Here is a 56,559-nt window from a genome sequence, read left to right on the forward strand (position 1 = left end):
TGCGGTAAACAGACGCCGTACCACTTTGCAGACACGCCCCCTGCGAAACTCGATGTCCATAACTCACTCTTCAAGTAGATCAATGCGCACAACATCAGACTTTCAAGTGCCCTGAAACGGGCCCCCGCAAGACCAGAAAGCTAAAGACTGCGGTAAAGCCGTGCCAGGCCTTCGGTCAGGCTGGTCGGCGTCCCCAGGTCGAAGCGCTCCAGCAAACGCCGGTTGTCGGCCTTCGAATGACGGATATCGCCGGAACGGGCCGCCCCATGGCTCACGTTCAGTGGTTTGCCGCTGATCTGTTCCAGCGCGGCAATCAGGTCGTTGAGCGAAGTCACGCCACTGAGGCCGACATTGGTGGCATCGGCTGTTGGTGTCGGGCGTTCAAGACCCTGGACCAGGATCTTTACCAGGTCCTCCACATAGACAAAGTCGCGGGTTTGGCCACCGTCACCGAACACGGTGATGGGGCGTGCGCTCTTGGCCCGTTCGCTGAAGATGCTGATCACGCCGGAGTACGGCGACGACGGGTCCTGGCGTGGCCCGAAGATATTGAAGAAGCGCAGGATGACCGGCTCCAGGCCATGCTGACGACGATAGAAATCCAGGTAGTACTCGCTGGCGAGCTTGTCCGCCGCATAGGGCGTGAGGGGAGACTTGGGCGTGTCTTCGTCTATCGGGGTGCCCTCCCCGTTATTGCCATAGACGGCGGCACTGGACGCAAACACGACTCGGCGGATACCGGCGGCGCTCATGGCCTCGCACACCCGCAGTGTGCCGATGAAGTTGCTCTGGTGAGTACGCACCGGGTCCTCAACCGAGGCCTGGACCGAAGCGACAGCCGCCAAGTGCACCACCGCGCCACAGCCCTGCATGGCTTCAGCCAGGGTCGCGGCCTCGGCGACATCACCGACGACGAGCTCCAGAGCTGCATGGTCCACCGGCAGATTGCTGACCTTGCCGGTAGAAAGGTCATCCAGAACCCGGACTCCATAGCCTTTGGCCAACAGCGCATCGACCAGGTGCGAACCGATAAAGCCCGCGCCCCCTGTCACCAGTATCCGTTCAGTAGACATAGATCATCCCGAAGAAAAATATCGCAGCTGCGCCGTTTGAAGCTAGCACACCCACTGAATACGCCATGGCTATTAGCCCCCTGGGCCAATATTTCCTTGGGTACTTGCTCTCTTTCAAAGGCTAAAGCGCCTTTTTGGCAGAACTTTCGAAACCCTGACGTCAAAAAAACATCAATAGAATCAAGCGCTCAGTGGCGAAATACTGGGATAAAAATGCCGTCGCGTCAATATTGCGTCGAATTATTATTTTTTCAGCAGCAAAGCCAAAAAATGGCCAATATATTGACGGATTATCACTTCAAGGCTCTGGATCAAGGCGATCAGCCCTGAGGGTGATGGCATCAGGCGATCTCCCCTACGGGGTAGGCGTGAAAATTAAATGACTTACCAGGGGCAGAATCACCACGAAGCGACTGCCTTTGCCGCTGCCTGCGCTCATGCCGGTCACCGTTCCGCCATGACCCTGGGCGATGCTGGCAACGTCAGCCTCCGGGCCAACACGGCGCGCCAGAGACGCTACGATCTGGCGACTCTCTTCGCTTAGCGTGGACATGATGGGCTGATAATGAGTGGGGAGGGTTCGATAGCACACCCTATGCCCACGTATAGAAGCGCTATTGAATGCGGCCCCGCTCTGGCCCTTGCAAAGGGGGCTGCCGGGACTGATCGCCGAGAAACCGCACCCAGGCCTCATAAGCCTGTTGATGCCGGCAGGTTGCGTTGTCCCACTCAGGGCCGCAGTTCTGTCGTGCGGAAACCAGCATCATCATGCCCGTCGTTGCAGCATCCAGCTCAAGTAGCAGCTTGTACGCTTCAAGCCGGAAATCGTCGAAGGACTTCATGGTTGTGCCCTGGTGGCGACATAGCAGCGCGAAGAAATCTTGTCCCTTGTGTCGTTGATTACCTGCAAAACCAGTAGTTCAAATCGATCCGGCTCGGGGCGGCGAAGGGGTTGCCTGCACTGACCGGCGCACTCGAACTCGCACGCTCATCCGGCGGGCGGTGAATTCCGTCAGCACCGATCGGCCCGCGCCGGGCTACAGGCACTCCTGCGCAGCGCGCTCGAAACTCGATGGCGCAAAACTCGAGGCCAGCAAGTGGCGCTCATACAGGAACACCTTGCCGCCATTGGGCGTCTTGTAGGCTTCCAGCACGTTGTCCGCTGCGACTTTGCTGGTGACCACGATCCGGTAGCCGCGCTGTGATTGCGAGACGCTGGCCGTCTGGGCACGGCTCTGCAGTTTGGGGACCACACACTCGGCGTACTCGGCTGGAGTCTTGTGGGTCTGCATGACCAGGGTCGGGTCGTTCGGCGCAGTCGCGCAACCGGCCAGCAGCAAGGAGGCCAGGGTCATGGCGGGAATCAATGGAAGGCGCATCGGGGAAGTCCTGAAATAAAGCCGGAGTCGGTGCGCAAGGGGTCGGCGTCACGGGCGCCGCCCTTGCGATCATGGTTTTTCGTCGGGGGCGATTGTCCATGCTTGTCGCTCCAGGCAGAACTTGTGTTGCTTGATTGTCACTATTGCTTGAACCAATAGTTGCGCCCCGTGCAGACTGCCTGACAGCCGAACTACAACTAAAAAAAGGATTTGTGTGTGCGAACTTTTGATCTGATCCGCGATGCCGTGCTGCCGGAATTTCGCGAACGGGTGGCCGACTATCTGGTCGAGTATGAAAGTGTACTGCGTGACAACAGCGCCGAACCGCAGACGCTGCAGGCGGTTGCCTACCAACTGCGCGGTTATTTGCGCGGCCTGAACACCACTCGGGTGCTGGGAATGGCGGACTGGGAAGAGCTGGACCGGCGGGTGGTGGCGTCCTGGCTGACCCCGGACGCCGGTGAAACCCTCGAATAACCGGGGTTCTCAGGGTGCCGGCAGCGCACCCTTGCTGGCGGCGAGGTAGGCGGACAAACGCTTGCCCATTTCCTCTCCCAGGGCTTGCAACCCGCTCATGGGTCGCACCATGACCTCGAATTCGACAATCTTGCCGCTCTCGTCAAAGCGGATCATGTCGATGCCCTTGAGCTGTTTGTCGCCGACCCGGGCACTGAACTCCAGCACCACGCTCAGGCCATCGGCGGTGGCCAGTTCGCGGTGATAGGCAAATTCCTCGAAGACATCGAGCACCGTGCCAAGGATGGTCGCCACGACCTGGGCTCCCGGGTAGGCGGTATGGGCCATGGGCGAGCGAAACACCACTTTGGGGTCCAGCAGTTCGGGCAAGTCGCGCAGGTCTTGCTCGGCGACCATGGCGTGCCAGCGTTGCAAGGATGCATGGGCCTGGGGTTGCAGTTTCAGTTCGGACATGGGGGGCTTCCTTAGGTGGTCTTGTTGTTGTGGCGCCCAGGCTACGAGCCAATCTTAGCGCCGTCAAGATTCTTGATCATGATAAGATTGCGGCGTTTTTTTGCCTTCCAGTCGAAGCCATTCGGGGCCTTCCAGACATGACCAAGCACTCCTCGCGCTCCCGGGATTCCTACCACGTGGGCAATCTGGCACCGCAACTGCTCGATGCGGCCCGGGACATGCTCGAGGAAGTCGGCCCGACCAAGCTGTCGCTGCGGGCTGTGTCCGAGCGGGTCGGGGTCAGTGCCACCGCGGCCTACCACCACTACGCCAATCGCGCAGAGCTCATCGGCCACTTGGCGGCTCAAGGCTTTCACGAATTGGCCCAGGTGTTGCCCCGGGACAGTACCCAGAGCGGCCTGCAGAAGTTGCGCAATGCCTGCCTGGCCTACTTCAGCTTTGCCCGCGCCAACCCGGCGCTGTACCAGCTGATGTTCGGCCCCGAGTTCGCCAACGGCCAGATGCCTCCACAACTACTCAATGCCCGCAACCACGCCTTTGGCGAACTGCGACGGATCATTGCCGAAATCCTCGAGCTGGACATCGAACACGCCGAAGTCCGTCGGGCCGCCCTCGCCGGCTGGTCCTATACCCATGGCCTGGCATCACTGGTGATCCATGGCGTCCTGCACTTTCCGGCCGGCACCTCGGACCAGCGCTTCGTCGACAGCACCCTGCAAGGCTTCCTGCAACTGTTCCAGGCCGGTAACCGGGAATGAAGAAGGCCATCGCCCGCGGCCTGTTCCGTGCGCTGGCGGATCGCCGGCCCGGATCGGCTACGCCCGCTGCCGGCCTGCACATAGTGGTCCCCCGGTGGGATGCCAAACTGGGCGATTCGATCGTGTCCTCGTTCTTCTTTCGCGAGGCGCGCAAGCTCAATGCCCGGGTCACTGTGTTGACGGTGCCGGAGCTTGCCCCCTTGCACGCCCAGGACTTTGGCGTGGACCGGGTCATAGTCACCCAGGCCAATCCCGGGCTGCTGGAGCTGTGCAAGATTGCCGGGCAATTGGGCCAGGTGGATGCAGTGGTCCATCTGGTGGGCCGGATTCAGCCGGCAGAAATCGTCTTTCTGCGGTTGCTGCGGCCGTCGCGGGTCTACTCCTTCGATGACGAGCTGCGCTGCGTCAATCGCAAGTTCGGCGCCGCGACCCAGGGCCTGAGTTACGCCCAGTGCCTGGAACGGGTGCTCCTGGATCTGGGGGCCAGTGCGGTCGAGTGCCAGTACATGGTTCCGCTTCCCGAGCACTTCCAGCCCAGCGCCGCGCCGCAGATCCTGATCAATCCCTATGGAAGCCGGCCGGACAAGAGCCTGTCCCCGGCCCAGTCGCTGGCATTGCTGCGCGCCATTGCCGATGCCTGCCCCGACAAGGCCCTGGGGATACTCTGCAGCCCCGCCACCCGCACAGACGCCGCACAACTGGCGGCCGCCGTGGCCCGGGACAATGTGCAAGCCCTCGAGGACCTGGCCACCCCCAGAGACGCTGCGGGGTATCTGCAACGTGCCCAGGTGGTGATCAGTGTCGATACCGCGATCGTGCACATGGCCGTCGGGCTGGGGACCCGGCTGATCGCCATCTACCCGGCCATGGGGGCCGAACACAATCCGTGGTTGCCACCGCCCGCGCCTTCCACTCTGGTGGTCTACAGCCAGCAGGACGTAGCGCAGTACCGCCGTACAGGCAGGAAAGACATGAACCGGTTTGCCGTCCAGGAGGTGGTCGATGGCCTGCACAGGCTACTGGCCGACGCGCTTGATCCCGGCGGCCCGCAACTCGTGCTCCAAGCCCGCATTGTTTCCGGCCTGGGGGTGGCCACCGGTACCCTGGCCCGTCAGCTACCGCTGCTGAGCCGGGATTTTCCCGAGGTTGGCAATTGCCATCCCGCAACCATCAACCTGGAGTTGCAACGCCCGCTGGTGATCAGTGCGCCCGATCACCGCAGCGCTCCACTCGCCTGGACGCCCAGCGGGCGAACCACGGAGGTGTTCGACCTGCTGCGGATCGAGTTGCAGCTCGATCGACGCCCCCAGCGTTTTCCCGCCTGGCTGTATATCGCCCACGGTTCTCCTCACCGGCAGACGCCGACCATCCATGAAGTGATTGCCCCACGCCTGGATCTGTCCGGTGTCTCCAGCTGTCGCGTCCACCTGCGCGCCAGTGCCGTGGCTGCGCTGGAATCGTGAGCCCTGTCGCAGGCCCGTACCGGCGTTACGGTTCACAGCTCTGGATCAGCCGCGTTGTCTCCTCCAGCCAGTAGCCGGAATCAGGCTCGATATGCAGGAACAACCTGGCCAGTAACGTGCCGCCGGCCAGGAACTGCGCCACCGTCTCGACACGCTGGGCGGTGCGCTTGAAGTAGGTGTTGTAGAGCTTGAGCAAAGCCACGTCGGCCAGCAGGAAATCGGCGACCGGCAGATCCTGGCGGTGCATCACCTCACAGCTGGCGAAGTTGTACTGCGGGCGGTAGCCGGGGTCGACCACGCTGGGGGCAATGGGCACCCACTCTCCGACCCGGCGCTGCACGATGTCCTTGATGCCTCCCGGATTGCCCCAGCGATGGGTGCCGCCCGCCAAGGCGGCGGTCAGGGCCTCGGCCAGCAGCGCGTTGCCCGGCTGTGAGGCGAACAGGCTTTCGCTGTACCAGTGCAGCCCGGGGCTGAGTCCATCGGGAAACAGGACGGAGGTCGGGTCACGCAGGAAGATGCTGTCGGCATCGACCCAGGCGCCGCCGTACTGGTGGACGTAGGCCATGCGGATCAGGTCGCTCTTGGCGACGATGGCCTCGATGCCGGCTGCCAAAGTGAAGGCCAGGGGCTCGAAGCCCCATGCCTTGCCGAGGATCTGTGGGTCGATGAGCCTGGCCGCCGTGGCGGGGGTCAGCAGCAGGAAGGCGTCCCCCAGTGCCCGTCGGATCGAAACCAGCCCCAGTGCCACGTAGGGCGGCATCGATTGTCCCGGGGCCGTCTCCCAGTAGCTCACATAGCGCACGGCTCCGGGGTTCATTGGCGCACCGCCAGGCCATTGGGGCTGAGCAACCCGGCCTCGGCCAGATACTGCTTGAGCAGCGCCAGGGACGGCGCGCACTCGTCCTGCGCGAGGAACTCGTTGCCCAGGGCCGACTTGTACAGGCGCAGCCAGTTGTCCATGGGCACCCTGGGCAGGAACCCGGCGAGGGCCTGACGATTACTGGCGCAAAACAGCAAGCGCAACGTCCGCAGGATCGGTTGGTAATCGGCTTCGGACAGCAGTGCGGCCAGGGTCTGGTCCAGTGCCTGCTTGATCACCATATGATTGAGCCGCTCTTCAATCCTGGCGTCGGCCAGGGCGACCCGTGGATCGATGGCCACCGGGTAGATCGCCTGGAACGATTTGGCACCGTTGCACAGGGACTCGTACAGCACCTTGTCCGCCGTCGAACCGGTGACCAGCACATCATCGCCAAAAATCACATGCACCCCGCTCCAGCGGTAGAAGTTCGCGGCGGGAATGACATGGTCCTGGACCAGATTCACCCGCTCACGCTCCTCGGTACTCAGGCTGGCGTAGTTCTCGCAAGGCGGTGCAATCCGCGGGAGCTTGACGTTGATGATCGTCGGCAGCCCCATGTGCGCCAGCTTGACGTTGATCTCCTCCACCACCAGGTCGTACAGCACGTTTGCGGTGGACGGCACATTACGCCAGCCGGTGGTCATCATCACCACGTTGTCGCCGCTCGCCCTGGCGCTGCGAAACAGCCGTGCCCAATGGGATTGGGGTTGCTCCAGTTGCTCGCACAGATGCTCGATCAGCCGCCACGCCAAGTAGCGGATATCCTGCATGCTGCCGTACTTGGCCCGGCTGTAGGCCTGTACCAGAGGGGTGGCATCGGCGCCGCTGGCCATGTCGCGGAACGCACCCGGGGCGCCCGGCGACAGGCAGTTCAAGGCGTGGCCACCCAACACCGACACGTACTCCGGCATGTCGATCAGGTTGCGGGCCAACAGGTCCGCGGCGAATGCTCGCAAGCCCAGCTTGACGTCCTGGGGACGGCACTGTGCCGCCGCCTGACGGAACCGGCGCAACTGCAGATCGACAGGCAGAGCGCTCAGGGTGCTCCATTGAGCTTCGGTCCTGGTATCGGACAGGGTCGTCTCCATAGTCAGCCCCCTCCCTTCACGTTGATGGCCATGGCGTCCCCAAGGGACACATCGATTCGACGACGGCGCTGGTAATAGCTGATGCGCTGCAGCCCCAGGGGTTGCAGTGCGTGCAACAGTTCGCGGATGCCCCCACCGGCATCCCGAGGATCGTGGGCATCGGAGCCGACAGTGAGGGCCACGTCGTGTGCGATCAACTGCGGCAACAGCAGCCGTGACGGGTAGGACCACAGCCCCTGCACCTCGCACCCCGTTTCGGGGTCCAGGCTCGACTTGCGCAGCCCCGAAGCATTCAGTTCATAGGCCACGCCGTTGCGCGCAAAAAGCCCCAGTAACGGCTCCAGTCGGCGCAGCACAATCTCCTCGGGCACGCCCCGCAGCAAGGTGTCGGCATGCCCCACGGCATCGAACAGGCCGCTGTCCAGCAGCGCCTCCAGATCGGCGAAATAACGATCGAGGAAGGCCTGACCGGCCAGCCGGGGCAGTTCCCAGACCTTGACCATGGGCTCGCCGGGCACTTCGACGTAATGGATCGAACCTATGGCGAAGTCCAGTTCGTAGCGGTCCAGCAGTTCACGGTTGTAGAGGTCGGAGCCGGGCATGTAGTCGAACTCCAGGCCACGCAGGATCTGGATCTGCCCCTGATAGGTCTGTTGCGCCTGGTGGATGTCGGCGAAATAACGGTCGAGTTCGGACAGCCGCAGGCGGTTGTCGCGGTCCACGGTAAAGGGCGCGTGATCGGTGATGGTGAGGATGCTCACCCCGGCCTTGATCGAAGCGCGAACCAGTTCATCCACGGTGCCGACCGCGTGCTTGGAATAGAAGGTGTGGCTGTGGGAATCGATCATGCGGGCACCAGTTGTTCGAGCAGGCCATCGTGGTTCGCCAGTTCCTTGACCAGCCAATAGGGATTGTTGGCCTTGGCCAGGATCGACTGCATCGGTTCCATCTTGTCGAAGCGTGCCAGCAGGTCGGCCAGGGGCTGGGTGTACAGGGTGCGCACCAGTGGTGTTTCCCGCACATGGGCGGCCAGTTGCTCCCAGCACACGCGGTCAAAATGCAGGTTGCCCAGGCGCTGGTTCTCGATGCCGTACAGATAGACATCGCCATTGGGCTTGACGGTGACATCCATGCCGTTGCTCAGCGGTGGCTGGTTCAGGCTGCCGAAGGTGAACCGCTTGTTGATCTTGGCCTCGATGGCCTCGATGTAGTCATGCAGGTTCAGATAACCCGGCGCAGTGTCCGCTGCCGGGTGCACCAGATTCTTGTAGTCGATGCCGAAGCGCCCGTCTGCCGTGACCAGTACATCCTCAAGAGCGTTGCGCGCCTCGATACTGCCGTGGATGCCCCACTGGGCCAGTTCGCTCAGCAGGTAGTCCCGGGTGAACGGGCGATCGGTGTCAATGGAGCGAAACGAAAACCCCAGGCCGGCCGGGCGCTGCTTGCGCAAGTAATCCAGGCTGAGGCCGTGGGCGCGCCATTTGACTTTCTCGATATGGTGGCTGTCGGCACTCAAGCGGATATTGCAGGTATCGCCGTTGCCCACCACGATGCGATTGGTGGTCTCGTAGAAGTCGAGCATCTTGTCGTGGGGAAAAAAACCACTGGTGATGAACTCGAAGCTCCTGCCGCCCTGGGACAGCCCGAGGATCTCGTGAAACACCTTGGCGTTGTTCAGAGGCTCGCCTTCGCCGCTGATGGAAATCCGTTTCACGGCGGGGGCATTGATCAGGGCCGCGAGGTTCTCCCGGGCCAGGGTCGAGAGTTCCATGCTCATGCCCGACTTGTGCTTGTCGGCGTACATGCAGAACGCACAGCCGATGCCACAGATCTGGGTGATGTCGATGTACAGCAGATGTCCTTGGAGGTCCATGCCTGTTGACTCGTTCCAATGGTTTGCAAATACCTGGCCCCAGGATCACGCAGATCCTGTGAGCAGGTCGTCAAGGGTCTTGCCGATGCCGGTCAGTACTGGAGATTGATCTGCAGTTGCTGAATCTGTACCGAGCGTGGGTGGATGATGTGGGTCAGTACCCTGCCCTCGCGCACGCTGGCCATTTCCGGGAAGTCCGCATAGCGGTCGTTGCTGATGACGTAGGCACTCTCGTCGAATTCGGCGGCCGCCAGAATGGCTTCGTCGGCCTTGGCCTTGTCGTTCATCACCACCACGGTGGCGTTGGGAAAGGCCGCTTGCAGGGCGCCGTCGTCCATCTTCAACTGCTGGCGGATACCCGGATCGAACACCAGGGTCACTTTGTAAGTGGCGCACAGGTGGCTCACCAGCGCCTTGAGTGCCACAAGGCCGATAAAGCGCCGTTGGCCGTTCTCCGTAGGGGCGTAACACAGGTTGTTGCCGTCGACGATCAGCGTGCCGATCTCGTTCTGCAGAAGACGGACCACGTCCCGCAGGCGCAGCTGCAGTTTTTCCGCATCCTGGGTCACCTTGCGCTGCTCGTACTTGAGGTCTTTGAGGAGGCTGCGCGGGCTGCTGTTACCCGAGCCAAAATGCCGAGCGCAGGCTTCGTGGATCTGCGCGCGCTCCCGAGCGCTCTGGGCCTGATTCAAGGCCTCATAGAATGCGTCGGCCTCGGCAATGTCCCGTTCGAGCCGCTCCAGGGTGCTCTTGGCCCTCTGCCATTCGCGGGAAACCTGGCCGGCGGCGGCCTCCCAGCGCTCGCTGGACTTGCGGGTCTGCTCGATGGTGAGCCTCAGTTGCCCTTGCTCATCGCGCAGTTGGGCCATCAATGCCTGGGCCTCCAGGGGGTCGAAGCTGCGGTAGCGCTTGAGGTCCTGCTCCAGACGCTGCTCCTGCACACCGTACTCGACGAGCTCGGCGCGAACGTCGATCAGGTTGCGTTGCAGCGCCTTGATCCGCCCCGTCAACGTCTCCACCAGTCGTTTGGCGACACTGCGCTCGGTGGAGAACCAGTGGCCAGGATTGAATCCGGCGGCGGCCTGCTCCTGGGCACTGTCCAATTGGCTTTGATTGGACTTGAGCAGTTGCTCGAGTTGGCCCTGGCGCTCCCGGGCGGCCTGCATCTCACGCTTCAACCGGGCCAGGCTGGAGTGGCTCTGGGCACTGTCAAAGTCGTTCAACCAGTCCAGCTTGTCCTGGGTGCGCTGCATGCTTGAGGCAATGCGCTCGGCCTCGGTGTTGAGGAATACAAGTCGGGTCGCGTGGTCGTTGGTATACACGGTATCTGATCCTTATTTCACTCAATACGCCCAACGCAGACGGTCGAGCCTTTCAATGGATACAGGGCTCAACAGGCACTGTGCGCCGAGCGCCGGCCAGCGGCGTAGAAGGCCTTGGCCCCTAGGTAGATAGCGCCAGCCGCTGCTGCGCCCGCGGCGAAACAGATGACATTGACCAGCAGGAATTCGAGGGGCGAAATCGTAGGATTCATGGCGAACTCTTCCTTTATCGATGGCGTGGTAGACAAGGGCCGTGCGCTTATCCCGGGTTCAGCCGGGCACCGCAGCGGCCACAGAAATTGCTGCCTGGGGTGATCGGCGCGTAGCAACCGGGACAGGTGCTCTTGAGCAGCATTTTCTGGCGCATGTGGCCGATCTGAATCACACAGGGCACCGTCACCCGGTACGCCGGGCTGGCCAGATCGAACGCGGTCCAGATGCCGGTAATGGCCCAGCCCACCGGCCCGGCAAGCACCGCAAGGCCCCGGCCCAGAGCCGTTGAGCCGGCCGCAAAAGCCACGCCCTTGCCCACCAGGCTGCTCAGGGTCGCGCTCGCCACCAGGGCGGCCACGTTGTAGGAACCCAGCCCGGAGGCGCTCAGGGTGGCGATCAGGGTCGCCAGGGCTCCAGGGCCCATGCCCGGACGGTAAGTGGTGCCCATGGATTCGAAAAAGGTGGCCTTGTCCTCTTCGCTCATCCGGCCGATGGATTGTTCAAGCACCTTGCCGATGATGGTCATTTCCATCTGGGCGCAGGTGTCCGTGTCGTTCTTCGAGGCCTTTACATGGCTGGCGACGTCGCTCAACAGCTCCCGGTACGGCACCCCGCTCCCACCCCGAAGGATGTTCATCATCGAGTTGCCGCCGAAGCGGGTCAGTTCTTCGGCCACCATGGCCCGCGCCAGCTCATTGAGCTCGCTGTCCTTGGCCGCGGTCAGTTGGCGACACACAGAGGACGACAGAGAGATACGGCCCTTGCCGTTGTCGGTGATCACATCGATCAGCAACCTGACATCGTCGGCGGCGGCGCTCATCAGGACATCGGCAAGATCGGGGTCGTGGATGATGGGCATGCTGCGACTCCTCTTAAAAAAGTTTATTGGTCGTTGCTGGGGTTATGTGGGGTCGCTCGGCTCACCAGCGCACCGGCGATGGCGGTCAGCATGACGCGGGTCCGCGGGGCGCGAGTCTGGCGCAACATCAAGGCATCGAACTTGAGGCAGCTGCGCCGCCGCCATTCATCCCTGGCGTTGACCCGGCTGACCTCGGGCGATGCGCCCACCCCAATGGGCCGCGCATCCGGATGGACCTTGCATTCACGCAACACCTTCTCCACCGGATTTCTCGCCTCCAGGCGCTCCTCGCGCAGCAGTTTGTCGGCCGCTGCCAGGTAATCGCCGCTGTCGCCGATGGCCGCCGCCAACTGCTCCCAATCTTCCGGGCGCATGAGCAGGAAAGCCGGCGGCACACCCAGGGCATCGGCCAGGCGGCTGATGGTGCTCAGATCCGGATTGGCCTCGGCCGACTTGAGTGCGCGCAGGGTGCTGCGGGCGATCCCTGTCCTGCGCTGCATGCGCACCGCTGAAAAGGCACCCGGTGCGTGGTTGTCCCGGGCTGCACCGGCCACTGCCAGCACCGCGCTGAGGTTGTCGCTGAAGCATTGCCCCAGGGTCCTGGGCAGAGACTGTACTGATCCGTTGGTATCCATGGTTGTCGTCCTGCAACTTGATGGACGCACAATATCCGCAGCAGTGGCCAATAGATATCAAACTTGGAGCCTATACACTCCACTTGCTTAAGAGAATGGAGCGTGCGCACTCCATAAATTGCCGAAATGCTCGAAAATACGGCCTCTGGCGCCGATCTGCGGGCGCACCGCACGCTAGCCCTGTGCTGTTATCGCACCGCGACAAACCCTCTATACTTGCCACCTTTTCGCTGCCCCCGACCTCAATCGCAAAGGACTACGATGCTTCCTCCTGATATCCGGAAAAAAGTTGCCTCGCTCTGGGACCTGGTGTCCGGCGCCGGGCTGGCCTCCTCGCCCTACGTGGCACTGGAACAGATTGCCTGCCTGATCTTTCTCAAGCGCCTGGATGGCATGGCCGCTGAGCCGGATGAGGATGGGTTGCCGTCGATCTTCCAGTTGCTCATGCCTGATGAGGAAGGCCCGCCGAACAAACACTACTCGCTCTGGAAGGCCTTACTGGAGCAGCCGGCCCCTGGCACCTACTTGAATGACCGGGTTTTTCCATGGCTGCGCAGCCTGGAGATGCGCATCGGCGACTATCCATCCCTGGCCAGGCGATTGGGCTTGAACGGCATGTTGAGTGACGCCTACTTTCAGCTCGATCCGAGCAAAAACCAGGCGCTCAGGGGCTTGGTGCACGGCATTGACGAACTGTTCCCCTATACCGGGAAAAAGCGTCAGGCACGGTTTTCATCCGCAGAGGTGTTCGAGTATCTGTTTACCCAGGGTTCGGCCACCAGCAATATCGGCCCCCTCGTCACCGCACGGCATATCACCCGGTTCATGACGGCACTGCTGGACCCTCTGCCCGGGCAACGGATCATCGACCCCGCAGCCGGCACGGGCGGCTTTCTGGTGTGTACTCTGCAATACATGTTGTCCAGGTCTGCCAGGTTGTCGGCCAGTGGCAAAAAACGGATCCATGACGGCCGCTCTCTGGTGGGCATTGATCTCAGCCATACCCTGGCGCGGATTGGCTGGGTCAATCTCCTGCTGCATGACATTGAGCAGCCACAGTGCATGCAAGGCAACAGCCTGGCCACTGGTGACGCTCAAGGGGCCGCAGAATCTTTGCTGAACGAGAGTTACGACTTTGTCATCAGCGACCTGCCATTTGGCGGCCGGATCGATCCACAGGAAGCCGCGAAGGCAAACTACCTGCCCTTCTATGCCCGGGACGACCAGGGCAACAGGTCAGACAAGGTGGAGCTGCTGTTTGTCTGGCGAGCCTTGAGCCTGTTGCGAGTTGGTGGCAGCGCGGCGTTGATCATTCCACAGAATCTATTGGTCGGCCGCTCCCAGGCCCAGATCGAGCTGCGTCGTGAGCTGCTGTGCAAACACTGCGTGGAGGCGGTGATCCTGTTGCCCGGAGAGATCTTCAATCCTTACACCGGGATCAAGGCCGCGATTCTGGTGGTGCGCAAGACAGGCGATCAGCAAGCGCAGACCAAGTCATACGATGCGACACCACAAACTGACGCAGTCTGGTTTTATCAAGTGACCCAAGATGGGTACTCGATGGACAGCAAGCGCGAAGAGCTGCCCGCCGATGCGGACAACGACTTGTTCGATGCCCTTGTGCATTTCCGGATACGTCAGCGGGGGCTGGGGCTTTGGGAGCGGAGCAAGGAAGTGTATTTCCAAGCAGGCGCCGGGCAAGATCCTCATTGGTCCTCAATCAATGACGAAAGCAGGCGCAACGCCACTCAGGTCAGGCAGTGGCAGGTTCCTGTACGTCGCAAGTTAAGAGGTGCCGATGCTCTGTTTTCCAATTTCCTGGACCCCGACTGCATCGAGGCCAAGGAATGGAGCCTGGATATCGAAGACTACAAAGTCATAGAACAACCCAGGTCCGGCGGTGATCGCACAGCCCTGCAGTTGATCGGTGAACTGGAAACCATCGAACTTGAGGTCATTGAGCAACTGCGTTATTTGCGCGACCTGATTGGGGAGGTGCAATGAGCCTGCCGGCATCCTGGCGGGAAGTCGGACTGCTGGATGTCTGTGAGCTCAATCCACGCACCAAGCGTCCGCCCCCTGAAACCCCAGTGAGTTTCTTTCCCAGGAGCCTGCTCGATGACCTGAATGGGCAGAACCCCGGCCCCAGTCTTCTTGCCTACGGCGAGACCCCTCGTCAGGGCGTGCTATTTCAGAATGGGGATGTATTGATCGCAACCCGTGGCCGAGACGTCATGCAGGCGACCATCATCTCCGGTCTGGTCACTGAGCTTGGCCTGGCTCAACACTTTCTGGCCCTGCGTGCCGGCCCTCAGGTACTCCCTGCCTACCTATTGCATTTTATTCAGCAGCCTTGGCTCCGGCAGGCGGCTCTGGGCACCAACAGAGGTACGCAGAGCCAACTGAGCATTCCGCTCAGCTTTTTCCAGAACCTGGCCATTCCTGTACCGCCGCTGGAAGAGCAGGAATACCTTGTGCAGTTGCTGCAAAAAGCTTCTCTGACGCCTTACCAGGACGCTCTGGACAGGGTCATTGATCTATCCGACGCCCTGGCGTTGGAGCTGCTGGTTTCCGGAGAAACGGTCCAGGCCTGGCCCTGGGTCAAGCTATCGGCCCATGTTGAGTTCAATCCCCCCAGACTCAGTCCCGGAGAAAACCACGCGCCTGCCCGGGCAGATCTGTTCACCCTGCAAGGCATTGACCCCGTCACCGGCCAGGGACAGCCGCAGCGGCTCAAGCTCGAAGAGCTGGGTCCATCCTGTGTTGAAGTCCAGGCCAATGATGTTCTGTTTAACCTCACTCGGGGTACGAGGTCGCGGGGTACCGCCTTCGTCGTCCCTTCAGATGAATCCGCAACTCCTTTTGCTTCGGCAGCCTTCCAGGTGCTGCGCCCCGGCGCTGCAGTTCTGCCCGAGTACCTGGCCTGTTTCATGCGGTTGTCGTGGCTGCGCCAGCATCTGCCCGTTACCACACGGGACCGCATTCCCGGGCGAATTTCCCGCTCCTTCTTCGAGCGCCTGGAGTTGCCACTGCCCCCGCTGGAACGGCAACAGTTCATCGTCAACCTGCTGCGTGAAGTGCCCCTCAAGCGCATTAACGATGCGCTGGAAACGGCCCGGCGGCTTGGCGAGGCCATGCTGACGGAGGCTTTCACTTCCAGTCTTTCAGCTAAATGGCGAGCTCAAGAGCAAACCCGGAGCATTGCAAGGCCACGTCCGCTGCACGTCGCACATCCTGCGCTGCCCGAAGCTCCCGAGCCGGTCGGGACTGTCTCGCGCAGTGCGCGGGCGACTGTTGCCACCCAGCTTTCGGGCTTCCAGTCACGGGTCTGGGAGGCCTTGAACAAACTGCCGTTGCCCTTGCTGATCGATGATCAGGATGCCGTCGAAGCCTTTTGCCTCAACCTGGGATCTGTGCAACATGAATCGGGGGTATCGACGGTGTCCGTGTTCCGTACCCTGGAGCAAATCGCAGCACTGGGGCTGATCCGTAAAATGAGCATTCCGGGAGGAGCAGGCAGCTCCACCGAAGGCGAGTTCATGACCGCGTTCAGGGTCTATCGGATCAGCGACTCGGGGCGCGTCGAGGAAGACAGCGCCATGCAGGATGCAAAGCGCTTTCGCGACAGCATCAGCCGTTCGAACAAGGGGCAATAAATGCGTTTGCGTTATTTGAATCTGAACCTCTACGCCCCCCTGAGCCAGCTCAAGGTGTGTTTCGCCCAGGACGCCCCCTGGGAAGCCTTGATCCAGGACCAGGCACAACCCTGCGCCATCCACTTCGTGGTGGGCCTCAATGGCAGTGGTAAAAGCCATTTGCTGCGCGCCATCGCATCGATCTATATCGCACTGGCCGATGGCCGACTGCCAGGCTTCGCCTTCACCCTCGTCTATGAACTGGGCGCGGTCGGCAATGGCAATTTACGCAGCGTGGTTTTCAAGAGTGCTGGAACTGCGGTATCCACTAGCCTGTGGCTGGCTGAGGGCGCGCCCATCGCAAAGAACGCAGACAGCGCGGATTTCGAAGCGCTCATCGAGCAACTGGGCACAGAGCAATTGCCGCAGTTCATGCCGCGAATCAAGGAAGGGGCTTACCCGCAAGCCGTGACGGACCTGCTGCCCAGGGTGCTGGCCTACACCTCCGGCTCCTGGAGGGCGTGGCAGGATATCTGGCGACCGCCGCTGGAGCAGGCGGCTAGCGCCTTGCGCTTCAAGAGCGATGAGCAATATCCGTTTGAACTGGAACGCCCCGTTGGCTGGACCTATCAAGATGAGGCGTCACTGGGTGGCAGCGAACCTGCTTCGCAGGGGCAGTCTTCCCTGCCCCACAGCACCGACGACGCCAGCGACCAGCTCAACCGTCCCATCCTGCTCAGCGACGGTCGCCCGGATGCAGCCTTGCTGGCCGTGGTCCTGCAGGACCTGATGCTGCAACGCCAGCCGCCACAGAATGATCGGGGGCTGGCCGGCCTGTTCGAAAAGGCCGGCTGGCATCGATTGGTCAGTGTGCGCTTGCGAGTGGACCTGGAGCGGGCCCTGGCTGCCCCCCGGGCCTTGCAGAGCAAAATGCACGACCTGATGCTGGTGGCCGGCGAGGTGCTGGCCCAACCCGACCCCGCCAATCGCCTGCGGGTGCTGCACTTTGATGTGGGTGCCCCGCTGCCGGCCTTGGGCAATAACCGGTACCTGAACCCGCAACTGCAGCAGGCAACGACTCAGGAACAGGCCCTGACCCTGATGCTGGGCGAATCCGGCCAGAGTGCCTTCAGCCGCTTCAACGAACTGTCGCGCTGGCTGGCTGTAGGCCTGATCGACGGCATCGAAATGTCGTTGCGGCGCAACGAAAAGCCCGAGGACGAGTTCGCCAGCGACAGCGGGGTCATGAGCTACGCAGACCTTTCCGATGGCGAACAGATGGTGCTACGGCGCTGGGCGCTGTTCCACCTGCTGGCGGGCCAGCAAGATGCCCTGCTGCTGCTCGACGAGCCGGAAACTCACTTCAACGATGCCTGGAAACGCGAAATCGTCAGCAATATCGAGCGGGCCATGGGCGAGGACGCCAACAGCGTGCTGATCGCCAGCCATTCGGCCATCGTGCTGTCGGATGTGTTCGATGAAGAAATCATCTTTATCAAGAAGGGAGCGGACGGCAGTTCTTCAGCCAATCAGGTCGGCACCCGCACCTTCGCCACCGATCCCGGGGCGCTGATGATGAATCTGTTTCACACGCAAGACAGCATCGGCAGCCGAGCACAGCAGCGTATCGAGGCCTTTCTCGAGCATGTTGAGCAGGTGCAGGTACCCACTGCCCAGCAGATCAGGCAGCTCAAGGCGGTGATCAATCGGCTTGGCACCGGTTTCTATCGCTCCGAACTGCGCGCCCGGCTCAACCACTGGGAGCAGACCGAAGACACTCGCACCCTGAATGCCTTGATCGAGCAGGTGAAATCGGATGATTTGAAAGCCGATCTGCATGGCTTGATCGACAAGCTCCAGGCCAGCCGCAACGCTCGGGGCGATACCGATGCTTAAACCCATCGAGCCTGTCGACTGCTCCGACGCCTTGAGGGCGTGCCAGAACATGATGCAGGTGTTCGCCCTGTGGTTGTGCCAGCCTACGACCCGGGCAGCACAACTGACGGCTGCCGACTTGCAGACACTGTCCCTCAGCCCGGAAGAAAGCCGTTGGCTGTGGGGCTTTCTGAACAAGAAACTCAATCGCCACAAGCTTCTGGAGCGGGCCGCCCATCTGGCCGAACTCACTGACGCGCAGAAAGACCGCTTGCGTGACTGGATCAATGCAACCAGCCGGATCGGCCGCTACTTCGAGGCAGCGCCCATCGCTTCGGCGATGCCAGTGGGTTACCCCTTCGCTGGCGACCCGGACGCCAAAGCCCACCAAAAAAACCTCCAGGACCTGATGGAGGCTTTCTACAACAAGGGGCTTAAAGACGGCCTGCCCTACCTTGCCGACGGTACCCCGACTGGTGAGCGCAGCTTGCTCCTGAAGTACCAGCACTTTTGCGACAGCTTTCTTGCGCTGCACAAGGGCGACAAGGACCAGGACGCCCGGCATGTCTGTGTGATGTGCGGTGGAGAGTTGCGCAATGTCGAGGTCGACCATTGGATACCCAAGAGCGCCTACCCCTTGCTGGCGGTGTGTGCGGAGAATCTGGTCCCCATCTGCGGCGAGTGCAATGGACCACAGAACAAGGCTGCACATCCCGTGCACAGCAGCGGCTCCTTTGAGGAGTGGTTCCATCCCTACAGGCGTAATCCCGCCGGCACACTCAAGCTGGAGTTCAACGTCAAGAAGCTCGGTGTCATGCTCAAGAGCACCCGCGCCGCCGACGTGCAACGAGTCCGCAATCTGAACAGGCTCCTGCACCTGGAAGATCGCTGGACCCGAGAGCTCAAGGGCGAGAACCGCAAGCTGTACAAATCCATCCTGACCCGGCAGCGAAAAAACGATGCCCCAACGTCGCTCCAAAGCCTCTATCAACAGGTGCAGGACTGGACCGACGGGCTCAGTGAAACCGAACCCAACTATGAAGTGCACCAGGCCTTGGCCAAGGCCCTGGGTGACCCTCGGCGAATTGCCGCCTGGAAGCGCGACCTGGACGATGCCTGGAAGGAGGACCGCAAAAAGACCCTCACAACTTGAACTTCAGTCGGCACCCACTCATCCTTGCGAACCTTTTTCCCCTCGAACAAGAGATCCCCATGGCCCACCCAGACCTCGTCTTCACCCCCGACCCGGACGCCGATTCCATCTCCTCCGACGTCGCCGCGTTCAACGGCATCCTGGTCTCGACCCAGATCCCGACCCGCGCCGATGGCAGCCTGGAACTGGGGGACATCACCCTGCAAAGCGAATGCACCCTGCAGGCGCTGAAAGTGGCCCTGGAGCGGGCCGGCAGTTCCATGGACCGGGTCATGCACCTGACCATCTACCTCACCGACATGGCCGACCGCGCCGCGTTCAATCAGGTCTACCAGCGCTTCTTCGTCAAGCCATGGCCGGTACGCGCCGCCGTTGGTGTGGCCGCTCTGGCGGTGGAAGGCATGCGTGTGGAAGTCACGGCGATGGCCGCCAAGGCCTGATCCGTCGACGCTATCCGGTGGCCGCGCACCCGGCGCGGCCGCCACCTGGCAGGACACGGGTGCCGGGCAAGCGTTTCGCCGCTACAATGCGCGCCTTGACCCTGATAAGCCTGACTAAAAAAACATGTCCTTGCCCAAACATCACCTGGAACTGCTCAGCCCCGCTCGCGACGTCGCCATCGCCCGCGAAGCCATCCTGCATGGCGCCGACGCGGTGTACATCGGTGGCCCGAGCTTCGGCGCCCGTCACAACGCCAGCAACGAGGTGGGCGAGATCGCCCAGTTGGTGGAATTCGCCCGCCGCTATCACGCCCGGGTGTTCACCACCCTCAACACCATCCTCCACGACAACGAACTGGAGCCGGCGCGCAAGCTGATCCACCAGTTGTACGACGCCGGTGTCGATGCGTTGATCGTCCAGGACCTGGGAGTGATGGAGCTGGATATTCCGCCCATCGAGCTGCACGCCAGTACCCAGACCGATATCCGCACCCTGGAGCGGGCCAGGTTCCTCGACCAGGCCGGTTTCTCGCAGTTGGTACTGGCCCGTGAACTGAACCTGAAGGAAATCAGCGCCATTGCCGCCGAAACCGACGCGGCCATCGAGTTCTTCATTCACGGCGCCTTGTGCGTGGCCTTTTCCGGCCAGTGCAATATCTCCCACGCCCAGACCGGTCGCAGCGCCAACCGTGGCGACTGCTCCCAGGCCTGCCGCCTGCCCTACACCCTGAAAGACGAGCACGGCGGTGTGATCGCCTACGAGAAGCACCTGCTGTCGATGAAGGACAACAACCAGAGCGCCAACATCCGCGCCCTGGTGGAAGCCGGCGTGCGCTCGTTCAAGATCGAGGGACGCTACAAGGACATGGCCTATGTGAAGAACATCACGGCCTACTACCGTCAGCGCCTGGACGACGTTCTCGAAGACCGTCCGGATCTGGCCCGCGCTTCCAGCGGCCGCACCGCGCACTTCTTCGTCCCCGATCCGGACAAGACCTTCCACCGTGGCAGCACCGACTACTTCGTCAGCGAGCGCAAGATCGACATCGGCGCCTTCGATTCACCGACCTTTACCGGGCTGCCTGTGGGCACCGTGGAAAAGGTCGGCAAGCGCGACCTGCAAGTGGTGACCTTCGAGCCGCTGTCCAACGGCGACGGCCTCAACCTGCTGGTCAAGCGCGAAGTGGTGGGGTTCCGCGCCAACATTGCCGAAGCCCGTGGCGAATTCGAAGAAGACGGCGAGAAACGCTACCGCTATCGGGTCGAGCCCAACGAGATGCCCGAAGCCCTGCAGCGCCTGCGTCCGAACCATCCGCTGAGCCGCAACCTCGACCACAACTGGCAGCAGGCCCTGACCCGCACTTCCGCCGAGCGGCGCATTGGCCTGTCCTGGCTGGCCCGTCTGCGCGAAGAGCGTCTGGAGCTGACCGCCACCAGCGAAGAAGGCATCAGCGCCAGCGTCGCCCTGGACGGCCCGTTCGGCGTGGCCAACAAGCCGGAGCAGGCCCTTGGCCAACTGCAGGACCTGCTGGGGCAACTGGGCACCACCCTCTACCACGCCACTGACATCAAGCTGGATGCGCCCCAGGCGTACTTCATCCCCAACTCCCAGCTCAAGGCCCTGCGCCGGGAAGTCATCGAAGCTCTGGACACGGCCCGCGTCGCCGCTCATCCACGGGGCGGGCGCAAGGCCGAAAGCAACCCGCCGCCGGTGTACCCGGAGTCGCACCTGTCGTTCCTGGCCAACGTGTACAACCAGAAGGCCCGGGACTTCTACCACCGCCACGGCGTGCAACTGATCGATGCCGCGTTCGAGGCCCACGAAGAGCACGGCGACGTGCCGGTGATGATCACCAAGCACTGCCTGCGCTTCTCCTTCAACCTGTGCCCCAAGCAGGCCAAGGGCGTGACCGGCGTGCGCACCAAGGTGGCACCGATGCAACTGGTGCACGGTGACGAGGTGCTGACCCTGAAGTTCGATTGCAAACCCTGCGAGATGCACGTGGTGGGCAAAATCAAGGGCCATATCCTCGACCTGCCGCTGCCGGGCAGCGCCGCCGAATCCGTCGTCGGCCATATCAGTCCCGAAGACCTGCTCAAGACAATTCACCGCGCGCCGCACTGAGTGAACGGCTGGCGCGGTGCCTGTATCACCGCGCCCAGCCAGTACCGGCAGGAACAGCAGATCAACCTTCTGGCCCGGCGGACTCAGAGTCAGTTAATAGTAAATCGTAGTACCGCGACGCCGGTGTAGGTTCCGGAAGAGAGCGTTCCGGCTCCTTGGTCATCGAGTTTCACGCTCCACTGTGTACTGTTCCCATAGGGGCCTGCGGTCATCTGGTATGCTGTCGCGCCGTTAACTCTCAATATACCCTTTAGCCTAGGGTTTCCGGAAAAGCTCACCGTTTGCTGATTATTCTGGCCGACAGCGGTGAGGGTGCCTGATGCGGTAGAGCTGCATCGTACCGTTACGGTACTAGTCTTGGTTACCCCTTGTATCGCAGTCGAGTCCAGGGTGCCCAAGTCTATCGATTGTGCGCTAACGTCACAGGACGGGATGGGTGGGGGCATGGGGACACCGCCGACTGTCATATTGCCTTGGTAGGTGGTCACCGAATCTCTGTCAAAATACTCCACGTATACGTGGGTGTCCTCGAAGCTTGTCGGCGGACGGCCCGATGAGAGTATGAGCTGCGGCAATCCTTTTTTCAGGTATTCGTTTACCACCCATACGTCAATATTAGGATCATACAAGAAGCCGTTACTGCTATAGACCCATCCCGGCCCCCTCACCACAACCCGCATAGAGGGGTCGGTCCATTTTTGGGGCGCCGAGTATCTGCTCAGCCTCGATACTTCGTATATATCAGTGTACAAGTTGGCGGTAAGCCCATTCGCACTGAGTTTCAGCTCTGCCGCTTCGGCTTTAACGCCTACGGCCAAGGTTAATGTCGCAATGCACGCCATGCGTAAGCGTATGCTCCATCCAGGGGACGGGCGCCAGGCCGTTCCAGTACCGGCGAGTCTCAATAGCCCTTGGCCCTCTAATCGAGTCAACATCTCGTTTGTTGGTCCTTTAGTCATATTCAAGACTGAACGTCGCCACAGCGCTGAACGGTCCTTTCTCGATGCTCTTATTTGCTATTGCCTTCGGCTCGCCCTGCACATAGGCCTTGAGCTCGATCAGACTGCTTCCGGCCGTCAGCGGATACCCCGCTACGCCCTTGTTCAGTGGCAATGCCTGCCCCTGAGATGTCTCGAAGCCGATGGCAATACCGGATGCCTGGCTGCCCTCATTCAAGGCCAGCAGCCCCGGCAGCACGGGGCTTTCAATACCACTGAAGGCAACTTTCACACTTTTGCCGAGACTGAGGTCGCATCCTGTCAGGCGTATTTGAAACGACTGCCCACGGGTGCGCTTGTTCAGATACAGGTATTTGTCGATTACCGTGCCAAACTCCAGCGCAATGGATTCTGCGCCCGGAGGAATCACACAAGGCTCCGCCACCAGAACGCCATGAAAACGCATATTGTCCGCGCCGTGGGCGGACAGGCTCAGCAGCACCCCCGCCAGGCCACACCATACAGCGCGACGAGCGTCGTATCCTCGCATCGGTACGCCTTCCTTTATTGATATTGCGCTTGTAGGGTCGCCGTCGCTTCAAACGTCCCCTCGATCAACGTCCAGCTCCCCGGCTCCTTTACCGGTACTACTTCGAGCAGCGGCAATTGTTTTGGATCGATAGGGATAGGTTTATCCAGGATGAACGGCTGGCCGTTATACAACAGCCGTATACCCAGATGCTCCTTAGTGGTTTTTATCGCGGCCTGGTCGAAGGTGGTTCTATTGCCGCTAACGGCGAGGGTTACTTGCGGAGCGCCGATTCCCGTCGCACAACTGATGTGGTAATTAACCACCTGTCGGTAGTTGATGCCGTTGACCTTGCCGATGCCAACGCGCTGGAAATTGACTTCAATGGTTTCACCGTTGTTGATGCTGCAGGGCGGCGGCTCATTGAGCGTGCCACGAAACGTCATATTGTCCGCGGCCAAGAGGACTTTACCCGTGAGTAGCGTTACCAGCATCACACTCATGCGCAGAAGCTGCCCCCCATACCCGTTCAATTGTATTCCACCGACATGATGGCTCCTGCCGAGAAGTAGCCGCCAGTCAACGTCGAGCCCGGCCGTTTAACAGGCACGGCGGTTAGCTGCGGGGTACTCGGCGCCGTGAAAGACTGCCCTCTTTCTCCCACAGGCATAGCGATACCGTTGAGCCGGATACGCACACCCACATCAGCGTTAGTCGTTCCCAGAAGCCCGTCGCCAAACCCCGCCAGCCGTCCACGGATGAACATTCTCATTTCGTTTTTGCTGCCGGTCTTGCACTCCAGGGTGTAGCTCACCCGTTTCTCGTAGTTGCTGCCATCTACGCCGGTAGTCAACATATCATTGCCAAAATCCACCTCGATCACTCGATTGTTGTTAATGACGCACGATGGCCGCGCAATAATGGTGACCGATATGGTGGCGCTCCCCTGTACCGTGGTTGCTGCGGATGTTGCTTGGGGCAATATGCAACCAAGCAGCACTGCAACTTGCAAAAACAGTGGCTGACAGATGAACTTCTTCTGAACAGTCATCTCGCCTCCCAGGTCATAACCGAGCAGAATCAGGTTGCATATCTGGCTTCTGATCCCAGGCACTCACTACTTGACCTTCTTCACCGGTGCAGCCACACAAGTGTTGGCGCTGCAGCTGAATTGCAGCTGCGGCCGGCCGCCATAGTCGTTGACGTAAGTGAGCACCGGGCTATTGCCCAATACGCTGGCTGCAGCCGTCAACGTATCCTGGCTTTTAGGGGCGATCATCAGTGCCTCAAACCCCGCGGCCGTCTTCCCTGTCACCGTGCTGGCAGCGTCCACGATCGTCACGTAGTAAGGCGTCGGATTGTTGATCAGGTACTTGTCTCCCTGGCGCGTCAGCGTCATCTGCTCTTGCCACTGCAGCGCCGATTCGCCTTGGGCCGCTGCAATTGCCAGGGGCCGGTAAAACAGCTTGATGCGTGTTTGCAGGGCAATTTGCAGCGAGTTGGGCTTGTCACTGCGCGGCGGGATCTCACGCAGGTTGAAGTAGAAGAGCGACTCCTGATCCTGCGGCAGTCGGTTGATCACTGGCAGTCCTTGGATTTTCACCTGGCTTTTTGCCCCGGGCTCTATCCGCTGCACCGGTGGCAGTACCACCAGGGGGGTTGTGATCTTGTTACCTTCGGCATCCTCGATCCACCCTTGTGCCAGATAGGGCAGTTGCTTGTTTTCATTACTCAGGTTCAGACTGACGGACTTCCGCGATCCGTCAAAAATCACTCGGGTACGATCCAGCGCAATGGCGGCATTGGCTTGCTGGGCAACCAAGCCACATAGCAGTAAGCCGTATGGAAGCGCACGTTTGAGATTCGATGTCATAGCGTCGTACTCACTTTAAAGGCTTTTTCAATGGCCACCGGCCTAGCAAGAACGCACCTGCGCCCTCCTATCACACCAGTGCAACCGGGTTGGCTTTCCCTACAATTGGCGGCACGGGAGCGGCCAGTCCTCGTCGCCGCTCGGCAGTGTCTGCGGCAGCTCAAGCACACACTGCGCTTGGGCGTTCCAACTCACCGTCATCTGCTCACCGGCCTTGAGGCCGCTCAGGTAAATGCTGCCACCCTCACTCACAATCCCTACTTCCTGTTCTTTTGCATTCCTCACCGTGGCGCCGAATGGCGGCGGTGAGCCGTCTGCCAGGCGTATGATCGCCATGGCCTTCTCTCCCGCAACCACGTCAAACCGACGGTAGCCGATCGCTCCCTCCGTCAACGTCGCCTGCGCCACGGAACGTGTGGCCTCGGCGCTTTCAGGCAAGGCATTGAGGTCTATGCTCAGCCGGTTGCGGTAGTAGTTGCTCACGTCCGCCACCACCGCCTTGCCAAACCGATTGCTATTGGTGGTCTCGCCGTAACCTCGGACAGGAATCCCGGGAACGCCATCGGTATCAAGCAAGATACGACTCCCTCCCAGTACTCCGGCGCGATGCAGCGCTCCCCCTTGCGCCGTGAGAGTGGCGCCGCCCTGCACTGACAACCCCGCAGAGGAGTAACTGCCCTCTTGGTAGCTGGCGCTGGCGTTCATTTCGGCAATATCGCCGCGATGTGTGTAGTAACCGCTCGCCGCCTTGCCGTTACTACTTTGCCCAGCACTCAACTGGTAGCGGTCATGACCACTGAATCGATCGTAGTAGCTCACCTGATGAGAGGCGTCGTTACCATTCACGGAGCTGTTGTAGCTGACCGAACCCCTACCCTCCCATGGCATTGACACTGAGAGGTACATGGCATCCTCACTGGTGTTGTTGTAATTGCTACGCGATGCCGTCAGCGAAACGCTCAAGTTCTTGAAGCGACCCACATCGAAATAACGCGCCAGGGATACGTTGTATCGATCGCTGGCCGGACGCCCCCAATACGTCTGGTGGCTATAGTTCACATACACACTTAGCCCCTGGTCACGAAACTGCTTGTTGACCGTGGCGGTGTACATCTCCTTATTGTTCTCGGAGCGAGTGCCGGTGACACGTGCATCCAGATACTCACTCATGCTCATAAAGTCCCGCTCCGAGAAGCGATACCCGGCAAACGTCACTTGACTGTCGTATTGGTCGAAATTCTTGGAATAGCTCAGTCGAAAAGAATTGCCGCTCAAGGTCCCCTCCTCCGGCAAGCCGGCCGAGGAGCGAGTCACGTCAAACGACAAGGCACCAAACTGCATCAGGTCACGCCCGATACCCAGCGCCAGCGCGTCATACTCGCCACCCACGACACCGCCGCCGTACAGTGACCAACCATTGCTCACCCCCCAGGAAAACTCTCCGGCAGCGAATACCGGGCCATTGGCCTGGTGCTGCCAATCCGATGGGCGACCGCTCGCCAGCTTGTAGCGCACCGAGCCTGGGCGAGTCAGGTAGGGAACGCTGGCTGTATCCATCTTGAACTCCTGAACACTGCCATCCTGTTCCTCTACCCGAACATCCATCTGTCCGGAAACGGAGTCATGAATATCCTGGATCCGGAATGGCCCGGGGGGTACTTGTGTCTCATACAGCACCCGCCCCTGCTGGCTGATGGTCACCTTGGCATTGGTTCGGGCAATCCCGGTCACTTCCGGCGCATAACCGCGCAAGTTTTGCGGCAACATACTGTCATCCGTCACCAGGCTGGCCCCGGCAAAGCGAAAGCTGTCAAAAATGTCGGAGCTCAAATAACTCTCCCCGACCGTCAACTTTGTCCCTAGGGCCGGGATTGCCCGATAGGCGTAGTAACGCGTCCAATCCAGACTTTTCTTCGTCCTGCCAGTGCCGGCCTGATCCTCGTAGCGGGCTTGCCAATCAGCACGCAAACGCCACGCCCCCATGTTCACCCCTACGACACCATTGCCGCTGACGTCATAACCGTCGCCCGCTTGCTGTTGATGACGCAGCATCTGTGCATTCAGGTTGTAGTCCAATATCACCCCAGAGACACCCTCATCCCAACGTGACGGCGGATCCCAATTGTCCGAGGTGTACTCCAGGTATGCCTGCGGAATACTGATGTACAACGAGGAGCTACCCAACTCTGCACGACTGGACATGCCAGCAAGACTGTCCAGTGACAAGCATTGTCCCTGATGCCACCAAGTCAGCTGTTTCTTTGCATCCGCTTTCAACCCCAGTAGCTCAACCAATGAGGGAGTAATACACGCCTCACTTGCGCCAGGACTTGGAGCAAGAAAGACAACAGGCTGTTCCGGCAACTCCTGACGATTGACGTGCACGGACATGACATACTCACCAGGCATGATGTAACCAGGGCGAGAGAACTGTAGAAAGTCAATATTGGCGCGGTCTTTTACGTCCAGAAAATCACTATTAAACTCAATATCATCAGCTCGCACAGACATAAAACCATTGACGGCAAGCGCAACAAACAAAAAAACATATCGCAAGCAAAAAAATGAAAATCCCGCATCAGGAAAAATCATAGTCCCTTGACCTTTTACTTACCCATAAAGCGTCGCTATAACAACCGTACAGGCTCAGACTTTTCACTGAACATATAAATAGGGAGGGAAGAGACTCACTTTTAAAAAGCAGAACGAAAACGAAAACTCAACAGTAGCCCACTCTAAATCGTGCAGATAAAAAACACTCTTCCGCACGAAATATTTTCGTTATTGCCTACAGACAGCCTGAACAACCCGATAGTTATTATCTAATGCTGCCCCACTCATCATCAAGAAAAGTCCAGGATGGGGGTACTAACTTGAGCAATATCCACTCCACCAATCTCATAGCCAAAAAATGCGTTCCCCGCCTGCTCCTCCAGCACATTATTAACATCAGGACAACCATCTTTATACTTTACTCACCGGCGTACACTTGCGCCGAGGCATAGCATCTCGACACTTGCACCAACGTACGACTACTAACACCGTCTCTCTGCCGATAAACGACATCGAAAACATGAACTCAAGTACACACAGTGGTAAAGCAATAGAGTGGACAGCCGTGCACGAGGGTTGCCCCCCATACACGACCTTAAGGCAGCCGGGTTTACTGATAAGCCAGACTGAAGTCCACAACACCCTTGAAATCACCCGGAACAATATCAGCCGCCACCCCATCACCCTGCATGTAAGCGGAGAACAGCAGAGTATTGTTTCCTTCCTGCAGGCCATGGCCCACAGTTGGTTTGCCCAAGTCAATCGGCGCACCTGCGCCATCAGCAATTACAATACTGACACCCTTAGCGTTACCGGTGACACCCAAACGCTTATCTTTGCCTGCAGCACCTGTAAAAGTAGTTGTAACCGTCTTGGCAGTCGCTACACTGCAACCCTCAAGTTGAATTTCAAAATTCTTCGGCTTTGAGGTTCCCTTGCCATCATTGGCTTGTAACACTCCATTGGAGATCAAACCCAACTCTACAACCTGGTCGACAGAGTTTGAACTGATAGAGCAAGGCGAATCAATAACCGCCCCGGTAAACGTCACAGTCCCGCGCCCTTGATCTTTAGCCACTGGATCTGCCGCGATGCTAACAACAGATGCTGCACCGAGAACAACTGCTGTAACAGCGGCTGCCACTTTGCTGAAGTTCATCTATAAAGTCCTTAGTGAATATCCTTGAGAAGGGATAGCACCCGAAAACAGAAATCGAAAAGAAAATTGACTGGCGTCAACTTATTTTTCGATACCTTTTCTTAATAGTTAAGTGCTGAAAATAATTCTAACAGTCCCTGTCAAGCAATGGCTCAGGATACGTCTCGAGGGCATCCAAGAAAATTCTTGCGCTCGATATATCGAACTGAGTAGTCGGTCCTCACACCTATTGAGCTAATGCAGCCAGCACCAGTGTTTGATCCTGAAGTTGAGAGGACTGGCAACAGCCTGTAGTAAATGAATCGACTGGGCAAAATGCATAGAGCTCCTCACGGCCTGAACTGCCTTAGGTTGATGGCAGGAGCGAGGGTTCATCCAGTTTGCACGGTCGCAGCGCCCCAGGCAGGGAAACGACGGACAAAAGCCTGTACGCAGTGACATCCTGATTGAATTTAACCCTGCTTGTTGCGGTCTATAACGCGCCTCTCAAGCCGCAAACAGGTATAGTTGCCGGCTTGCCTGGCGCGTCGCGGGCAGCTCGAGCTGCAGGGCTTTATCAGGACTTAATGGTTGCCGTGTGTTGGTAAGACTTCTATTGATTGCACTACTGCTGGCGGTATCGGCCTGCAGCTCCAATTCCTCCAGCCCTGGCGGCACCGCGCCCCTCAAGGCCGGTGAGTATCGGGTCAAGCGTGGTGACACGCTGTATTCGATTGCCAGCCGCAACGGCACCAACTGGAAGGAAGTGGCGCGGCTCAACGGCCTCAAGGCGCCCTATACCGTGGAAGTCGGCCAGGTGCTGCGGGTCGGCGGCGCGACCAGGACCACCCGGGTGGTCAGCAGCAAGTCGCGCAGCACCGCCAGCAAGAGCAAGGGCAAGGCCGCGCCTCCAGCGCCGCCGATGCCCAAGGTCACCTTGCAAGGCTGGAGCTGGCCGCTGCGCGGGGTGCTGATCGGTCGTTTCTCCCCCACCGGCAAGCTCAACCAGGGCATCCGCATCGCCACCACCCAGGGCCAGCCGATCCATGCCACCCTGGGCGGCAAGGTGGCGTTCGCCGGTTACATGCGCGGCTACGGCAACCTGATGATCCTCCAGCACGGTCCCTCCTACACCAGCACCTACGCCTACAACAGCCGTTTGGTAGTCAAGGAAGGCCAGATGGTGATCAAGGGCCAGAAGATTGCCGAGGCCGGGTCCCAGGACACCGACCGTGCCCAGTTGTATTTCGAGATCCGCGCCAATGGCGTACCAGTGGACCCGTTGCGGTTGTTGCCGCCGGGTTGAGTCGAGGCGCTCGACGGCGATGACGCTCGATCCGCCCTATTGCCCGCACCGCTTCGCCACACTGGACGCAGGAAAATGAACTCAGGGGTTTCGAGCATGGTAGTGACCGAGCCCGGCGCTATCATTTGCATCAAGGTTTGAGAGGCGCTTTTTTACCTCTGCTCCACTCTCTTTCCCTATCCCGAGAGTTGTCCGGCAAAGCACCTCGGTTATCGATCATCCGATAACCTGCCCGCCATTCCTCTCTTCGCTTCGTCCACCTCCTTTACCGCCATGCATATACAGCCATTGGCCTGGATAAGTCATGTCCACGAGTCCGCACGCCTGCAATAAAGCGCCATCACCGGTCTTTCTACTCTTTCTGACGCTGTCACTGATGGTGTCCCTGATGAACAGCAGCGTGCCGACGCCGCTGTACCCCTTCTATAAACAACAGCTGCAGTTGAGTTCCGTGGAGCTGACATTGATCTTCGGCGTCTACGGCGCAGGCGTCCTGCTGTCGCTGCTGACCCTGGCCGGGTTCGCCGGGCGCCTGCAGGATCTGCGCAGACTCTTGGTGCCCTCCGCCGCCCTCGTGGTGCTTGGCGCCTGGCTTTTTTCCCAGGGCAGTTCCTTATGGCAATTGGGTACGGGGCGCCTGATCGCCGGTGTAGGTTCCGGGGCGATGACCGCCGGCATCAACATGGCGCTGGTGCGCTTCGGTCCAGCCGACAACGGCAAGCTCGCGGCGCTGCTGGCCACCCTGGCGATGGTCGTGGGGCTGGCCTTGGGGCCGCTGCTCAGTGGTGCCGCCTTGCAACTGGACCTCTATCCCAGGGCGCTGCCGTTCTGGCTGATCATGTTCCTGGGTCTGGTGGCCATCCTGGGGGTGCTGGGATGCTGGCCGTCATCGCCGACCGTCCCGACGGCCGTTGCCAACACGCCGCCGATCAAGGCGCCGGGCCTGCTCCAGAGCCTGAAAGGCATTGGCGTGCCCTATCACCTGTGCGCCTGGGCGGTGTTTTTCAGCTGGTCGTTTGCCGCCTGTGTGTTCGTGATCGGTCCCGGCGCTGCGGAGCAGTTATTGGGGTTGCATGATCACGGAGCGTTTGGCTACGGCCTATCGGCCTATCTGCTGATCGCCGGGGCCAGCCAGCTGTTCTGCCAGCGCCTCGAGGCCCGGCGCGCCCTGCTGAGTGGCCTGCAGTGCCAGAACCTCGCCTTCGTCATGTTGCTGATGGCCTTCTACCAAGGCTCTTTGCTCCTGGCAGTGCTGGCCCTGATCGTCGGCGGCTATGCCTACGGCGCGATCTTTGTCGGCAGTGCCCGGCTGATCAATCAACTGGCCGTGGGCCGTGGACACGGCAAGCTCATCGCCTACTTCTACATGACGATCTACTTGTTCAACGCCGTGCCGATTCCCCTCGGGTTTGTGCTGGATGCATCAGGCATGGCCCGGGCCGTCCACAGTGCGCTCATGCTGTTTCTCATGGTCGGCAGCGCACTGTGGCTGATGGCGCACAAGGTCCGCCTTGCCCCCGCGCGGCCTTAGTGCCAACGCAGGGGCCAAGCCGCAATCACTCACCGCTAGCTGCCGCTCTTGACCTTGCTCCAGACCCGGGTGCGAACCCGCTCCAGTTTCAATGGCAGCGGCTCCAGCGGGAACAGGGAGTCGAGCACCGACTGGCTGGGGTAGACGCTGGGGTTGTCGCGAATCTTCTGGTCGATCAGCGCCTTGGCGGCCAGGTTGCCATTGGGGTACTTCAGGTAGTTGGTGGTCTGGGCGATCACTGGCGGGCGCAGCATGTAGTCGATGAACTGCAGCCCCTGTTGCGGATTGGGGGCATCGTTGAGCAGCACCAGGCTTTCCACCCAGATCGGTGCGCCTTCCCGAGGGATGCGGTATTCGATATGGCGGCCATTGCCGGCGGCTTCCGAGGCGGTCCTGGCGTCCAGCACGCCGCCGGCCCAGCCCAGCACCACGCAGATGTTGCCATTGGCCAGGTCAGTGATGAACTTCGAGGAGTCGAAGTAGCGCACATGGGGGCGCAATTTCAGCAACAGGGCCTCGGCCTGGCGATAGTCCTCGGGGTTCTGGCTGTTGTAGGGCAAGCCCAGGTAGTGCAAGGCGATGGGAATGACCTCGCCGGGGGCATCGAGCATGGCCACGCCGCACTGGCTGAGCTTGGCCACGTTGTCTTCCTTGAAGATCAGGTCCCAGGAGTCCACCGGGGCGTCGGCCCCGAGGATGGCCTTGACCTTGTCGGCGTCATAGCCAATGCCGGTGGTGCCCCACAGGTAGGGCACGGCGTAACGATTGCCTGGGTCGTTGCCCTGGACCTTGGCCAGGATCTGCGGGTCCAGGTGGGACCAGTTGGGCAGTTGGCTGCGATCCAGTTCCTTGAGCACTCCGGCCTTGATCAGGTTCGGCAGCAGGTCGCCGGTGGCGACCACCACGTCGTAGCCGCTGCGGCCGGCCATGAGTTTGCTCTGCATGACATCACTGTTGTCGAACACGTCGTAGGTCGCAACGATCGAGGTTTGCGCCTGGAAGTCCTTGGTGGTGTCCGGGGCGATGAAGTCGTACCAGTTGTAGATATGCACCTGGGGCTCGGCATTGGCGGCACAGGCCAGGCTGAAGCCGAACACACAAGCCAGGGCCCATCGGAGGGGGTGGATAGTTTTCATCGGGATACTCCACAGCGCCAGTACCCGGCCCTTGGGGACCGGCACCGCGCCTGCTGATATTGGGATTGTTGTGGCAGCAATCAGAGCGGTGAAGGCCGGTCAGGGAATCAACAGTTCGCGACGACCGTCCGGGTGGTCGATCCGTTCGCCGAGCAACAGCAAGCGGCGGTCGCTGAGGTAGTGGTAGTCGCGGCGGGCGGCCTGGAGCTGCTGCGGATCGAGTCTGACCCGTTGCCGGCATTCGTCGCGCCCGGCCTCGAACAGCACCCGCCCAAACGGATCAATGGCAGCGCTGCCGCCGGCGAACACCAGCCCGTCGTCGCCCTCACCCACTCGGTTGACCATGACTGCGAACAGCTGGTTTTCCTGGGCCCGGGCCATGATCGCGGTGCGGTGCACCGGCCCATAGGGGTCCATGTTGCCGTTGGTGACGATGATCAGCTCGGCACCCAGCTGCGCCAGGGCCCGGGCGCTTTCCGGCAATTCGATGTCGTAGCAGATCAGGATGCCGACCCGCAGGCCTTTCCAGAGCACCGTGGCGTAACGGTCGCCGGGACAAAAATCACCTCGCTCCGAGGGCCACAGATGGGTCTTGCGATACTGCAGCGCGATGCCTTCGGGGGTCACCAGCAACGAGGTGTTGTAGTAACGGCCTTCAGCGCTTTCCGCCAGGCCGATGACGGCCGCGACATTACGCTGGCGCACCACTTGCAGCACCGCCTGCACGCTTGGCCCTGCGAGGGTTTCGGCGCACAGGGGTAGTTGTTCGGTGCCGATGAACCCGGTCAGGCACGTCTCGGGAAACACCAGCAGATCGGTGTCCTCGGCGCAGGTTGTAATGGCTTCGAGCACCCGCCCCAGGTTATAAACGCTGTCGCCGTCACGGCCAGCCAGTTGCACCAGTTCGATCTTCATCGTTGATCCTTGCACGCGTTGGAGGTGCCCCGATCGCCGCTGCAGGCGCCGGGGACGCACAGAGTATGGAGCGCCGCCACGCGGCACAGAATCACTTCGATGGGGTACCCCGCTATGGGTAGCGAAACACACCTGACCTTGCAGGACGTAGCCTGGCACGATGCCGTAGGCCGCTTGATCGACACCCTGGACCGGGACCATTTCTGGAGCGCACTGGTGCGCCTGTTGCAACACTATGTGCCCGTGGACAATTGGGTGGTGCTGGTCTTCAGCCCCGGCCGGCCCCAGGTACTGGCCGAGTCCCCGGCGGCGGACGGCGAGCCGGACGCGCTGTTCCAGGACTACCTCAAGGGCCTCTACCTGCTGGACCCCTTCTATATCCACAATCGGGAAACGCCCCGCAGCGGCCTGTTTCGCCTGGAGGACGTGGCGCCGGAATGCTTTGAACAGACCGATTACTACCAGCGCTATTTCCGCCTGAACGTGGTGGCCGACGAGGTGCACATCAACGTCCAGCTCGATGGCGCGCGCACCCTGAGCCTGTCCCTGGGCTGCCAGTGTCGCTTCAGCCCCGAGCAGACCGCCCTGCTCGGCCTGGTCCAACCCTGGGTCGCGGCGCTGATGCGCCAGCGGCTGGTGTTCGAGCGTGAGTCGGCGGATGCGCCACAAACCGCGCCCAGCTGGCAGAGCCGCCTGGAACAGGCCACCTTGCAATCGGGCACGGCCCTTTCAGCGCGGGAGATGGATGTGGTCCAGCTGCTGCTCAGCGGCTGTTCGAACAAGGAGATCGCTCGCAAGCTGGCGATTTCCGCCGAGACCGTAAAGGTCCATCGCAAGCACCTGTACAGCAAGCTGGGGATCAAGTCCCAGTCCGAGTTGTTTGCCCTGTTCCTGCAGGCTCAGGAAGGTGGCGAGCAACCCTAGAAGGGGCAAAAAAAAGCGAGCGGACCACTCAAGGTGCGCTCGCCAGCTCAAATCACGGAGCAGGCGGGCAGCGGATCAACCCGCCGCCGGCTGCCGTCCGATCGGTTTCAGGGCCGCCAGCCCACTTGCTCCAAGGCGGCCAGCAGGCGTTCGGGCTTCAAGGCCAGGACCTGGCTGCCGCAGCCGCTCAGGTCATCGGCGGCCAGCATCGCATTGAGGATCGCCTCCTCCACCGCGTCCGCAGCCGCCAGGAACAACGCCGAGATGTAGTCGTTATTGACCATCTGCAAAGCGGTGGTCGGCGCCCCCGGATGCCCGTGATTGGCCACTGGCAGATTGCGGTTGCCCACCGAGAACGCCAGGAAGATATCGCCACTGGAATCTTCAGTACCGCCACCGACCCGCGCCAGACCGACACTGGCCCGCTGTGCCAGCCGGGTGCACTGGTGCGGCAACAAGGGGGCATCGGTGGCAATGGTGATGACGATCGAGCCCATGCCCGGCTCGCCGACATTGCTCGCGCCCTTGAACGGCGAGGCCACGTCAGCCAGCACCCGACCCACCGGGTAACCTGCCACGCGCAACTCCTCGCGCACGCCATAGTTGGCCTGAACCAGCGCGCCGACGGTCCAGCCGCCTTGCTCCTGGCTCAAGACCCGCGATGACGTGCCGATGCCCCCCTTGAATTCGTGACAGATCATCCCCGTACCGCCCCCGACATTGCCCTCGGCCACAGGCCCGGAACAGGCTTCGCTCAAGGCCGCCGTGACATGCTCGGCCGTGACATGCTGCCCCCAGATATCGCTCAGCACGCCGTCGTAGGTTTCCAGTACCACCGGCATGCACCAGTAGGTGTGTTGCTTGGCCATCTCCCGCTCGGCCGCCACCAGCGCATCGCGTACCACGCCGACACTGTGGGTATTGGTGTAGGCGATCGGCGAGGCCAGCAGGCCCGCTTCGCGAATCCACTCAAGGCCCGTGGCGTCGCCGTTGCCATTGAGCACATGAACCCCGGCAAAGCAGGGTTCCAGGTGCGCCGATCCAGCCCGCGGCTCGATCACCGTCACCCCGGTATGAATGCAAGCCTCGGCAGTTTCCAGGCTGAGGGTGTGATGGCCGACCCGTACGCCGGGCACATCGGTAATCGCGTTGTAGACGCCTGGGGTACCCGAACCCAAGGTGATGCCAAGGTCGCGTAAACGCATTGTTGCACTCTCCACATTCGATCGATTAAGGGCTCGAAGTGTAGGAACCTGCAACGCTATTGACGATAACCCTCATTTGTTACCCCAGGCAGGGTAATGCCCGACGGAGGGCAACTAAAGCGAGCTGGTCACGCCGAAAAAGTTGATACCACCGCCGAAACAAAGTTAATAAAAATAGACCCAAAAATATTCTTGAGCGGCAGAAGTTATCAGCCTGCCTTGACCTTCGAAAAAGCCAGTCCACTCAACTCCAAACAAGCCACTCAAGAATCACAAACAGCGACTTCACCTATTAGGCAATACATTCAACCGAGCAAAATCCACTCTGAAGAGAATACCTTTCAGCGCTCCGGGAACAGCAGGGATCTACCGCGGAGCAAACCAGGGTGCCGGCACTTCAGCCTGGACCGTAATTGTTTTGATCTGGGTGTAGGCATTCAAGGTTTCACGACAGAACTCACGACCGATACCGCTGTTCTTGTAGCCGCCAAAGGCCGTGCCATCACTGATGTTGGAGTAGCGGTTGATCCATACCGAACCGGCTTCCAGGCGGTTGGCAGTGCTCATGGCGTTCTTCAGGTTGCTGGTGTAGATCCCGGCAGCCAGGCCGTACTCGGTGTCATTGGCCTGGGCGATCATCTCCTCATAATCGCTCCACTGGATCAACGACAGCACCGGACCGAAAATTTCTTCCTGGCAGATGCGCATGTGATTGCGGGCAAGCAATATCGTGGGCTGGATGAAGTAGCCTGCCTCACAACCGGCTACTTCGACCCGAGTACCACCCACCAGTAGCGTGGCCCCCTCTGCTATGCCTGCATCGATGTATGCCAGGACCTTGCGGCCCTGATTGGCGGAGACCAGGCAACTGACGCGGGAGTCTTCCTCCAGGGGCGCACCGACCCTGACCCGCTGGAACGACTCGATCAGTTTGTCCTTGAAGGTCTCGAAAATATCCGCGTGGACAAACAGCCGGGTGCCGGCCAGGCACGACTGCCCGTTGTTGTGAATGGCGGCAAAGGTGGCGTTGTCCACCACGGCGTCGAGATCTTCGACATCGGCAAACACAATATTCGCGCTCTTGCCCCCCAGTTCCAGGGTGGCCGGCACCAGGCGCTCTGCAGCCACCCCGGCAACGAGCCTTCCCACCTCGGTGCTACCGGTGAACGACAGTTTGCGCACCAGCGGATGGGCACTCAGGGCTGCGCCCACCACTTCCCCGAGACCAGGCACAATATTGACCACCCCAGCGGGGAAAATCCGCGCAATATGCTTGCCCAGCTCCAGGGTCGACAGCGAAGCGTTTTCATCGGGTTTCAGGACCACGGTGTTGCCTGCCGCCAGGGCCGGTGCCAGTTTGAACGCGGCCATGATGGCCGGTGCGTTCCATGGAATGATCTGCCCACAGACGCCCAAGGGTTCACGCTTGCCCAGGGCGTAGCCACCGGCGATCTCCCGGCCATAGTCCTCATGGGCCATGATCACCGCCGCAAAGTAGCGGTAGTGACGCACTGCTGTTTGATAGTCCTTGCGCACTTCACTGATGCAGCGTCCGACATCCTGGGCATCGATCCGCGCCAGGCGTTCGCTGTCGGCCTCCACCGCGTCGGCCAGGGCATTGATCAACCGGCCCCGCTCCTGCTGCCCCAGTGCCTTCCAGTCGGCAAAGGCCGCCTGGGCGGCGTCAACCGCACGATCTACATCAGCCCCATTGCAGTAATGGATGTGCGCCAGGCATTGGCCCGTGGCCGGATCAAGGGCGGGAACGGGAGCATTGTCGTTGCTTTCAAATACGCCGTTAATCAACGGACCGTAAACAGGATCAAATAAAACAGTCATATCAATGCCTCTACAAGTTAACGATTGAAGATCATATTGCCGATGCCCATCGAGATAAGGTTTATATATCCAGCACAACAATCTCGATGTTAGAGTTCCCTCCAGCATCTCACTATTTAAAAAGGCTTATCCATGGACCCACTTTCGGGTGTTCTTTCCTTATTGCGAGTGCGCAACTATCACTCTGCAACTTTGAAGTTGGCAGGCGATTGGGCGTTCAGCTTTCCCGAAAATGCCGGGATCAAGTTCACCACTGTGGTTCAGGGCGGCGGCTGGTTATGGGTTGAGGGCGAACAACAGCCACAACGCTTGCAACAAGGCGATTGTTTCCTGATGACCCGGGGCGCGCCCTTTGCCCTCTACAGTGACCTGACCCAGGTTCCGCTCGATTCCGAGCAGCACTTTCGGCGCATCGCCAAGGATGAGATCACCCTCGACTACGGTGGCCAGGAAACCCAGCTGGTGGGCGGTCGCTTCGAGTTCACCGGAGTGCCGGCCCAGGTCCTGCTCAGCACCCTGCCCTCCCTGGTCCACCTGACCGGCGTTTCAGCCCAGGCGTCGATCCTGCGCTGGGCCCTGGAGCGCTTTACCTCGGAGCTGCACCAGCACAAGCCGGGGCGCTCATTAATGACGGAACACCTGGCCCACATCATGCTCGTGGAAGTGCTGCGGGCGCACCTGGACACCCTCGACAGTGAAGGCACCGGGTGGTTTGCCGGCCTGGCCGACCGTCATCTGAGCGCCGCGATCAGCGCCCTGCATGGCGAGCCTGCACGGCGCTGGAGCGTGGAAGAGCTGGCGCGCCTGGCCAACATGTCGCGTTCGGCCTTTGCCCTGCGCTTCAAAACCATTGTCGGGGTCGCCCCCATGGAGTACCTGACGCGCTGGCGGATGCTGTTGGCCAGCGACCGCTTGCGCAATTCCGACGCAAGCATTTCCAGCATCGCCTTTTCCCTTGGCTATGAATCGGAAAGCGCCTTCAGTACTGCGTTCAAGCGGGTGATGAGCGAGGCGCCGAGGCACTATCAGCGCGGGCAACAAAGCCTCTAGCGCAAGCCTCCGCCGATGATCAGGGTCTCGCCGGTGATCCAGCCGGCATCGTCCGAGGCCAGGAAGGCCACCGCCGGCGCGATGTCCCGAGGTGCACCAATCCGCCCCAGTGGGGTGATGGACTCGATCTGGCTGCGGAACTCGTCGGCGAAGAAACCACTGGCGTGCACCCCCTCGGTCTCCACCAGCCCCGGGTTCACCGAGTTGACCCGGATCTTCCTGGCCCCCAGTTCATTGGCCAGGGTGCGGGTAATGGCGTCCACCGCCCCTTTGGACGCGGTGTAGACCGTGGAGTTGGCCGGGGTAAACGAAGTGACGCTGGAACTGATGTTGACGATGCTGCCCCCGGCCGGGTTGAAGTATTCAAGGGCGGCCTGGGAGCAGAGAATCAGACCCAGCACGTTCAAGTCGAAGTGCCGGTGAAACGCTTCTTCGGTGACCTCGGCCAGGGCCCCGGTGGAATAGACCCCGGCATTGTTCACCAGGATATCGAGGTGGCCGTACTGGTGGCCGATGGTCTTGAACAGCGTCTTGACCTCAAGGCCATTGGACACATCGGCCTGGACCGCAAAAGCCCTGTCGCCCTGCTCGACAATCTGCGTCACCAGCTGGTCGGCGTCGGCCTGGCTGCGGGTGTAGTTGACGATGACCGTGGCCCCCTCCGCAGCCAGTTGCCGGGCAATCTCGGCGCCGATGCCCTTGGAGGAGCCGGTGACCAGGGCGATTTTCTTTTCCAGTTTTTTCATGCTTGAACCTTGCGCTGTGCTCGTCAGTGATCCGTTCGCCCAGTGGTAGCGGGCGATGGATTGAGCTTAAGCCTGAGGTCCGGGCGTGTTAATGACTCAAAAGCCGGGAAACTTGCTCCAGCGTCCAGGGCAGTGGAAGGCTCGCTCGCCGCGTGCGTCAGGAACACTGTGAAGCGACGGCATGATGGCAGCTACACAAGGCTGATCGAAAGTTGCGGATCACAACAGGCTTTGCAGTGGGTGCCGAATGTCGCCCTCCCGGCCATTCCACCACTCGGGCAGCGGCAGCAGTTCCACTGCCACGCCACCGCGCACCAGTCGCCGGTGCAACTCCTCCAGGTAGACCAGCGTCTGTATTCTCGGCTCAACCCGCATCAGCGCTTCCCAGGCCAACTCAATGTACCTAGCATGAACCGGTGCCGAGTACTGGGGTATTAGCGAGATTAACCCGTCCTGCTCCAGCCCGAAGTTGCCCAGGTAGCTCATTGCGTTTTCGGCCACTACCGCCTGCTGCCGAGGGTCTCTCGGGCGCCGCATGAGTCGCTCCAGTTGCTGTACTGCATCCGGTGTTTGATACAAGGGGGAAGTCATGGGGTTCAGGACCCAGAGGTACTTCGACTCCCCCGTGAGATAGGCGTTGGCGATGCCGTTGGGCGTGAAGAAAAGCTCCAGGGCCCGACTGATGAGCTCCGGTATCACTGACTGGCTTATGTCCTGCAGATAAGCCATTCGCAGTTCCGGGTCCTGCCGGCTGTGAGTCAGGTTGTTCTGCAACTCCTGGGCCTGACGATAAATCACCGTAGGGTCGTTGCAACGCCGAGCAATGTCACAGGCCAGCGCCCGTTCACGTTGACGCAGCTCGCGATCAAGCGCGGTGTCATCCTGGCTCAAGAAATCAAAGAAGGTCCGGATCGCCGTAACACAGGTATCAGGTTCACGACCGACAACGGCCAGCTCACCTTCCAGCTTGCCGCCATACAACAGCGCCATCAGTTCCAGCAGGTCTACGCACTTTCCGGCGGAGCTTTCAAATGCGTCGCGCGAGTAGTTCGAGTGCGCCTCCTTGTGCAGCTGGGCATAGAGAATATTGACCGCCTTGAGCATGTCCGCAGCCACGGCCGATTCAGCTTCGCCACTTCTTTCCACTGCCCCATCGATGAATTCATGAATAATCCGCACAGCCCTGTGCTCACGCCAGGTGTTGAAGAACTGCTTGAGACCAGGAAAGGTAAAGGCCGGTACAAGCACCGCCAGGCTCATCTCGTAGTTGATTTTTTCCAGCCACGATTGGCTATCGATCCGGGCTTTCGTCACCTCCTCAAACAGCCCCAGCGCCCAGGTGCCTTGAGGGCTGTTGGCGGCATGGGGCGTCATGGCCAGCGCGGCCTGCCGGTGCCGGTTGCACGCCTCTTCATTGGGCGAAGTTAACATCGGTGGCCTGAACGCACTGCTGATCTCCTGGTAGTTCTGCGTGAAATACTCCGCCATGCCCGGCTCGCTCTCGCGCAACAGGGTCTGCAGGATAATCCCGCGCCAATCCAGCTCGTCCTTTTCGTGTCGATCATGCGCCGCGCCGAAGACCGACAGGCTGCGGCAGATGCGCTTGGCATAGCGCGGATTACCGGGAAACCACTGGGCGCACTGCTCAATGGCCAGGGGCGGCAGGAACCCACAGCTGTCCTGCAGACTCTTAGCCACCATTCTCTGCACCTGCTTGGGCGTCGGCGCCGGCAAGGTGAAGGGCACGTCGATGATCTTGTCGAGAAAATGCTGGGCAGACTCACCAAAGGCCGCGGAGTAGCTGTGCAGCGCTCGGCTGACCACCTCCTTGTCGAAGGCCAGGACAAACACGAAATCCGGCCAGTCGAGCAACTCTCGCAAGGCCAGTAGCGTCTGCGGAAGGACCTTCGGGTCGGCCCGGTCGAGGTCATCGATAAAGACGATCACCCGCCTCTTTCCCAGTTGTTGATGCAGCGCATTCAGGTCTTCTGCATCCAGCTGCAGCATGCCACTGAGTTTGTCAAAGACCACCCCCGAGACATGGGCTGCGGCACTGATCATCGGGGCGTACTCGGCGGAGTCGGGAAGCGTCACCTGCGCAGCGGAATTCGACACTTTGTTCAGGGTATCAGTGACCTTTTTGCTCAAGCGCTTCAGCCAGGGCTGCAAGGGTTCGGCCAAGCCCTTGTGCTCCAATACTGCAGTCAGTTGCAGATAGAACTGAGCAATGAACCCCTCCTCCCCTGTGACCTGCCACGCAGGAAAACGTACAACGATGTCATCTGCATCCTCGGCAATCTGCTGTAGAAAATTCAGCACACTGGTCTTGCCGCTGCCCCACTGGCCATAGAGCCCAATTCGTGTCGACCAGCCCAAGGGCGTCGCGGTAATCATGCGATAGATCAGCTTGGCCACAGGCCAACGCTCCAGGAGGTCGTCGGCGCGTTGGGTGAGCGCCGCATCGTGCCCGCCCGGGGCGGTAAAGGCCTGTGTTACCGACATCTGCTTACGTCCTTGTGCTGGTTTGCGTTTCCCTGCGGCCTATGCCGCAGGCCTTACTGCTGCTGCGGCCTGATCAGGTCGATGGAAATCATCTTGTGCATGCCACTGAGGGGCACCAGGCGCTTGATATCCATCTGGTAGAAACCGGCCACCGGGCTGATGGACGCCGGCATGGCCGGGGTGCAGCCGGTCAGGCTGTAGAGGTTCATGTGGTCGGCATTGGGGTCGCCCACGGTGCCCTGACGCATGGACAGGCTGCAACGCAGACTGCCCTTGAGCCCCGGGCCGCCGTCACCCTGGACTTCCAGGCGCAACGGGCAGACACCCATGCGTCGCCCACCCATCCAGGGGTCCTGGGCCTGCGGGCATTCCTGGTCGCCAACGGTGGCCATGACCTGGCCCACCAGCTGGCGCAGGTCTTTGTTCTGGTCGGGCCAGACTTCGCCGTTGTCGACCATGCGGTCCTTGATGAACAGCGTGTAGCGCACCGGGAAACCGACCTTGTTGCTGAGCATGAACGCGCCCTGGGAATAGGCCAGCTTGTCACCGGCCTGGCAACCGGCGCGATCGGTGACGGCAAACTCGGTGGTGTTGAGGTTCTTCATGTCGCTGCCGCCGTTGAACCTGATCAGGCACTGGGCTTGCCGGCCGTCGCGGCAGCCGTTGTCCATCAGGCGCAGACCCTGGCCGACCACAGCGCTGTCGTCGATGACAAAGCCGTTGAAGTTGGTCATGTCGCTGGGCAGCACGCGGTTGACCCGCAAGTCGACGAGAAAGTCGCCGTTGGGCGCCAGCGAGGGTTCCAGGTTCATCGAGAAGCGTGCGTTGCACTGCTGCTTCAGGGTCACCTTGAAATTCTGCACGTCCGGCAGGCCACCGATCATGCCGGCGGCTCCGAACGGCAGGCCGAGGACGCTGCCCAGGGTGGTCAGAATGCCCGAGACCATGACCTTGGTCTTGGCGTAGGCATCCAGCTCGTCGTTGGTCATGTTGCGCACTTGCGCGTCGCTGAAGTTTTTCGACTGATTCCAGTTCAAGCGGGTGGTGGAACGGATGGTCCCGCTGAGCCGGGCTTCGTCGCAGGCCCCACGCTCCTGGCAGAACTTGAGGTTGAAGCCCCAGTCCTTGCTGAAGATATCGAGGAAGTTGAACATCGGCTTGCTCAAGGCCATCACCAGCATCCCCTGCTGGCGCGCGCCGATGACCACGGGTCCCGACTCCAGGCCCTTGACGGTGGCGTAGCTGGGCACATCGACCGGGTACTTGCGCTCGAAGTCCGAGGAATTGACGTTGAAAGGCGGCTCGAAGGTAATGGGATAGTCGCCTTCATTCTCGATCACCAGGGTGATGAAATCAGGCTCCGCCGCCTGGACCTCAAGACTTAGCGCGACCAATGGCAGGCCTAGCAGGCAGCTTGTCAGCAACGTTGTCTTGCAACGGGTCCAGAGTCGGGTTCTACGCATCGCCAATCCGTGAGCATGAGTGAGGGGCGCTCACTTTAAATGCTTTATGGCTTATTGCCACCCCTCCCTCTGCTTATTCCGGATCGGCGTCAGCCTCCCCACTCGGCCGATGGCAGCCCCACTTCACAGGCCACCTCCCAACCCAGTTTGTGTTGCACCTTGAACAGTTCAGCGTCGTTGCGAATCCCCAGCTTTCTGAAGGCCGCCTGTTTCTGGCCACTGATGGTCTTGATGCTGCGGGAGAACTTGCTGGCGATCTGGGTGATTCGCTGGCCATTCAACACACAGCGCAGGACTTCACTCTCTTTAGGCGAAAGCAGTGACGAGCCCCCCCCTTGCGATAGGCCTGAGCTTGGGGTTTCACTGGTCAATTTCACCCGACCCATTTCAAAAGCCATCAACGACGACAGATAGATGCCTTCGGACATCACTGCGCGAATGGCCGGGACCAGGTCTTCCAGGGGCTGTGACTTGCCCAGAAAACCATTGGCTCCGGTATCGATGATCTGTTTGACAAAAAACGGCGTCTCGGTGGCCGAGGAAACCAGGATCTGCAATTGCGGATACTTGTTACGTAGCAGGCGGATCAAGCGCAAGCCGTCCAGGTCACCTTCGCCGAGCTGATAGTCGAGTATCAATAGATCCAGCTCGGTGTAACGCAAGGCCGACATCAATTCAGTGCTACTGGCATAAAGACCGATTACGGTCAGGTCAGCTACCTCTTCCATGTGTAACTGCAAGGCCATGCGGATCAGCGCGTGGTCGTCCAGTACCGCGATGCGTATTGGCCGATTCAGGGGGCGCGACATAGTTCCTCCGAGGCGTTTGAGTCTGTGCCGAATACTCTAACGAGTTTACTGGCCAGGCAGATACAAGATACGTCTCGATACGAGGCAAGAGCGTTCTTGAATCTCCAGCATCGCTGCACCTCGCAGCCAGGGTCATGAGAGGCCTGTATATTCGCAGTAACGCTCTCCTCGCCCCACAGCCAGTATTGCCTCGGCATACGCTTGCAGCGGCTGGGTCTTGTACAACACGCCATGAGCGCCACGAGCCAGCAGTAAACTGGTGGCCACTGCATGGGGATGGTTCAACAGGGCCAGAATCTTCAGCCTGGGGTACTTCTGACTCAGGGCCTCGACACACTGACTAGGATCCTGATCGATGAGGTGACCGACCAGTAGTACGTCGAGCCGGTCCTGCCGGACCGAATCCAGGATGCCTTCGGCATTGTTGTAGACGCCAGCCAGTGCCAACTGCGGTTGACCCGCTACGTGCTTGCACAAGCCGTACCGAACAATCGCATGCTGTTCCAGTACCCCAACCCTTATTTTCAGCATTCGCCAGCCCCGCCAGTTTGCCTATAGCCTGCGGCGGGCCTGACTAGTGATCACTGAAAGACCGCTCTCAAACGCCACAGATGCATCCGTGAATCGTTGAGCAGACTAGATAAACCGACGGAATCAAGCTTTAGGAATTGTCTTGAAATGCTCCAGGCGGAGGCAAACTCGCAGCAAGACCACTGTGGCAGCGACAGGTCGGCCACAAGCAAGAATTCTCTCGGATATACCCAAGGCAACTCCCGCATGATCGACAGTAATATCCTAGTGACCACCAAGGGCTTATCCGGCATTATTTTCAGAAATTAACCGGGCTTTTTAGGAGAGATCCCAGATACATCCGATTTTCATTTAATCGCTAAAAGATGTTGGTCCCTTAACACTTCGATATTTCGATTCTGGATAACCAGGCATGAACAAAAATGTACTGATCGTTGATGATCACCCGGTGGTCTGTGAAGCCATTCGGCAGACCCTGGAAGGCCAGGGTTACACCATTGTTGGAGAGACACCGGACGGAATCAGCGCCCTGGGCATGATCGAGGCGCTCAAACCGGAAGTGGTGATCCTGGATGTCAGTCTGGAAAAAATGGACGGTCTCACGGTACTCAAACGCATTGCCCTGGCGAATTTTGATGTACGTGTCCTGGTTTTTACCGCGCAGTCTGTCGATACCTATGCAATGCGTTGCCTGCAGGCCGGTGCCAGTGGTTTTGTCAGCAAGAACGAACCCCTCAGCAAGCTCCTCAAGGCCGTCGATACCATTATCGAGGGCTATGTGTTCTTCCCCAAGAAATCCATGCCCTTGCTGGATACCGAGGGCTATAAAAACGGCAGCGACATGTTGCGGGTGCTGACCAACCGTGAAATGGAAATTCTCAAGCTACTGGCTGAGGGCCTGACCAACCTTGAGATTGCCGAGAAACTGCACCTGAGCAACAAGACCGTCAGCGGTCATAAAATCAACATTCTGAGCAAACTTGGCGTAACTTCAGTGGTGGATCTGGTCAATATTGCCAGACAGAACAATATCGTCTGAGCATCCCGACTTGAAATCATTGACGTGCATTCTGCTCTCTGTGCTGATGACGCCCTTGCTCACAACACCGCTTTGCGCCCAGGACTCGGAGATCAAGATACATGCCCTTCAGCCACTGGAGTTTCTCAAGCTGAGCCTCAGCGATCAGGAGCAGACCTGGTTGCGACACAAGCAGTCACTGGTGGTAGGGGTCGTTGAGCGGGACTCCCCTCCCTACCATGAGATCAATGAACGCCAAGAACTGGAAGGAATTAGCGCCGACTACCTGGCGGCGCTGCAGCGAGAACTCGCGACGCCGATTAGGGTTCAAACCTACCCTTCGGCAGAAGATGCCTACCGGGCACTGTTCCTGGGTCAGATCGACATGGTGGATAACACCACCCAGGACGAGGCCAACCACTATCAGATGGCGCTAAGTCCGTTATACGCCGTCACAGAACTGGCACTGTTTACCGAAAGCGGGGATTTAAACGACTACAGCAGTAACCTCGACCTGACCACTACCCGAATTGCCGCTACCCGGGGCATGGCGCTGGAACTCTATCAGCGTACAGGCGGGCAAGGTCCGATCACTTTGTATGAATCCTCCCTGGCAGCCATGGCTTCGGTTCTCGATGGCGAGTCGGATGCCTACCTTGGAGATACCCTGTCCACCCGTTATCTATCCAGCCAACTGTTCAGCAGCCAACTGGTCGTCAACATCAGCAGACTGAGACCGGAAATCCGCGTCGGGTTCGCCGTTGCCCAAGGTAATGCCCCCTTGCGCGGCCTGCTCGATAGGGCACTGGGTAGCCTTACACACTGCCAGATAGCCAGCGCTCTAGCCCTCTGGGGAGGCGACCAGACCTGTGGTCCGAGTAGTTTTCGCACAAACCTGAATGCTGCCGAGCGCGATTGGCTGGATAACACGCCGCCGGTGCGGGTGGTGATCAGCGAAGACTTGGCGCCCTACGCCTTTTTCAATCCCCGGGGGCGTTTCAACGGTATTGCCTCAAGCCTTTTAGAAATCATTCGGCGCAAGAGCGGTCTGCGCTTCGAAATACTGAGAGTCCCCTCTGTCCACGACGCTGATACCTGGTTGCACGACGGGCGTGCGGACCTCAGTGTGCTGACCCATATCGGCCCCCACCAAAGAGCACTGGCATTCACTCGCGCCTTCGTCACCACGCCTTATGTGATCGTGCGACGCAAGGATGCCGCGCTGCTGATGCTCAACAGTTACACCAGCGGCAAGGTCGCCACTGCCAACGGTTATCTACAACGGGATCTGCTAAGCCGCACCTACCCAAACCTGCAGATAGAGGAAACCCGGACCATTGCCGAAGCCTTCAACCGGGTCCGCACTGGCAGAGTGGACTACGCCTTGGCCCCAGCCAATCTGGCGCGCTATTACCTGTCCTACAAATATGAGAACGACCTGAAGATCAACGGCATCATTTCCGGGCAAGAGGCCCAGATAGCCTTCGCAGCACCCGAGACCAAAGCGCTGCTGATCTCGGTCCTGGACAAAGCCTTGGCTCAGATCGGCCCTCAGGAAAAGCTGCAGCTCATCGACCGCTGGCGCGCCAACTCGGCCACCGATGACAAATATTGGGAGGGCACGACGTCGTTCATCTGGAAAACCCTGGCTACCTTGTGCGTGATGCTGCTACTGGCCGCCTGGGGGATCATCAGCCAACGCCGGCGAATCATTCGCAAGCACTCCGACTTGCAACAGCGCCAGCTACTGCTGGATCAACTGCGGGCCGCCAAGGAGTCCGCAGAAAAAGCCAGCCGCAGCAAGAGCGTGTTCCTGGCCACCATGAGCCATGAGATCCGTACCCCCCTCAATGCCATCATCGGCATGCTGGAGCTGGTGCTGACTCGCAGAAAAAACATCGCCCTGAATAACCAATCGGTGCATATCGCCTATGAGTCGGCCCAGGATCTACTGGCCCTGATTGGCGATATTCTCGACATCTCGCGAATAGAGTCCGGCAATCTGACTTTGCGTCCGGAGATCGCCAACCTCAAGGAGCTGATCGAGACCGTCGCCAAGGTATTCCAGGGACTGGCCCGGCAAAAGGACCTGTGTATCCAAGTGGAGCTGGACGCTCTGGCCAGCGAGCAAGTGTGGATCGACGGCCTGAAGTTCAAACAGATTCTCTCCAACCTGATGAGCAATGCGATCAAATTCACCGAGCGGGGCGGCATCCGCATTCGTTGCCTGATCGAGGATAGCGATGAGCGCTCGCTGGCCTTGCGTGTCAGTGTGATCGACACCGGTCCAGGCATTGCACCCTCTCAATTGGAAAAGGTGTTCACTCCCTTCTTCGAGATCGACAGTGCGATCAACAACCCCAACACCGGTTCCGGGCTGGGCCTGTCCATCAGTCACTCCCTGAGTACCCTGATGGACGGCAGCCTGATCGTTCAGAGCGAGCTGGGGGTCGGTACCACCATCACGTTCAGCGCGCGCTTCGAGCGAGTCAGCAAAGAACCCGGGGAACTGCTCGAGCAGCCGCAGCAGAGCCGGTCCAGCACGCTGGACCAGGCACTCACGGTGCTGATCGTCGAAGACCATCTGCCCAGCCAGTACCTGCTGGATCAGCAACTCCACTACCTGGGACATGACGTGCTGATCGCCAGCAACGGCCTGGAAGGCCTGGCCATGTGGCAGGAGCATGACATCGACATCATCATCACCGATTGCAACATGCCGGAGATGAGCGGCCACGACATGACCCAGGCAATCCGTCGCATGGAAGGTCAATTGGGGGTACGCCCCTGCATCATTGTCGGCCTCACCGCCGGGGCCCTGCGCGAAGAACAGGAACGCTGCCTGGCCTCGGGCATGAACAGTGCCCTGGCCAAGCCGGTCAATCTGGCGGGATTGAACCGGGTCATTCCCATGTTCAACCGGGCTCCCGAGGCTGAGGAAGTGCCAATGCCGGGGGGGGATGGTCATATCCGGAACGCCATGGCCAAGCATGTGATCAGCAGTAATGTCCAGGAACTGCAAGCCTTGAGCCTGGCCATGGCCGAGAACAATCGTCCGGCCCTGGGCGCCATTGCCCACAAGCTCAAAAGCACCGCCTACCTGCTCGACATGCAGGCTCTGCTGGAGTTGTGCGAGAGCCTGGAGGCACTGCTTGCCAGCAACGCCCAGCAACAGCAAGTCAACCATGCCGTGACTCGCCTGGAACAGGCACTGCAAGCGCTGAATCAATCATTGCAATCACCCTGAGCCCAGGCTCGGTTGTTCTCGAGGATGCAGTTGAGCCTCGCATCGGCCCGACCTGGTTTGAAAAGACTTGCTAGATCACCTTGACTCGTCGCTTCAACGTCTCGCTGGGCAACTCCTTGAACAGCGCCCGGTAGCTGCTGGAGAAGCGTCCCAGGTGCCAGAACGACCAGTGCATCGCCACCTCGGCCACGGTGGTTTCGTTGGGACCGCGGCTGAGCAGTTCCCGGTGCGCGCTGTTGAGCCGGCGCAGGCGCAGCCATTGACTGGGGGCCATGCCGGTAAAGGCCTTGAAGGCACTCTGCAACTGGCGCAGGGAGACCCCGGCCACCTGGGACAGCTCCAGCAGGTTGAGGGTTTCTTCGGGGACGTCGGCGGCCCATTGCGCCACTCGCTGCATGATGCCCCGCTCCTCGTTGCGCCGTTGCAGGCCGCCCGGGTCCAGGCGCACGCAGGCGTTGTCGAGGATGTACAGGCAGTCGTCCAGCAATTGCTGAGTCAAGGCTTCGCGGCTGGGTGGGTCGAGGGTCTGGGACAAACGGGTCAAGGTGGAACTCAGCCAGCGGCAGAACAGGGCATTCTGCTGGTTGGTCAGCGGCGCCATGAACAGACCGTCCAGGCGCTCCACCCCCAGGCCCTGGCGCTGGACGAATTCGGGGCCGAACACCACCGCCACTTCCTGGTAGTTCTCCGGGGTGATCCAGATGTTGCGGCTCTCGCCATTGAGCAGGTACAGGGCGTTGTCGCTGCGATCGAAACAGAACGCCAGGGCGCCCTCGGGGGCGCTGAAATTCTGCTCGACCCGGGTGTTCATGCACTCCTCGTAGATCTCCACGCCCTGCAGGTCGAGGTAACGCACCAGGCCGTTGAAATGCCCGGGGGACATCTGCTGGTAGTGCTGGACCCAACCCGGGGTGGCACGGATCTGATCGGCGACATCGAAGGTGTTGAAGGCTTGGACCTGGAGCGGATTGGACGCTGTCATCGGGGGACCTTGCGCACTCTTTTGGTGCGCTTTGGTGCTGCTTAAAGTGGATAGATGGAACAACAAGGCTCGCCCAAGATAGTCGCCAATGCGCCGCAGGGGAAGCCTTGCCGGGATACTCCCGCTCACCTCGGTGCAGACAAAACCAATCATCGAGGTCTTTATGAACGCCCCTTTCGATCAGCTTTCCTCCTGGCTGAAAGATCACAAGATTACCGAAGTAGAGTGCGTGGTCAGCGACCTGACCGGCATTGCCCGCGGCAAGATCGCGCCCACCAACAAGTTCCTGCACGAGCGCGGCATGCGCCTGCCGGAAAGTGTCCTGCTGCAAACGGTAACCGGGGATTTTGTCGACGACGACCTGTACTACGAACTGCTGGACCCGGCGGACATCGACATGGTCTGCCGCCCCGACTCGTCATCGATCTACCTGGTGCCCTGGGCCATCGAGCCCACGGCCATCGTCATCCACGACACCTTCGACAAGTTCGGCAACCCCATCGAGCTGTCGCCGCGCAACGTGCTGAAAAAAGTCCTGCAGCTCTACACCGACAAGGGTTGGCAGCCGATCGTCGCTCCGGAAATGGAGTTCTACCTGACCCAGCGCTGCGAAGACCCGGACCTGCCGCTCAAGGCGCCCCTGGGCCGTTCCGGCCGCGCGGAAAGCGGTCGCCAGTCGTTTTCCATCGATGCCGCCAACGAATTCGACCCGCTGTTCGAAGACGTCTACGACTGGTGCGAAGCCCAGGGCCTGGACCTGGACACGCTGATCCACGAAGACGGCCCGGCGCAGATGGAGATCAATTTCCGTCACGGCGATGCCCTGGACCTGGCAGACCAGATCACCGTGTTCAAGCGCACCCTGCGCGAGGCGGCACTCAAGCACAACGTCACCGCCACCTTCATGGCCAAGCCGGTGGCCGACGAGCCCGGCAGCGCCATGCACCTGCACCAGAGCGTGGTGGACATTGCCACCGGCAAGCCGATCTTCGTCGATGCCGACGGCCAGAAGAGCCAGCTGTTCCTGCACCACATCGGCGGCCTGCAGAAATACATCCCCAAAGTGCTGCCGATGTTCGCCCCCAACGTCAACTCGTTCCGCCGCTTCCTGCCGGACACCTCGGCCCCGGTGAACGTCGAATGGGGCGAGGAAAACCGCACCGTCGGCCTGCGTGTGCCCACCGCCAGCCCCGATGCCATGCGCGTGGAGAACCGCCTGCCCGGCGCCGATGCCAATCCCTATCTGGCGATTGCCGCCAGCCTGCTGTGCGGCTACCTGGGCATGGTCGAGGGCATCGAGCCCAGCGCCGCGGTGGAAGGCCGGGCCTACGAGCGGCGCAACCTGCGCCTGCCGATCACCATCGAGGACGCCCTGGCCCACATGGAGGATTGCCCGACCATCGAGCAATACCTGGGGCGCAAGTTCGTGCGCGGCTACGTGGCGGTCAAGCGGGCCGAACACGAGAACTTCAAGCGCGTGATCAGTTCCTGGGAGCGTGAGTTCCTGCTGCTCAGCGTCTGATTTGCCCGCAGTCTGCAATCAACAAAAACAACCCGAAGAGGTGTCGACATGCGTCTTTTGCAAGCAGTGATCCCGGCCGCACTGGCGGTCTTGTGCAGCACCGCCGTCCAGGCCCAACCCAGTGTCAGCGTGTACAACTGGACCGACTACATCGGCCAGACCACCCTCGCCGACTTCCAGGGGCAAACCGGGGTCAAGGTGATCTACGACGTCTTCGACTCCAACGAAACCCTGGAGGGCAAGTTGCTGGCCGGGCGCACCGGCTACGACGTGGTGGTGCCCTCCAACCATTTCCTGGCGCGCCAGGTGAAGGCCGGCGCGTTCCTCAAGCTCGACCGCTCGCAGTTGCCCAACTGGAAGAACCTGGACCCCAAGCTGCTGGCGCTGCTGGAGCAGAACGACCCCGGCAACCAGTACTCGGTGCCCTACCTGTGGGGCACCAACGGCATCGGCTACAACGTCGACAAGGTCAAGCAGGTGCTGGGCATCGACCACATCGACTCATGGGCGGTGCTGCTGGAACCTGCGAACCTGAAGAAGCTCCAGCAGTGCGGGGTGTCGATGATGGACTCGCCGGATGAAGTGTTCCCGGCGGTGCTCAACTACCTGGGCCTGGACCCGCGCAGCGAGAACCCCGAGGACTACAAGAAGGCCGAGGCCAAGCTGCTGAACCTGCGCCCCTACATCACCTACTTCCACTCCTCCAAGTACGTTTCGGACCTGGCCAACGGCGATATCTGCATCGCCTTCGGCTATTCCGGCGACGTGTTCCAGGCCGCCAACCGGGCCAAGGAAGCCAAGAACGGGGTGAACATCGCCTATTCGATTCCCAAGGAAGGCAGCAACCTGTGGTTCGACCTGCTGGCGATTCCCGCCGATGCCGGCAACGTCAAGGAGGCCCACGCCTTCATCAACTACCTGCTGGACCCGCAAGTGATCGCCAAGGTCAGTGCCTACGTCGGCTACGCCAACCCCAACCCGGCCTCCCAGCCGTACATGGACACCGAGCTGGTGAACAATCCCGAGGTGTACCCGCCTCAGGACGTCCTCGACAAACTGTACATTTCCACCACCCAGTCGCCGGCCATCATGCGCTTGATGACCCGCTCCTGGAGCAAAGTGAAGTCCAACAAATGATTCAGCCAAACCTTTCAGGCAGTGCCAACGGGCACGCCCGCTCCTACTACGCCGCCTCGGCCGGCAGCCTGCCCGGCTACCCGTCCCTGGACGGTGACCTGAGCGCCGACGTCTGTGTCATCGGCGGCGGTTTCACCGGGGTCAATACCGCCATCGAACTGGCCCAGCGCGGGCTGTCGGTGATCCTCCTGGAAGGCCGACGCATCGGCTGGGGCGCCAGCGGGCGCAACGGCGGCCAGCTGATCCGCGGCATTGGCCACGACGTCAGCGGCTTTGCCCGCTACGTCGGCAAGGAAGGGGTGAAATACCTCGAGCATGCCGGGATCGAGTCAGTGGACGTGGTGCGTCAGCGCATTGCCGAGCACGGCATCGACTGCGACCTGCGCTGGGGCTTCTGCGAACTGGCCAACACCCCGGCCCAGTTCGCCGCGTTCCAGGCCGAGCAGGACAACCTGGTCAAGCTGGGCTACCGCCACCCTACCCGCCTGGTGGCGCCTCAGGACATGCATCAGGTGGTGGGCTCCCCGGTGTATGCCGGGGGCCTGGTGGACATGGGCTCGGGGCATCTGCATCCACTCAAGCTGGTACTGGGGGAAGCGCGGGTCGCGGCCTCCCTGGGGGTGAGGATCTTCGAACAGAGCCCGGTGCTGGAGCTGGTTCATGGCAATCGGGTCGAAGTGCGTTGCGCTACAGGCACCGTGCGTGCCGCCAGCCTGGTACTGGGTTGCAATGCCCACCTGGATGGACTGGAGCCACGCCTGAGCGGCAAGGTGCTGCCCGCCGGCAGCTACATCATCACCACCGAGCCATTGCCAGAGGCGCTGGCGACACAGTTGATCCCGCAGAACCTGGCGCTGTGCGATCAGAAAGTGGGCCTGGACTACTACCGGCTGACGGCGGATCGGCGCCTGCTGTTCGGCGGTGCCTGCCACTATTCAGGACGAGATCCTGCGGACATCGCCGGCTACATGCGGCCCAAGATGCTCAAGGTATTTGCCCAGTTGCAGGATGTGGCCATCGACTTCCAGTGGGGCGGCAAGATCGGTATCACCGCCAATCGCTTCCCCCAGGTGGGTCGCCTGCGCCAGTACCCCAACGTGTACTACGCCCAGGGCTATTCCGGACATGGCCTGAATGTCACCCACTGGACCGCACGGCTGCTGGCCGAAGCCATTCATGCCGGCCACAGCCATGGCCTGGATGTGTTCAGCGCCGTGCCCCACATGACCTTCCCGGGCGGCCCGGCGCTGCGCGCGCCGTTGCTGGCCCTGGGCATGCTCTGGCACCGCCTGCGTGAAACCCTCGCCTGACGCCCCACCCCGCACTGCACCACCGTAGGAGCCGGCTTGCCGGCGAAGAGGCCTTCGAATCCTGCACCGCCCCCGCCGACGCCTTCGCTGGCAAGCCAGCTCCTACAACAACACCCACCCTCCCGTAGGAGCCGGCTTGCCGGCGAAGAGGCCCTCGAATCCTGCATAGCCCCCGCCGACGCCTTCGCTGGCAAGGCAGCTCCTACCCGCAGCGGGGCCTATGGGAAACGGCGCTGCAGGAAATCCAGCAGCAATTCGTTGACGTGCTGCGGCCGTTCGCTCTGAATCCAATGCCCGCAATCGGCCAGTACGTGCTGTTCGAGGTCGCTCACCCGACCCGGCATGCGCTTGAGGGTGTGGGCTTCGAGGACGCCCACCGGGTCGCGGTCGCCAATCAGGAACAGGGTCGGCGACTGCACCTGGGCGTCCTGCAGAAACTCGGTGCGCTGCCAGGTGCGCTCAAAATTTCGGTACCAGTTCAGGGCACCACGAAATCCCCGGCCGGCGAAGGTCTGACGATAAACCTGGAACGCTTGCTCGGAACACCAGGCAGGCAGCCCGTCCGGCACCGTGACCCCGTCAAACAGCCGCGCATCGGCCGGTTTCGGCACCAGCAGCGCACCGACGTTGCCCATGAACAACCGCAGGCTGGCGTCGATGTCGCCATCGAGCTCCGCTTCCGCAACCCCTGGCTGCTGAAAATAGAGGATGTAGTTGAAATGCTCACCATGCACCTGGCGCATGATCTCGCTGGCCGGGCGTTTCGGCCGCCCGGCAAAGGGCACTGACAGGGTCACCAGCGCGCCGACTCGCTGGGGTTCCAGCAGCGCCAGGTGCCAAGCGACGGGCGCACCCCAGTCATGGCCGACCATGCACACCCGCTGGTGGCCGAAGGCGTCCATGGCCTGCTGGATATCGGCGCACAGGGTCAGCAGATCGTAGGCCTCGACGGCCTCGGGAGCGGAGCTGCGGCCATAGCCGCGCATCTCCGGCACGAACACCCTAAACCCGGCCGCCACCAGGGCCGGCACCTGATAGCGCCAGGAATACCAGCACTCTGGAAAACCATGGAGCAGCCAGATCGGCCGCCCCTGCTCGGGACCGGCCACCTGGACGCTGAGTTCGATGCCGTTGACGGACAAAAGGTGCTGTTGATAGGCAGTCATGTCGGGTGCTCCAAAGCCGGTGCCGGGAGCAGAACCTAACAGATGCCGGTGGCGATCCCGGTCATCATTGATCAGTCGAATGACCGGACTGTTCAGCCGGGAATCAAGCCCGCCAGGGATTGGCTGTGCTGGCGGATCAGGCGTTGGGTGTCGAGGACCTTTTCCAGGGCCTGTTCCGAATCCGGGTCCTGCATCGGCGCACGGATGGCCGCCGATACCAGGCTGATCAGCTTGGCCATGACTTCGGCGTCAGTGGCCGGACGGCCCAGGCTCATGGCCTGCATCAGCAGGCGCAGCTCGGTGCCGGCCATCACCCCGGAAATCGCCTTGAGGGCAAACTGCAGGCGCACCCCCAGCTCGTTGCGCGGCAGGTCCGGCAGGGCCAGGGCAAAGGCCTTGAAGAAGCGCTCGAATACCGGCTGGTAGTGTTCCTTGAGGTATTCCTGGATGAAGGGCGAGGTGTCGCTGTACACCCGGCCAAGAAAACGAATGAACGAACGGCCTTCCACGCCGCCGTTGGCATCACTGCGCTCCAGGCCCATGGCCGGGGCGAACAGCACGCCGAGCAGGGTCTCGCAATCCAGAGGTCCCTGAGCCTGCTCTTCGCATTTGGCCAACAGCTCCAGGCGCTGATCGTTGAGGGGGCCCAGGCGCTGCATCAGCAGGGCTTTCATCAGCGAATCCTTGTCGCCGAAGTGATAGTTCACCGCCGCCAGGTTGACCTGGGCGCGCTCGGTGATCTGACGCAGCAGCACGGCGTCGTAGCCGTACTTGATGAACAATGCCTCGGTCGCTTCCAGCAGTCGGGTCTTGGTGACATTGGGGGCACTGAGTTTCTTGGCGACCATGGAGGACTAACCTTTGCTGGGATGAAAAACTGACCGTTCGAACAGTGTTTTAAAAAAAAATTTGATTTTTTATACCCGTGAGAAGCCCTAAAAGCAAGCGTCCAAGGGACGTCCCCAGCGGCCCAAGGCCGTTTTGTGACCCATGGGTTCCTGTCGGAAATTTGCCGAAAAAAGCCCGCAATTACCCGGTTCAGACGGCTGGCGCACCAGGATGAACGCAGTTACTATTCAAACAAAGTTTTTAAAATAATAAATAAAACCAGAGCTTGGCGTTGCCCCTGAATCCCCGCTGCACGAACCGTACGCGGTGGGAGTGTTCAAGCATTCAGTCGAGCCATCCGGCGCGGTAAGCGATGACAGCGACGATAATCGACCCAGGTTTTATCTCCCTGCAGGGCATAGGCAAGAGCTATCGGCTGGCGGAGCAACCGCTCCATATTCTCAAGAACGTTTCCCTGTCCATCGAAGCCGGTGAAAGCTGTGCCATTCTCGGTGCCTCCGGTTCCGGCAAGAGCACCCTGCTCAACATCCTCGGCCTGCTGGACCTGCCCGACAACGGCGACTACCGCTTTGCCGGTCACGATATCTTCCGCGCCAGCCCCGACCAGCTGGCGGCGATCCGCAACCAGCAGATCGGCTTCGTCTTCCAGAGCTT

Annotated in this window: 49 protein-coding genes; 19 read left to right on the forward strand and 30 right to left on the reverse strand. The window is 60.5% G+C overall.

The window, feature by feature from the left end:
* Nucleotides 1-140: 140 nt before the first annotated feature.
* The 3 genes from BLX41_RS32860 to BLX41_RS32875 all read right to left on the reverse strand — a co-directional run bounded on the left by BLX41_RS32860 (nt 141) and on the right by BLX41_RS32875 (nt 2,452).
* Entirely contained in the window at nt 141-1,073 is a 933-nt protein-coding gene (locus BLX41_RS32860) for an NAD-dependent epimerase/dehydratase family protein (RefSeq protein WP_123728221.1), read from the reverse strand.
* 614 nt (nt 1,074-1,687) lie between these two features.
* The gene (locus BLX41_RS32870) at nt 1,688-1,915 is read right to left on the reverse strand and encodes a hypothetical protein (protein ID WP_123728223.1); all 228 of its coding nucleotides are present in this window, start codon (nt 1,913-1,915) and stop codon (nt 1,688-1,690) included.
* 195 nt (nt 1,916-2,110) lie between these two features.
* Nucleotides 2,111-2,452, reverse strand: a complete 342-nt coding sequence (locus tag BLX41_RS32875; RefSeq protein ID WP_123728224.1) for a hypothetical protein — start codon at nt 2,450-2,452, stop codon at nt 2,111-2,113.
* Between the two features lie 216 nt (nt 2,453-2,668).
* Between BLX41_RS32875 and BLX41_RS32880 the strand changes: the two genes are divergently transcribed.
* Nucleotides 2,669-2,929 (forward strand): hypothetical protein, encoded by a 261-nt coding sequence (locus BLX41_RS32880; RefSeq protein ID WP_123728225.1) that lies wholly within the window; start codon nt 2,669-2,671, stop codon nt 2,927-2,929.
* Between the two features lie 9 nt (nt 2,930-2,938).
* On the opposite strand, the gene BLX41_RS32885 is transcribed toward BLX41_RS32880, so the two are convergent.
* On the reverse strand, nt 2,939-3,382 hold the full coding sequence (locus tag BLX41_RS32885) for a nuclear transport factor 2 family protein (protein WP_123728226.1): 444 nt from the start codon (nt 3,380-3,382) through the stop codon (nt 2,939-2,941).
* Nucleotides 3,383-3,519: 137 nt separating this feature from the next.
* On the opposite strand from BLX41_RS32885, the gene BLX41_RS32890 reads away from it, so the two are divergent.
* Both BLX41_RS32890 and BLX41_RS32895 read left to right on the forward strand, forming a co-directional pair.
* Nucleotides 3,520-4,140 (forward strand): TetR/AcrR family transcriptional regulator, encoded by a 621-nt coding sequence (locus BLX41_RS32890; protein ID WP_123728227.1) that lies wholly within the window; start codon nt 3,520-3,522, stop codon nt 4,138-4,140.
* Nucleotides 4,137-5,603 carry a glycosyltransferase family 9 protein gene (locus BLX41_RS32895; protein WP_123728228.1) on the forward strand — a complete coding sequence of 489 codons (1,467 nt, stop codon included), beginning with the start codon at nt 4,137-4,139 and terminating at the stop codon, nt 5,601-5,603. The genes BLX41_RS32890 and BLX41_RS32895 overlap by 4 nt, the downstream gene beginning before the upstream one ends.
* A 25-nt stretch (nt 5,604-5,628) precedes the next feature.
* On the opposite strand, the gene BLX41_RS32900 is transcribed toward BLX41_RS32895, so the two are convergent.
* The 8 genes from BLX41_RS32900 to BLX41_RS32930 form a co-directional block, all read right to left on the reverse strand.
* Nucleotides 5,629-6,423: a glycosyltransferase family 32 protein gene (locus BLX41_RS32900; protein WP_123728229.1), complete on the reverse strand. Its 795-nt coding sequence runs from the start codon at nt 6,421-6,423 to the stop codon at nt 5,629-5,631.
* Complete coding sequence (locus BLX41_RS32905; RefSeq protein ID WP_123728230.1) at nt 6,420-7,556, reverse strand: hypothetical protein; 1,137 nt, start codon at nt 7,554-7,556, stop codon at nt 6,420-6,422. Before BLX41_RS32905 ends, BLX41_RS32900 begins: the two co-directional genes overlap by 4 nt.
* 2 nt (nt 7,557-7,558) lie before the next feature.
* Nucleotides 7,559-8,404, reverse strand: a complete 846-nt coding sequence (locus BLX41_RS32910) for a histidinol-phosphatase (protein WP_123728231.1) — start codon at nt 8,402-8,404, stop codon at nt 7,559-7,561.
* The gene (locus BLX41_RS32915) at nt 8,401-9,429 is read right to left on the reverse strand and encodes a radical SAM family protein (protein ID WP_123728232.1); all 1,029 of its coding nucleotides are present in this window, start codon (nt 9,427-9,429) and stop codon (nt 8,401-8,403) included. The genes BLX41_RS32910 and BLX41_RS32915 overlap by 4 nt, the downstream gene beginning before the upstream one ends.
* A 92-nt stretch (nt 9,430-9,521) precedes the next feature.
* Nucleotides 9,522-10,751, reverse strand: coding sequence for a hypothetical protein (locus BLX41_RS32920; protein WP_123728233.1), 1,230 nt, complete (start codon nt 10,749-10,751; stop codon nt 9,522-9,524).
* A 68-nt stretch (nt 10,752-10,819) separates the two neighbouring features.
* The gene (locus tag BLX41_RS33975; RefSeq protein WP_185073911.1) at nt 10,820-10,963 is read right to left on the reverse strand and encodes a hypothetical protein; all 144 of its coding nucleotides are present in this window, start codon (nt 10,961-10,963) and stop codon (nt 10,820-10,822) included.
* A gap of 47 nt (nt 10,964-11,010) precedes the next feature.
* On the reverse strand, nt 11,011-11,823 hold the full coding sequence (locus BLX41_RS32925; protein ID WP_123728234.1) for a ubiquinol-cytochrome C chaperone family protein: 813 nt from the start codon (nt 11,821-11,823) through the stop codon (nt 11,011-11,013).
* 23 nt (nt 11,824-11,846) lie between these two features.
* Nucleotides 11,847-12,458 (reverse strand): helix-turn-helix domain-containing protein, encoded by a 612-nt coding sequence (locus BLX41_RS32930; RefSeq protein ID WP_123728235.1) that lies wholly within the window; start codon nt 12,456-12,458, stop codon nt 11,847-11,849.
* Nucleotides 12,459-12,584: 126 nt separating this feature from the next.
* Here BLX41_RS32930 and BLX41_RS32935 point away from each other — a divergent pair, with 126 nt between their 5' ends.
* The 6 genes from BLX41_RS32935 (at nt 12,585) to BLX41_RS32960 (ending at nt 21,686) form a co-directional block, all read left to right on the forward strand.
* On the forward strand, nt 12,585-14,462 hold the full coding sequence (locus tag BLX41_RS32935; protein WP_123728236.1) for an HsdM family class I SAM-dependent methyltransferase: 1,878 nt from the start codon (nt 12,585-12,587) through the stop codon (nt 14,460-14,462).
* The gene (locus tag BLX41_RS32940) at nt 14,459-16,114 is read left to right on the forward strand and encodes a restriction endonuclease subunit S (RefSeq protein ID WP_123728237.1); all 1,656 of its coding nucleotides are present in this window, start codon (nt 14,459-14,461) and stop codon (nt 16,112-16,114) included. Before BLX41_RS32935 ends, BLX41_RS32940 begins: the two co-directional genes overlap by 4 nt.
* Entirely contained in the window at nt 16,115-17,989 is a 1,875-nt protein-coding gene (locus BLX41_RS32945) for an AAA family ATPase (protein WP_123728238.1), read from the forward strand.
* Nucleotides 17,982-19,121, forward strand: coding sequence for an HNH endonuclease (locus BLX41_RS32950; RefSeq protein WP_148059808.1), 1,140 nt, complete (start codon nt 17,982-17,984; stop codon nt 19,119-19,121). Before BLX41_RS32945 ends, BLX41_RS32950 begins: the two co-directional genes overlap by 8 nt.
* A gap of 59 nt (nt 19,122-19,180) precedes the next feature.
* Complete coding sequence (locus tag BLX41_RS32955) at nt 19,181-19,561, forward strand: RidA family protein (RefSeq protein WP_123728240.1); 381 nt, start codon at nt 19,181-19,183, stop codon at nt 19,559-19,561.
* A gap of 124 nt (nt 19,562-19,685) precedes the next feature.
* Entirely contained in the window at nt 19,686-21,686 is a 2,001-nt protein-coding gene (locus BLX41_RS32960; protein ID WP_123728241.1) for a peptidase U32 family protein, read from the forward strand.
* 951 nt (nt 21,687-22,637) lie between these two features.
* Here BLX41_RS32960 and BLX41_RS32970 read toward each other — a convergent pair.
* The 6 genes from BLX41_RS32970 to BLX41_RS32995 all read right to left on the reverse strand — a co-directional run bounded on the left by BLX41_RS32970 (nt 22,638) and on the right by BLX41_RS32995 (nt 28,738).
* Nucleotides 22,638-23,174 carry a fimbrial protein gene (locus BLX41_RS32970; RefSeq protein WP_123728243.1) on the reverse strand — a complete coding sequence of 179 codons (537 nt, stop codon included), beginning with the start codon at nt 23,172-23,174 and terminating at the stop codon, nt 22,638-22,640.
* Between the two features lie 14 nt (nt 23,175-23,188).
* Entirely contained in the window at nt 23,189-23,656 is a 468-nt protein-coding gene (locus BLX41_RS32975) for a fimbrial protein (protein ID WP_123728293.1), read from the reverse strand.
* Between the two features lie 26 nt (nt 23,657-23,682).
* Nucleotides 23,683-24,204 (reverse strand): fimbrial protein, encoded by a 522-nt coding sequence (locus BLX41_RS32980; protein WP_123728294.1) that lies wholly within the window; start codon nt 24,202-24,204, stop codon nt 23,683-23,685.
* A 66-nt stretch (nt 24,205-24,270) separates the two neighbouring features.
* Nucleotides 24,271-25,026 (reverse strand): fimbria/pilus periplasmic chaperone, encoded by a 756-nt coding sequence (locus tag BLX41_RS32985; protein WP_123728244.1) that lies wholly within the window; start codon nt 25,024-25,026, stop codon nt 24,271-24,273.
* A gap of 99 nt (nt 25,027-25,125) precedes the next feature.
* Nucleotides 25,126-27,618 (reverse strand): outer membrane usher protein, encoded by a 2,493-nt coding sequence (locus BLX41_RS32990; RefSeq protein WP_123728245.1) that lies wholly within the window; start codon nt 27,616-27,618, stop codon nt 25,126-25,128.
* 571 nt (nt 27,619-28,189) lie between these two features.
* Nucleotides 28,190-28,738: a fimbrial protein gene (locus BLX41_RS32995; RefSeq protein ID WP_123728246.1), complete on the reverse strand. Its 549-nt coding sequence runs from the start codon at nt 28,736-28,738 to the stop codon at nt 28,190-28,192.
* Between the two features lie 577 nt (nt 28,739-29,315).
* Here BLX41_RS32995 and BLX41_RS33000 point away from each other — a divergent pair.
* Both BLX41_RS33000 and BLX41_RS33005 read left to right on the forward strand, forming a co-directional pair.
* The gene (locus tag BLX41_RS33000; protein ID WP_123728247.1) at nt 29,316-30,023 is read left to right on the forward strand and encodes a peptidoglycan DD-metalloendopeptidase family protein; all 708 of its coding nucleotides are present in this window, start codon (nt 29,316-29,318) and stop codon (nt 30,021-30,023) included.
* Between the two features lie 304 nt (nt 30,024-30,327).
* Nucleotides 30,328-31,554: an MFS transporter gene (locus tag BLX41_RS33005; protein ID WP_123728248.1), complete on the forward strand. Its 1,227-nt coding sequence runs from the start codon at nt 30,328-30,330 to the stop codon at nt 31,552-31,554.
* Between the two features lie 35 nt (nt 31,555-31,589).
* On the opposite strand, the gene BLX41_RS33010 is transcribed toward BLX41_RS33005, so the two are convergent.
* Complete coding sequence (locus tag BLX41_RS33010; RefSeq protein WP_123728249.1) at nt 31,590-32,690, reverse strand: polyamine ABC transporter substrate-binding protein; 1,101 nt, start codon at nt 32,688-32,690, stop codon at nt 31,590-31,592.
* Nucleotides 32,691-32,789: 99 nt separating this feature from the next.
* Nucleotides 32,790-33,605, reverse strand: a complete 816-nt coding sequence (locus tag BLX41_RS33015; RefSeq protein WP_123728250.1) for a carbon-nitrogen hydrolase family protein — start codon at nt 33,603-33,605, stop codon at nt 32,790-32,792.
* Nucleotides 33,606-33,719: 114 nt separating this feature from the next.
* On the opposite strand from BLX41_RS33015, the gene BLX41_RS33020 reads away from it, so the two are divergent.
* Complete coding sequence (locus BLX41_RS33020; RefSeq protein WP_123728251.1) at nt 33,720-34,529, forward strand: helix-turn-helix transcriptional regulator; 810 nt, start codon at nt 33,720-33,722, stop codon at nt 34,527-34,529.
* Between the two features lie 107 nt (nt 34,530-34,636).
* Here BLX41_RS33020 and BLX41_RS33025 read toward each other — a convergent pair whose 3' ends face one another.
* Together BLX41_RS33025 and BLX41_RS33030 are read right to left on the reverse strand one after the other, a co-directional pair.
* A complete protein-coding gene (locus BLX41_RS33025) occupies nt 34,637-35,734 on the reverse strand; it encodes a DmpA family aminopeptidase (protein ID WP_123728252.1) in 1,098 nt (365 codons plus the stop codon).
* A 366-nt stretch (nt 35,735-36,100) separates the two neighbouring features.
* The gene (locus BLX41_RS33030) at nt 36,101-37,573 is read right to left on the reverse strand and encodes an aldehyde dehydrogenase family protein (RefSeq protein WP_123728253.1); all 1,473 of its coding nucleotides are present in this window, start codon (nt 37,571-37,573) and stop codon (nt 36,101-36,103) included.
* Between the two features lie 132 nt (nt 37,574-37,705).
* Here BLX41_RS33030 and BLX41_RS33035 point away from each other — a divergent pair, with 132 nt between their 5' ends.
* The gene (locus BLX41_RS33035) at nt 37,706-38,623 is read left to right on the forward strand and encodes an AraC family transcriptional regulator (RefSeq protein WP_123728254.1); all 918 of its coding nucleotides are present in this window, start codon (nt 37,706-37,708) and stop codon (nt 38,621-38,623) included.
* Here the strand turns inward: BLX41_RS33035 and BLX41_RS33040 are convergent.
* The 5 genes from BLX41_RS33040 to BLX41_RS33060 all read right to left on the reverse strand — a co-directional run bounded on the left by BLX41_RS33040 (nt 38,620) and on the right by BLX41_RS33060 (nt 44,674).
* Nucleotides 38,620-39,369 carry an SDR family NAD(P)-dependent oxidoreductase gene (locus BLX41_RS33040; RefSeq protein ID WP_123728255.1) on the reverse strand — a complete coding sequence of 250 codons (750 nt, stop codon included), beginning with the start codon at nt 39,367-39,369 and terminating at the stop codon, nt 38,620-38,622. The genes BLX41_RS33035 and BLX41_RS33040 overlap by 4 nt on opposite strands.
* Nucleotides 39,370-39,588: 219 nt before the next feature.
* Complete coding sequence (locus BLX41_RS33045) at nt 39,589-41,871, reverse strand: KAP family P-loop NTPase fold protein (protein ID WP_123728256.1); 2,283 nt, start codon at nt 41,869-41,871, stop codon at nt 39,589-39,591.
* Between the two features lie 53 nt (nt 41,872-41,924).
* On the reverse strand, nt 41,925-43,334 hold the full coding sequence (locus BLX41_RS33050) for a hypothetical protein (RefSeq protein ID WP_148059809.1): 1,410 nt from the start codon (nt 43,332-43,334) through the stop codon (nt 41,925-41,927).
* 89 nt (nt 43,335-43,423) lie between these two features.
* Nucleotides 43,424-44,143 (reverse strand): response regulator transcription factor, encoded by a 720-nt coding sequence (locus tag BLX41_RS33055; RefSeq protein ID WP_123728258.1) that lies wholly within the window; start codon nt 44,141-44,143, stop codon nt 43,424-43,426.
* 132 nt (nt 44,144-44,275) lie between these two features.
* Nucleotides 44,276-44,674 (reverse strand): response regulator, encoded by a 399-nt coding sequence (locus BLX41_RS33060; protein WP_123728259.1) that lies wholly within the window; start codon nt 44,672-44,674, stop codon nt 44,276-44,278.
* 412 nt (nt 44,675-45,086) lie between these two features.
* Between BLX41_RS33060 and BLX41_RS33065 the strand changes: the two genes are divergently transcribed.
* The gene (locus BLX41_RS33065) at nt 45,087-45,713 is read left to right on the forward strand and encodes a response regulator transcription factor (RefSeq protein WP_123728260.1); all 627 of its coding nucleotides are present in this window, start codon (nt 45,087-45,089) and stop codon (nt 45,711-45,713) included.
* A gap of 10 nt (nt 45,714-45,723) precedes the next feature.
* Nucleotides 45,724-48,939: an ATP-binding protein gene (locus BLX41_RS33070; RefSeq protein WP_259745528.1), complete on the forward strand. Its 3,216-nt coding sequence runs from the start codon at nt 45,724-45,726 to the stop codon at nt 48,937-48,939.
* Nucleotides 48,940-49,009: 70 nt separating this feature from the next.
* On the opposite strand, the gene BLX41_RS33075 is transcribed toward BLX41_RS33070, so the two are convergent.
* Nucleotides 49,010-49,921 carry a helix-turn-helix domain-containing protein gene (locus tag BLX41_RS33075; RefSeq protein ID WP_123728262.1) on the reverse strand — a complete coding sequence of 304 codons (912 nt, stop codon included), beginning with the start codon at nt 49,919-49,921 and terminating at the stop codon, nt 49,010-49,012.
* Between the two features lie 163 nt (nt 49,922-50,084).
* On the opposite strand from BLX41_RS33075, the gene BLX41_RS33080 reads away from it, so the two are divergent.
* Genes BLX41_RS33080 through BLX41_RS33090 form a run of 3 tightly spaced genes read left to right on the forward strand, consistent with a single transcriptional unit; the run spans nt 50,085 to nt 53,890 of the window.
* Nucleotides 50,085-51,443 carry a glutamine synthetase family protein gene (locus BLX41_RS33080; protein WP_123728263.1) on the forward strand — a complete coding sequence of 453 codons (1,359 nt, stop codon included), beginning with the start codon at nt 50,085-50,087 and terminating at the stop codon, nt 51,441-51,443.
* A gap of 48 nt (nt 51,444-51,491) precedes the next feature.
* Entirely contained in the window at nt 51,492-52,580 is a 1,089-nt protein-coding gene (locus BLX41_RS33085) for a polyamine ABC transporter substrate-binding protein (RefSeq protein ID WP_123728264.1), read from the forward strand.
* On the forward strand, nt 52,577-53,890 hold the full coding sequence (locus BLX41_RS33090; protein WP_123728265.1) for an NAD(P)/FAD-dependent oxidoreductase: 1,314 nt from the start codon (nt 52,577-52,579) through the stop codon (nt 53,888-53,890). Before BLX41_RS33085 ends, BLX41_RS33090 begins: the two co-directional genes overlap by 4 nt.
* A gap of 218 nt (nt 53,891-54,108) precedes the next feature.
* Here BLX41_RS33090 and BLX41_RS33100 read toward each other — a convergent pair whose 3' ends face one another.
* Complete coding sequence (locus BLX41_RS33100; protein ID WP_123728267.1) at nt 54,109-55,056, reverse strand: alpha/beta fold hydrolase; 948 nt, start codon at nt 55,054-55,056, stop codon at nt 54,109-54,111.
* A 92-nt stretch (nt 55,057-55,148) separates the two neighbouring features.
* Nucleotides 55,149-55,904: a TetR/AcrR family transcriptional regulator gene (locus BLX41_RS33105; RefSeq protein ID WP_123728268.1), complete on the reverse strand. Its 756-nt coding sequence runs from the start codon at nt 55,902-55,904 to the stop codon at nt 55,149-55,151.
* 353 nt (nt 55,905-56,257) lie between these two features.
* On the opposite strand from BLX41_RS33105, the gene BLX41_RS37040 reads away from it, so the two are divergent.
* Nucleotides 56,258-56,559 (forward strand): ATP-binding cassette domain-containing protein (locus tag BLX41_RS37040; RefSeq protein ID WP_259745531.1); only part of this gene is annotated, 302 nt, incomplete at its 3' end.

Origin of the sequence: Pseudomonas protegens, assembly GCF_003732485.1 — a bacterium.
GTDB lineage: Bacteria > Pseudomonadota > Gammaproteobacteria > Pseudomonadales > Pseudomonadaceae > Aquipseudomonas > Aquipseudomonas protegens_B.

What these genes read in the sequence shown, in the direction of transcription:
- BLX41_RS32860 (WP_123728221.1), bottom strand. Translation starts at nt 1,073, where the DNA reads ATGTCTACTGAACGGATACTGGTGACAGGGGGCGCGGGCTTTATCGGT.
- BLX41_RS32870 (WP_123728223.1), bottom strand. Translation starts at nt 1,915, where the DNA reads ATGAAGTCCTTCGACGATTTCCGGCTTGAAGCGTACAAGCTGCTACTT.
- BLX41_RS32875 (WP_123728224.1), bottom strand. Translation starts at nt 2,452, where the DNA reads ATGCGCCTTCCATTGATTCCCGCCATGACCCTGGCCTCCTTGCTGCTG.
- BLX41_RS32885 (WP_123728226.1), bottom strand. Translation starts at nt 3,382, where the DNA reads ATGTCCGAACTGAAACTGCAACCCCAGGCCCATGCATCCTTGCAACGC.
- BLX41_RS32890 (WP_123728227.1), top strand. Translation starts at nt 3,520, where the DNA reads ATGACCAAGCACTCCTCGCGCTCCCGGGATTCCTACCACGTGGGCAAT.
- BLX41_RS32895 (WP_123728228.1), top strand. Translation starts at nt 4,137, where the DNA reads ATGAAGAAGGCCATCGCCCGCGGCCTGTTCCGTGCGCTGGCGGATCGC.
- BLX41_RS32900 (WP_123728229.1), bottom strand. Translation starts at nt 6,423, where the DNA reads ATGAACCCCGGAGCCGTGCGCTATGTGAGCTACTGGGAGACGGCCCCG.
- BLX41_RS32905 (WP_123728230.1), bottom strand. Translation starts at nt 7,556, where the DNA reads ATGGAGACGACCCTGTCCGATACCAGGACCGAAGCTCAATGGAGCACC.
- BLX41_RS32910 (WP_123728231.1), bottom strand. Translation starts at nt 8,404, where the DNA reads ATGATCGATTCCCACAGCCACACCTTCTATTCCAAGCACGCGGTCGGC.
- BLX41_RS32915 (WP_123728232.1), bottom strand. Translation starts at nt 9,429, where the DNA reads ATGGACCTCCAAGGACATCTGCTGTACATCGACATCACCCAGATCTGT.
- BLX41_RS33975 (WP_185073911.1), bottom strand. Translation starts at nt 10,963, where the DNA reads ATGAATCCTACGATTTCGCCCCTCGAATTCCTGCTGGTCAATGTCATC.
- BLX41_RS32925 (WP_123728234.1), bottom strand. Translation starts at nt 11,823, where the DNA reads ATGCCCATCATCCACGACCCCGATCTTGCCGATGTCCTGATGAGCGCC.
- BLX41_RS32930 (WP_123728235.1), bottom strand. Translation starts at nt 12,458, where the DNA reads ATGGATACCAACGGATCAGTACAGTCTCTGCCCAGGACCCTGGGGCAA.
- BLX41_RS32935 (WP_123728236.1), top strand. Translation starts at nt 12,585, where the DNA reads ATGCTCGAAAATACGGCCTCTGGCGCCGATCTGCGGGCGCACCGCACG.
- BLX41_RS32940 (WP_123728237.1), top strand. Translation starts at nt 14,459, where the DNA reads ATGAGCCTGCCGGCATCCTGGCGGGAAGTCGGACTGCTGGATGTCTGT.
- BLX41_RS32945 (WP_123728238.1), top strand. Translation starts at nt 16,115, where the DNA reads ATGCGTTTGCGTTATTTGAATCTGAACCTCTACGCCCCCCTGAGCCAG.
- BLX41_RS32950 (WP_148059808.1), top strand. Translation starts at nt 17,982, where the DNA reads ATGCTTAAACCCATCGAGCCTGTCGACTGCTCCGACGCCTTGAGGGCG.
- BLX41_RS32955 (WP_123728240.1), top strand. Translation starts at nt 19,181, where the DNA reads ATGGCCCACCCAGACCTCGTCTTCACCCCCGACCCGGACGCCGATTCC.
- BLX41_RS32960 (WP_123728241.1), top strand. Translation starts at nt 19,686, where the DNA reads ATGTCCTTGCCCAAACATCACCTGGAACTGCTCAGCCCCGCTCGCGAC.
- BLX41_RS32970 (WP_123728243.1), bottom strand. Translation starts at nt 23,174, where the DNA reads ATGCGAGGATACGACGCTCGTCGCGCTGTATGGTGTGGCCTGGCGGGG.
- BLX41_RS32975 (WP_123728293.1), bottom strand. Translation starts at nt 23,656, where the DNA reads ATGAGTGTGATGCTGGTAACGCTACTCACGGGTAAAGTCCTCTTGGCC.
- BLX41_RS32980 (WP_123728294.1), bottom strand. Translation starts at nt 24,204, where the DNA reads ATGACTGTTCAGAAGAAGTTCATCTGTCAGCCACTGTTTTTGCAAGTT.
- BLX41_RS32985 (WP_123728244.1), bottom strand. Translation starts at nt 25,026, where the DNA reads ATGACATCGAATCTCAAACGTGCGCTTCCATACGGCTTACTGCTATGT.
- BLX41_RS32990 (WP_123728245.1), bottom strand. Translation starts at nt 27,618, where the DNA reads ATGATTTTTCCTGATGCGGGATTTTCATTTTTTTGCTTGCGATATGTT.
- BLX41_RS32995 (WP_123728246.1), bottom strand. Translation starts at nt 28,738, where the DNA reads ATGAACTTCAGCAAAGTGGCAGCCGCTGTTACAGCAGTTGTTCTCGGT.
- BLX41_RS33005 (WP_123728248.1), top strand. Translation starts at nt 30,328, where the DNA reads ATGTCCACGAGTCCGCACGCCTGCAATAAAGCGCCATCACCGGTCTTT.
- BLX41_RS33010 (WP_123728249.1), bottom strand. Translation starts at nt 32,690, where the DNA reads ATGAAAACTATCCACCCCCTCCGATGGGCCCTGGCTTGTGTGTTCGGC.
- BLX41_RS33015 (WP_123728250.1), bottom strand. Translation starts at nt 33,605, where the DNA reads ATGAAGATCGAACTGGTGCAACTGGCTGGCCGTGACGGCGACAGCGTT.
- BLX41_RS33020 (WP_123728251.1), top strand. Translation starts at nt 33,720, where the DNA reads ATGGGTAGCGAAACACACCTGACCTTGCAGGACGTAGCCTGGCACGAT.
- BLX41_RS33025 (WP_123728252.1), bottom strand. Translation starts at nt 35,734, where the DNA reads ATGCGTTTACGCGACCTTGGCATCACCTTGGGTTCGGGTACCCCAGGC.
- BLX41_RS33030 (WP_123728253.1), bottom strand. Translation starts at nt 37,573, where the DNA reads ATGACTGTTTTATTTGATCCTGTTTACGGTCCGTTGATTAACGGCGTA.
- BLX41_RS33035 (WP_123728254.1), top strand. Translation starts at nt 37,706, where the DNA reads ATGGACCCACTTTCGGGTGTTCTTTCCTTATTGCGAGTGCGCAACTAT.
- BLX41_RS33040 (WP_123728255.1), bottom strand. Translation starts at nt 39,369, where the DNA reads ATGAAAAAACTGGAAAAGAAAATCGCCCTGGTCACCGGCTCCTCCAAG.
- BLX41_RS33045 (WP_123728256.1), bottom strand. Translation starts at nt 41,871, where the DNA reads ATGTCGGTAACACAGGCCTTTACCGCCCCGGGCGGGCACGATGCGGCG.
- BLX41_RS33050 (WP_148059809.1), bottom strand. Translation starts at nt 43,334, where the DNA reads ATGCGTAGAACCCGACTCTGGACCCGTTGCAAGACAACGTTGCTGACA.
- BLX41_RS33055 (WP_123728258.1), bottom strand. Translation starts at nt 44,143, where the DNA reads ATGTCGCGCCCCCTGAATCGGCCAATACGCATCGCGGTACTGGACGAC.
- BLX41_RS33060 (WP_123728259.1), bottom strand. Translation starts at nt 44,674, where the DNA reads ATGCTGAAAATAAGGGTTGGGGTACTGGAACAGCATGCGATTGTTCGG.
- BLX41_RS33065 (WP_123728260.1), top strand. Translation starts at nt 45,087, where the DNA reads ATGAACAAAAATGTACTGATCGTTGATGATCACCCGGTGGTCTGTGAA.
- BLX41_RS33075 (WP_123728262.1), bottom strand. Translation starts at nt 49,921, where the DNA reads ATGACAGCGTCCAATCCGCTCCAGGTCCAAGCCTTCAACACCTTCGAT.
- BLX41_RS33080 (WP_123728263.1), top strand. Translation starts at nt 50,085, where the DNA reads ATGAACGCCCCTTTCGATCAGCTTTCCTCCTGGCTGAAAGATCACAAG.
- BLX41_RS33085 (WP_123728264.1), top strand. Translation starts at nt 51,492, where the DNA reads ATGCGTCTTTTGCAAGCAGTGATCCCGGCCGCACTGGCGGTCTTGTGC.
- BLX41_RS33090 (WP_123728265.1), top strand. Translation starts at nt 52,577, where the DNA reads ATGATTCAGCCAAACCTTTCAGGCAGTGCCAACGGGCACGCCCGCTCC.
- BLX41_RS33100 (WP_123728267.1), bottom strand. Translation starts at nt 55,056, where the DNA reads ATGACTGCCTATCAACAGCACCTTTTGTCCGTCAACGGCATCGAACTC.
- BLX41_RS33105 (WP_123728268.1), bottom strand. Translation starts at nt 55,904, where the DNA reads ATGGTCGCCAAGAAACTCAGTGCCCCCAATGTCACCAAGACCCGACTG.